Annotated in this window: 51 protein-coding genes (2 of these 51 running past the window's edge); 44 read left to right on the top strand and 7 right to left on the bottom strand. The window is 52.8% G+C overall.

The window, feature by feature from the left end; all coding sequences use genetic code 11:
- The 19 genes from ACTVDO_RS10095 to ACTVDO_RS10005 form a co-directional block, all read left to right on the top strand.
- Nucleotides 1-321, top strand: partial view of a TRAP transporter substrate-binding protein gene (locus ACTVDO_RS10095; RefSeq protein WP_020960097.1) — the 3' end only. It extends 708 nt beyond the left edge of the window; the window shows 321 of its 1029 coding nt (coding positions 709-1029); the start codon falls outside the window, past its left edge; the stop codon is at nt 319-321.
- A gap of 24 nt (nt 322-345) precedes the next feature.
- Nucleotides 346-939: a TRAP transporter small permease gene (locus tag ACTVDO_RS10090; RefSeq protein WP_023817639.1), complete on the top strand. Its 594-nt coding sequence runs from the start codon at nt 346-348 to the stop codon at nt 937-939.
- Entirely contained in the window at nt 940-2223 is a 1284-nt protein-coding gene (locus ACTVDO_RS10085; protein WP_020960095.1) for a TRAP transporter large permease, read from the top strand.
- A 35-nt stretch (nt 2224-2258) separates the two neighbouring features.
- Complete coding sequence (locus ACTVDO_RS10080) at nt 2259-3323, top strand: TRAP transporter substrate-binding protein (RefSeq protein WP_041267761.1); 1065 nt, start codon at nt 2259-2261, stop codon at nt 3321-3323.
- 124 nt (nt 3324-3447) lie between these two features.
- The gene (locus tag ACTVDO_RS10075; protein ID WP_020960093.1) at nt 3448-4713 is read left to right on the top strand and encodes a lactate racemase domain-containing protein; all 1266 of its coding nucleotides are present in this window, start codon (nt 3448-3450) and stop codon (nt 4711-4713) included.
- A 12-nt stretch (nt 4714-4725) separates the two neighbouring features.
- The gene (locus ACTVDO_RS10070) at nt 4726-6927 is read left to right on the top strand and encodes a dihydroxy-acid dehydratase domain-containing protein (protein ID WP_442901459.1); all 2202 of its coding nucleotides are present in this window, start codon (nt 4726-4728) and stop codon (nt 6925-6927) included.
- Nucleotides 6928-7157: 230 nt separating this feature from the next.
- Nucleotides 7158-8057, top strand: a complete 900-nt coding sequence (locus ACTVDO_RS10065; protein ID WP_442901458.1) for a fumarylacetoacetate hydrolase family protein — start codon at nt 7158-7160, stop codon at nt 8055-8057.
- Between the two features lie 23 nt (nt 8058-8080).
- Nucleotides 8081-9553: an alpha-ketoglutaric semialdehyde dehydrogenase GucD gene (gucD, locus tag ACTVDO_RS10060; RefSeq protein ID WP_442901457.1), complete on the top strand. Its 1473-nt coding sequence runs from the start codon at nt 8081-8083 to the stop codon at nt 9551-9553.
- Between the two features lie 161 nt (nt 9554-9714).
- Nucleotides 9715-11322: a glycoside hydrolase family 43 protein gene (locus ACTVDO_RS10055; protein ID WP_442901456.1), complete on the top strand. Its 1608-nt coding sequence runs from the start codon at nt 9715-9717 to the stop codon at nt 11320-11322.
- A gap of 90 nt (nt 11323-11412) precedes the next feature.
- Nucleotides 11413-12750, top strand: coding sequence for a xylose isomerase (xylA, locus tag ACTVDO_RS10050; protein ID WP_442901455.1), 1338 nt, complete (start codon nt 11413-11415; stop codon nt 12748-12750).
- 13 nt (nt 12751-12763) lie between these two features.
- Nucleotides 12764-14263 carry a xylulokinase gene (gene xylB / locus ACTVDO_RS10045; protein WP_442901454.1) on the top strand — a complete coding sequence of 500 codons (1500 nt, stop codon included), beginning with the start codon at nt 12764-12766 and terminating at the stop codon, nt 14261-14263.
- A 439-nt stretch (nt 14264-14702) separates the two neighbouring features.
- Nucleotides 14703-15782: an NAD(P)H-dependent flavin oxidoreductase gene (locus ACTVDO_RS10040; protein ID WP_442901453.1), complete on the top strand. Its 1080-nt coding sequence runs from the start codon at nt 14703-14705 to the stop codon at nt 15780-15782.
- 51 nt (nt 15783-15833) lie between these two features.
- A complete protein-coding gene (locus tag ACTVDO_RS10035) occupies nt 15834-17021 on the top strand; it encodes an iron-containing alcohol dehydrogenase (RefSeq protein ID WP_442901452.1) in 1188 nt (395 codons plus the stop codon).
- 249 nt (nt 17022-17270) lie between these two features.
- Complete coding sequence (locus ACTVDO_RS10030) at nt 17271-17672, top strand: acyl-CoA thioesterase (RefSeq protein ID WP_442901451.1); 402 nt, start codon at nt 17271-17273, stop codon at nt 17670-17672.
- A gap of 18 nt (nt 17673-17690) precedes the next feature.
- Nucleotides 17691-18095, top strand: a complete 405-nt coding sequence (locus ACTVDO_RS10025) for a DnaA N-terminal domain-containing protein (protein ID WP_442901450.1) — start codon at nt 17691-17693, stop codon at nt 18093-18095.
- Between the two features lie 354 nt (nt 18096-18449).
- Nucleotides 18450-20876: a nitrite reductase large subunit NirB gene (nirB, locus tag ACTVDO_RS10020; RefSeq protein ID WP_020959997.1), complete on the top strand. Its 2427-nt coding sequence runs from the start codon at nt 18450-18452 to the stop codon at nt 20874-20876.
- Nucleotides 20877-21011: 135 nt separating this feature from the next.
- Nucleotides 21012-21317 carry a nitrite reductase small subunit NirD gene (gene nirD, locus ACTVDO_RS10015; protein WP_020959996.1) on the top strand — a complete coding sequence of 102 codons (306 nt, stop codon included), beginning with the start codon at nt 21012-21014 and terminating at the stop codon, nt 21315-21317.
- A gap of 11 nt (nt 21318-21328) precedes the next feature.
- On the top strand, nt 21329-23476 hold the full coding sequence (gene nasC, locus ACTVDO_RS10010; RefSeq protein ID WP_442901449.1) for an assimilatory nitrate reductase catalytic subunit NasC: 2148 nt from the start codon (nt 21329-21331) through the stop codon (nt 23474-23476).
- A gap of 272 nt (nt 23477-23748) precedes the next feature.
- Nucleotides 23749-24960: a nitrate/nitrite transporter gene (locus ACTVDO_RS10005; RefSeq protein WP_442901448.1), complete on the top strand. Its 1212-nt coding sequence runs from the start codon at nt 23749-23751 to the stop codon at nt 24958-24960.
- 142 nt (nt 24961-25102) lie between these two features.
- On the opposite strand, the gene ACTVDO_RS10000 is transcribed toward ACTVDO_RS10005, so the two are convergent.
- Nucleotides 25103-25237, bottom strand: a complete 135-nt coding sequence (locus tag ACTVDO_RS10000; RefSeq protein ID WP_442901447.1) for a hypothetical protein — start codon at nt 25235-25237, stop codon at nt 25103-25105.
- The gene (locus ACTVDO_RS09995; RefSeq protein WP_442901446.1) at nt 25197-25412 is read right to left on the bottom strand and encodes a Fur-regulated basic protein FbpA; all 216 of its coding nucleotides are present in this window, start codon (nt 25410-25412) and stop codon (nt 25197-25199) included. The genes ACTVDO_RS10000 and ACTVDO_RS09995 overlap by 41 nt, the downstream gene beginning before the upstream one ends.
- A 180-nt stretch (nt 25413-25592) precedes the next feature.
- Between ACTVDO_RS09995 and ACTVDO_RS09990 the strand changes: the two genes are divergently transcribed.
- Entirely contained in the window at nt 25593-25898 is a 306-nt protein-coding gene (locus ACTVDO_RS09990; RefSeq protein WP_020959991.1) for a MerR family transcriptional regulator, read from the top strand.
- A gap of 135 nt (nt 25899-26033) precedes the next feature.
- On the opposite strand, the gene ACTVDO_RS09985 is transcribed toward ACTVDO_RS09990, so the two are convergent.
- Nucleotides 26034-27158, bottom strand: a complete 1125-nt coding sequence (locus ACTVDO_RS09985; protein ID WP_442901445.1) for an MGDG synthase family glycosyltransferase — start codon at nt 27156-27158, stop codon at nt 26034-26036.
- A 223-nt stretch (nt 27159-27381) separates the two neighbouring features.
- Here ACTVDO_RS09985 and ACTVDO_RS09980 point away from each other — a divergent pair, with 223 nt between their 5' ends.
- The 7 genes from ACTVDO_RS09980 to ACTVDO_RS09950 all read left to right on the top strand — a co-directional run bounded on the left by ACTVDO_RS09980 (nt 27382) and on the right by ACTVDO_RS09950 (nt 34227).
- The gene (locus ACTVDO_RS09980; RefSeq protein ID WP_041267914.1) at nt 27382-27957 is read left to right on the top strand and encodes a YkoP family protein; all 576 of its coding nucleotides are present in this window, start codon (nt 27382-27384) and stop codon (nt 27955-27957) included.
- A 60-nt stretch (nt 27958-28017) separates the two neighbouring features.
- The gene (locus ACTVDO_RS09975) at nt 28018-28872 is read left to right on the top strand and encodes a metallophosphoesterase (protein ID WP_020959988.1); all 855 of its coding nucleotides are present in this window, start codon (nt 28018-28020) and stop codon (nt 28870-28872) included.
- Nucleotides 28873-29039: 167 nt separating this feature from the next.
- A complete protein-coding gene (locus tag ACTVDO_RS09970; RefSeq protein WP_020959987.1) occupies nt 29040-30545 on the top strand; it encodes a Na+/H+ antiporter NhaC family protein in 1506 nt (501 codons plus the stop codon).
- A 76-nt stretch (nt 30546-30621) separates the two neighbouring features.
- Nucleotides 30622-31548, top strand: coding sequence for an endonuclease I family protein (locus ACTVDO_RS09965; protein WP_020959986.1), 927 nt, complete (start codon nt 30622-30624; stop codon nt 31546-31548).
- A 277-nt stretch (nt 31549-31825) separates the two neighbouring features.
- On the top strand, nt 31826-32047 hold the full coding sequence (locus ACTVDO_RS09960; protein ID WP_020959985.1) for a FeoA family protein: 222 nt from the start codon (nt 31826-31828) through the stop codon (nt 32045-32047).
- The gene (feoB, locus tag ACTVDO_RS09955) at nt 32048-34042 is read left to right on the top strand and encodes a ferrous iron transport protein B (RefSeq protein ID WP_442901444.1); all 1995 of its coding nucleotides are present in this window, start codon (nt 32048-32050) and stop codon (nt 34040-34042) included.
- A gap of 17 nt (nt 34043-34059) precedes the next feature.
- Nucleotides 34060-34227 (top strand): FeoB-associated Cys-rich membrane protein, encoded by a 168-nt coding sequence (locus tag ACTVDO_RS09950; RefSeq protein ID WP_020959983.1) that lies wholly within the window; start codon nt 34060-34062, stop codon nt 34225-34227.
- Between the two features lie 84 nt (nt 34228-34311).
- Here the strand turns inward: ACTVDO_RS09950 and ACTVDO_RS09945 are convergent, their stop codons facing one another.
- The gene (locus ACTVDO_RS09945) at nt 34312-35271 is read right to left on the bottom strand and encodes a bile acid:sodium symporter family protein (protein WP_020959982.1); all 960 of its coding nucleotides are present in this window, start codon (nt 35269-35271) and stop codon (nt 34312-34314) included.
- Between the two features lie 353 nt (nt 35272-35624).
- Between ACTVDO_RS09945 and ACTVDO_RS09940 the strand changes: the two genes are divergently transcribed.
- The 12 genes from ACTVDO_RS09940 (at nt 35625) to ACTVDO_RS09885 (ending at nt 48775) form a co-directional block, all read left to right on the top strand.
- Nucleotides 35625-36209, top strand: a complete 585-nt coding sequence (locus ACTVDO_RS09940; protein ID WP_020959981.1) for a DUF5317 domain-containing protein — start codon at nt 35625-35627, stop codon at nt 36207-36209.
- 198 nt (nt 36210-36407) lie between these two features.
- The gene (locus ACTVDO_RS09935) at nt 36408-38243 is read left to right on the top strand and encodes a bifunctional diguanylate cyclase/phosphohydrolase (protein ID WP_442901443.1); all 1836 of its coding nucleotides are present in this window, start codon (nt 36408-36410) and stop codon (nt 38241-38243) included.
- A gap of 304 nt (nt 38244-38547) precedes the next feature.
- On the top strand, nt 38548-38871 hold the full coding sequence (locus ACTVDO_RS09930) for a c-type cytochrome (protein ID WP_442901442.1): 324 nt from the start codon (nt 38548-38550) through the stop codon (nt 38869-38871).
- Between the two features lie 18 nt (nt 38872-38889).
- Nucleotides 38890-40758 carry a Sec-dependent nitrous-oxide reductase gene (gene nosZ, locus ACTVDO_RS09925; RefSeq protein ID WP_442901441.1) on the top strand — a complete coding sequence of 623 codons (1869 nt, stop codon included), beginning with the start codon at nt 38890-38892 and terminating at the stop codon, nt 40756-40758.
- Between the two features lie 52 nt (nt 40759-40810).
- Nucleotides 40811-41380, top strand: coding sequence for a hypothetical protein (locus tag ACTVDO_RS09920; protein WP_020959976.1), 570 nt, complete (start codon nt 40811-40813; stop codon nt 41378-41380).
- Entirely contained in the window at nt 41377-42675 is a 1299-nt protein-coding gene (gene nosD / locus ACTVDO_RS09915; RefSeq protein WP_020959975.1) for a nitrous oxide reductase family maturation protein NosD, read from the top strand. Before ACTVDO_RS09920 ends, nosD begins: the two co-directional genes overlap by 4 nt.
- A complete protein-coding gene (locus tag ACTVDO_RS09910) occupies nt 42672-43469 on the top strand; it encodes a copper ABC transporter permease (RefSeq protein ID WP_442901440.1) in 798 nt (265 codons plus the stop codon). Before nosD ends, ACTVDO_RS09910 begins: the two co-directional genes overlap by 4 nt.
- Nucleotides 43466-44128 (top strand): ABC transporter ATP-binding protein, encoded by a 663-nt coding sequence (locus ACTVDO_RS09905; protein WP_442901439.1) that lies wholly within the window; start codon nt 43466-43468, stop codon nt 44126-44128. Before ACTVDO_RS09910 ends, ACTVDO_RS09905 begins: the two co-directional genes overlap by 4 nt.
- Before the next feature lies 1 nt (nt 44129).
- Nucleotides 44130-45041: a FixH family protein gene (locus tag ACTVDO_RS09900; protein WP_442901438.1), complete on the top strand. Its 912-nt coding sequence runs from the start codon at nt 44130-44132 to the stop codon at nt 45039-45041.
- A 182-nt stretch (nt 45042-45223) separates the two neighbouring features.
- Nucleotides 45224-45976, top strand: coding sequence for a DeoR/GlpR family DNA-binding transcription regulator (locus ACTVDO_RS09895; protein ID WP_020959971.1), 753 nt, complete (start codon nt 45224-45226; stop codon nt 45974-45976).
- Complete coding sequence (gene pfkB / locus ACTVDO_RS09890; protein WP_020959970.1) at nt 45973-46884, top strand: 1-phosphofructokinase; 912 nt, start codon at nt 45973-45975, stop codon at nt 46882-46884. Before ACTVDO_RS09895 ends, pfkB begins: the two co-directional genes overlap by 4 nt.
- A 25-nt stretch (nt 46885-46909) precedes the next feature.
- A complete protein-coding gene (locus ACTVDO_RS09885; RefSeq protein ID WP_020959969.1) occupies nt 46910-48775 on the top strand; it encodes a PTS fructose transporter subunit IIABC in 1866 nt (621 codons plus the stop codon).
- A 54-nt stretch (nt 48776-48829) separates the two neighbouring features.
- On the opposite strand, the gene ACTVDO_RS09880 is transcribed toward ACTVDO_RS09885, so the two are convergent.
- Nucleotides 48830-49795 carry an MBL fold metallo-hydrolase gene (locus tag ACTVDO_RS09880; protein WP_020959968.1) on the bottom strand — a complete coding sequence of 322 codons (966 nt, stop codon included), beginning with the start codon at nt 49793-49795 and terminating at the stop codon, nt 48830-48832.
- Between the two features lie 147 nt (nt 49796-49942).
- Here ACTVDO_RS09880 and ACTVDO_RS09875 point away from each other — a divergent pair, with 147 nt between their 5' ends.
- Nucleotides 49943-50344 carry a secondary thiamine-phosphate synthase enzyme YjbQ gene (locus ACTVDO_RS09875; RefSeq protein ID WP_020959967.1) on the top strand — a complete coding sequence of 134 codons (402 nt, stop codon included), beginning with the start codon at nt 49943-49945 and terminating at the stop codon, nt 50342-50344.
- Nucleotides 50345-50518: 174 nt separating this feature from the next.
- On the opposite strand, the gene map is transcribed toward ACTVDO_RS09875, so the two are convergent.
- Both map and ACTVDO_RS09865 read right to left on the bottom strand, forming a co-directional pair.
- Nucleotides 50519-51268, bottom strand: coding sequence for a type I methionyl aminopeptidase (gene map, locus ACTVDO_RS09870; protein WP_020959966.1), 750 nt, complete (start codon nt 51266-51268; stop codon nt 50519-50521).
- A 161-nt stretch (nt 51269-51429) separates the two neighbouring features.
- Nucleotides 51430-52731 carry an ATP-binding protein gene (locus tag ACTVDO_RS09865; RefSeq protein WP_020959965.1) on the bottom strand — a complete coding sequence of 434 codons (1302 nt, stop codon included), beginning with the start codon at nt 52729-52731 and terminating at the stop codon, nt 51430-51432.
- Nucleotides 52732-53000: 269 nt separating this feature from the next.
- Between ACTVDO_RS09865 and ACTVDO_RS09860 the strand changes: the two genes are divergently transcribed.
- From ACTVDO_RS09860 to ACTVDO_RS09845, 4 genes are all read left to right on the top strand, one after another.
- The gene (locus ACTVDO_RS09860; protein WP_041267912.1) at nt 53001-55367 is read left to right on the top strand and encodes an immune inhibitor A domain-containing protein; all 2367 of its coding nucleotides are present in this window, start codon (nt 53001-53003) and stop codon (nt 55365-55367) included.
- A gap of 158 nt (nt 55368-55525) precedes the next feature.
- Entirely contained in the window at nt 55526-55774 is a 249-nt protein-coding gene (locus ACTVDO_RS09855) for a hypothetical protein (protein WP_020959963.1), read from the top strand.
- A gap of 428 nt (nt 55775-56202) precedes the next feature.
- Complete coding sequence (locus tag ACTVDO_RS09850; protein WP_442901437.1) at nt 56203-56997, top strand: uroporphyrinogen-III synthase; 795 nt, start codon at nt 56203-56205, stop codon at nt 56995-56997.
- A 190-nt stretch (nt 56998-57187) separates the two neighbouring features.
- On the top strand, nt 57188-57671 hold the beginning of the coding sequence (locus ACTVDO_RS09845) for a 2-oxoacid:acceptor oxidoreductase family protein (RefSeq protein WP_442901436.1). It continues 533 nt past the right edge of the window; the window shows 484 of its 1017 coding nt (coding positions 1-484); the start codon lies at nt 57188-57190; its stop codon lies off the right edge, out of view.

The raw sequence follows: 57671 nt of genomic DNA, 5'->3' as shown, positions 1-57671 counted from the left end.
GATGTATTAGAGTCGAACCATATGTTTAGCCCGAATGTGTATGTGGTCAATAAAAAGTTTTGGGATAGCTTGACGGATGAACAACGGAAAATTATACAAGAAGCGGCTAAAGAGGCGGCCAACTATGAATTTGAGTTGATGGAAAAAAGTTACGAAGAAGACAAGAAGTTTTTGCAAGAGCATGGAATTAGATTCACTACTCCTAGCGATGAGTTTGTGAAGCAAATGGAAAAAGCTGTGCAGCCGCTGTATGACGAGTTGTTCAAAAAATATGATTGGGCTGAAGACTTGTATAAGAGAATCAAGGCGGAGACGGAATAAGACAATCCAAAAGTTAAAAGGGTGATGGAATTGTTTAAAAAGGCAGGGAGATTTTTGAATGGTGTTCTGAATGTATTGATGGTCGCGACGCTCGCTTTCATGTGTATTTTGGTATTCGGCAACGTTGTGCTTCGTTACGGATTTAACTCCGGCATCACTTGGTCGGAAGAAATGTCGCGTTTTCTCTTCATTTGGATGACGTTTTTTGGAGCTATCGGCGCTTTAAAGGATAATGACCATTTAGGTGTCGATGCATTGGTAAGAAAGCTGCCGGTCGGCGCCAAACGCGTTGTATTTGTCATCAGCAATGTCATCGTTCTATATGTGCTTTATTTGCTGTTGGACGGAAGTTGGAAAATTACGCTCAGCAGCGTCGGAAGCCGGGCTCCGGCCACTGGGCTACCGATGGCATTCATCTATGGAACCGGTCTAGTTGTGAGCATCGGAATGGGAATCATTGTCTTGTTTCATATATACCAAGCTTTATTCCGCCCGGGTGCGGTTGAAGAATTGACAAGAATGAAAGAGTCAGAAGAGGAAATGATGAATGTGGCCCATGAAGAGACAGTGAACCCCCATCGCCGCCCTCGTCCGGGTGCAGTTGGAGGTGAAAGGTAGATGGCACTAGTTGTGTTTGTCGGATCATTGCTCGGCGTGATGGCGCTCGGGATGCCGATTGCGTTTGCGCTATTAGTCAGCGGAGTGGCGCTGATGTTATACTTGGATATTTTTGATACGCAAATTATTGCCCAAAACTTGATTAGCGGCGCGGACAACTTCTCACTCATGGCCATTCCATTCTTTATCCTGGCCGGGGAGCTGATGAATGCCGGCGGGATTTCCAAGCGGATTATTGACTTTGCCTTGTCGCTTGTCGGCCATATTCGCGGCGGGTTAGGGTATGTCGCGATCATTGCCAGCATTTTGTTTGCCGGCTTATCCGGTTCGGCGGTCGCTGACACGGCGGCGCTCGGGGCCATTTTGATCCCGATGATGGTCAAAGCCGGATATGACCGCAACCGTTCGACCGGCCTCATTGCCGCGAGCGGCATTATTGCCCCGATCATTCCGCCGAGCATCCCGATGATTCTGTTTGGGGTCACAAGCGGCGTATCGATCACGAAGCTGTTTATGGCCGGCATCGTCCCAGGGATTTTGCTTGGAATTGTTCTGGCAATCTGTTGGTGGTTGGTCGTCCGGAACGATTCCGTTGAGGTACTTCCGCGCCAATCGGCGAAAGACATTTGGCGGGCGACCCGTCGGGCCGTTTGGGCGCTTTTATTGCCAGTTATTATCGTCGGTGGGCTTCGCGGCGGGGTGTTTACGCCGACAGAAGCTGCCGTTGTAGCTGCGTTTTATGCCCTGTTTGTCGGTTTGTTCATTTATCGTGAACTGAAAGTGAAAGATTTGTTCCACGTGTTCGTGGCAGCGTCGAAAACAACAAGCGTCGTCATGTTTTTGGTGGCGGCGGCCATGGTGTCGGCCTGGCTCATTACGGTTGCCAATATTCCGTCGATTATGACAGATTGGCTAGCGCCGTTCATGGATAATCCATTGGTGCTGTTGTTAGCCATTAATGCGTTGGTGCTGTTGGTCGGAACAGCGATGGACTTGACGCCGACGGTGCTCATTTTGACACCGGTGTTGATGCCGATTATTGAAAAAGCGGGAATTGATCCGGTGTACTTCGGGGTACTGTTTATTTTAAACAACTGCATCGGGCTGCTCACACCGCCGGTCGGAACGGTGTTAAACGTTGCTTGCGGGGTAGGGAAAATCGGGATGGAAGACATTATGAAAGGGATTTGGCCGTTTTTGTTGGCGGAAGTGTTAGTGCTGTTGTTGTTGATTTTCTTCCCGTCCCTTGTCACCGTGCCGCTCGGATGGTTTACAGGAAATTGATAAATATCCTTAACATTAAGGGGGTTGCGAGGACTATGAAAAAAAGAAATGTGATTAGAAAGATCATGACCGGCTGTATAGCTATGGGCTTGCTTTTCTTGACCGCGTGCAGTTCAGGAACGACTCAAGGGGGGAATACCGCTAAGACTGAATCGAAAGGAGTTCAACCGCGAGTGATTAAAGCGGGAATTGGCCTGAACGAAGACCATCCACAAGGCCAAGGATTGCTCAAGTTCAAAGAGATTGTTGAGGAAAAAAGCGGCGGCAAAATGAAAGTTCAAACGTACTTCAGTGCTACTTTAGGTGACGACTTAAAGATGACAGAAGCGCTTCAGGCCGGAACACAAGAAGTTACAATCCCGTCGACTTCACCATTAGTCGGGATCGTTAAAGAATTTGGTATTTTCGATTTTCCGTTCCTCTTCAATACGCCTGAAGAGGCTGACGGTATTTTAGACGGGCCGATAGGCCAAAAATTGTTGGAGAAATTGCCGGAACACGGATTGATTGGGCTTGGCTATTGGGAAAATGGCTTTCGGCATGTAACAAACAGCAAACATGCCATCGAAACGGCTGATGATTTCAAAGGGTTGAAATTGCGAACGATGCAAAACGAAGTGCATATTGATGCGTTTAAAGCGCTCGGTGCCAATCCGACGCCAATGCCTTTCTCGGAAGTGTTCACGGCGTTGGAAAGCAACACAATTGATGGTCAGGAAAATCCACTGGCAACGATCAAATCAAATAAATTTTACGAAGTGCAAAAACATTTAAGTTTGACAAGGCACGTCTATACGCCGTTTGTGTTCCTCGTCAGCAAAAAGTTTTGGGATCAGTTATCGCCGGAAGAACAAAAGATTTTGCAGGACGCTGCGGTTGAAGCCGGAAAATATCAACGGCAACTGAGCCGTGAGGAGGATCAAAAGGCATTGGAAGAGTTGAAGAAAACAGGTGTAAAAATTAACGAAGTCAGCGATCAAGAGCGTCAAAAAATGGCAGAAATCATTAAGCCTGTAGTTGAAAAATACGCGAAAGAGTTCGGCGAAGATTTAGTGAACGAAATGTATGGTGAGCTAGACAAAATCCGCAATCCAAAATGATGTTGCGGGAAGAGGGCAATGGCTGGTTGTTCTCTTCCTTGCCCCTTGTTGCAAAGCGAGGGAGAAAGGGGACTGGCTTGTTGTGATGATCGGCCTGCCAAACTAGAAAATGAGGGAAGAAAAAATGAAGATTCTTGAGCAAATGCTTAAAGATGTGCCCATTCCTAAAATGGCAAAAGTTAGGCAAAACTTTTATGCCCCGGAAATTCGGGATGTTCCCAAGGCGGTGCATCAAAGCATTCGCCAAGCGAATGTTCTCCAACGCATTTCCCCTGGCGACCAAGTGGCGATCGCTGTCGGAAGCCGCGGCATTGCCGATATCCCGATCATTGTCCGAGAAGTGGCAAACGCGGTAAAGCAAGCAGGCGGCGTCCCGTTTATCGTACCGGCAATGGGAAGTCATGGAGGGGCGACGGCAGAAGGGCAGAAAGAAGTGCTTGCCCATTTAGGGGTGACAGAGGAATTTGTCGGGGTTCCGATCCGCTCAAACATGGATGTTGTGGAAATCGGGAAGTTGGACAATGGGCTGCCTGTTTATATAGACAAACTGGCCTACGAGGCGGATAAAATCGTTGTCGTTAACCGAGTAAAGCCCCATACGGCTTTTCGCGGACCGGTGGAGAGCGGATTAATGAAAATGATTACGATCGGCCTCGGCAAGCAAAAGGGGGCGGAGGCTGCCCACCAATATAGCTTTAAGTATATGGCGCGACATGTAATCGAGATGGCAAAAATCGCAATTCAGCGGGCGCCCATTGTGTTTGGCGTGGCTGTGCTGGAGAATGCGTATGACCGCCCAGCCAAAATCGTGGCGGTTCCGGCCGAGCAGTTTGAAACGGTGGAGCCTGAGCTGTTGATTGAGGCGAAGTCGCTTATGCCGAGGATTATGTTCACTCCGCTCGATGTGCTCGTTGTTGATGAAATCGGGAAGGATATTTCCGGTGACGGCATGGATCCGAACATTACCGGCAGGTATGCGACTCCTTATGCAAGCGGTGGTCCAGACATTGCGCGAATCGTCGTCCTAGGTTTGTCGGAAAAGACCGACGGCAACGCCAATGGCATTGGATTAGCCGATATCACAACTAAAAAAGTGAAAGACCAAATCATTTGGGAAAAAGGATTTGCAAATGCTTTGACGAGCACGGTCGTTTCGGTAGTTAAACTGCCGATGTTTTTCGAAACGGAAGAGCTGGCGGTAAAAGCAGCGATTAAAACATGCAACGCCTTTGATCTAAGCAAGGTGAGAATAGTGAGGATCAAAAACACGCTGGCGCTTCGGGAGATTTGGATTTCTGAAAGCCTTTTGGATGAAGCGCTCCAAATGGAAGAAATTGAAATTTTGTCAACGCCGATGGAAATGGACTTTTCCATAACAATAGAACATTAAGGAGGATGTGTAATGCCAGCGGTTACTTACCCGCGCATTGAGAGCCGAGTCAATCCATACCGAGACAATGTTCAAGGAAAGGCCAACGAGCCGATATGTGTCGCCGGGCTGCTCGACCGTGCGAAACAAATTTTAGGCCCTGAACTAAAAGGGCTGCAACCAGACTGGACGCTGGAGGAAATTTATGATCGGCTGCATCATAATGCCCCTCGGATTGCGATTATTGGCGGGTCGCCTGACCACCCGGCCCACATTATGGATTTTCAGACGATCGCCCGGGCAGCGATTCGCATTTGGCAAAATGGCGGCGTGCCGTTTCAATTTTCGACACCGGTCATGTGCGATGGGACGGCGCAAAGCAACCAAGGCATGAGCTATTCGCTGCAAAGCCGCAACGCCGTGGCGCAAATGATTGTAAACCAGCTGGAAGCGCACAGCTACCATGGGGCGTTTGTCATTCAAGGGTGTGACAAGCAGCCGCTTGGCGTAGTCAGCGCGTTGGCCCATCTTGACCGCGTCCGCCGCGAGCGGGGAGAGCCGCCTTTCTTCGCGACATTTGCGCCGGCCCATGTATTAAAAGGCGGCACGATTCCGCCTAAGTTGTATGCCGAGCTCGAGGAAGCCGCCCGGCGGGCGGAACTCGCCGGGGAAGAAGACATTGCGTATGACTTGCGGGATGCGCTCGCCTATATTTTGCAATGTACTTCCAATACCGCTTTCCAAGGGGTGCTCGAACGGGCGAGAGGAAAAGGGCTCATCACGAAAGAGCAGCACGAAGACTATGAAAAACGGTTGGCGGTAGCGACATGCGACAGCCAAGGCGGGGTGTGCGCCTTTAACGGAACCGGCAACAGCTCCCGGCATTTGATCGCCGGATTGGGATTGATTCATCCTGCCTTGGAATTGCTCTCCGCCCCGCCGACGCAGGAACAAATAAATATGGCGTTGGACAGCCTCGCCCAGCTAATGAACGATCCGGTGTATGGAGTGGCCAATATTATGGCGGCCAATATCAAAAACGCGATTCACATTCACAGCGCCACCGGCGGATCAACGAACATTATGATGCATATTGTGGCGGCTATGCTTTATGGGGGCTATCAGTTCGATCTGTGGGAGTATGATCGCATCCACCATGAAGTGCCGGTGCCGGATTTATTTGACTACAGTTTAACGGAAGGAAGAGACATTTTCGCACTGGCTGTTCAGTGCTGCAGCGGGAAGATCCGGGGAATGGAAACAGTCTTTCACGAGTTGATGAACAATGGAGTGCCGATGGATGTGGATGCTCCGACGGTAACCGGAACGACATGGCGGGAAAGACTGTCTGTCAACCAAGCGCAGCTGTCGGCGCAAAACGTCGAGCACAACCCGGTCATCTTATCCAAACCGAGACGGCCGTTTAGCGGGGTCGACGTGTTGTCAGGCAACTTCTTTGAAAGTGCGGTAGTGAAAATCAGCGGCATGGCGACGAAACAAATTGATGAGTTTGACAAGAAAGTCGCCTTTGTCCTGTATTACGAGAACGAAGACGATGCCAACGAGGGGCTGCTTGATGTTCAGTTGTTGGAAAAAATCAAACAAAACCGCTGTTTTCACCATCAAAGCTTGCTCGCCGCCTTGAAACATAACGCGCCGCATTTGTTTGAACCATTGAAAGATCATGAATATGACGACCTGTTTGATGCGATGGCAAGGGAAGGGGCGCTGAAAATCGCGGTTGTGATCGCCGGCCAGGGGCCAGAGGCATTTGGCATGCCGGAAATGTTCACCCCGATGCAGCATATTAACGCGAACAGACAGCTAAAACGGATCGCGACGCTGATTAGCGACGGGCGGTATTCAGGCGTCACGTACGGGGCGGCCATCGGACATATGACGCCGGAAGCCATTCGCGGCGGAGGCATTTTGTATTTAAAAACGGGGGATATTCTCTACATTGGCCTTCGTGAGCGGAAGATCGAATTGGTCAACGAATGGGCGTTCCGAAATGGAACTCTGCGGTTCGAGTTTGAATCGATCAAGCAGGAAAGAACGGAAATCGCCAACCAACGCGTAGCGGCGATGCGCAAGCGCCAACGGCGGATTGCGGCGAGCAACCGATTGATTGGGCATACCGATGCCGCCCATGGAGTTGTTCCGCTGCCGATTGCCGAAGAGGCAGTGTATGACTACAAAAAGGATGTTGTCCTTCCTACAGTTAAAAAATCATAGCGGGGCGATTGAAATAATTTCGTGCTTCCCCAGTATCTCTCAGCCTTCGGCGAAAATAACGGACACCGTGCTCGAGGAAGAAATCCAGCTGTTACAAAATGCGGCTGAACAGATCTCAGAAGAAATGGGGTATATCCGCCCTAGCCGTTTATCTGTGTAATGAAGCGGCTTCTTTCTGACAAGATGATAAAACAGAGTTTTTTATTATCAAACAGTAAGGGGAGAGGGTTATGAGAATTATTCGCTACTTAGAAGATTCACAGGAAATAGTAGCCGCGGTTACCGATGATAATATCGTGTATCCGCTCCCGTTTCGCGATTTGATGGAGGCGGTTCGCGAAGCAAAACATCGCCAAATGTCGACCGTCAGCTATATTCAAACGTTGATTAGCGGAAAACAAGGGATCCACAAAGAGATAGGGAAATTGAATTTGCTTGCGCCGATTGTCGCTCCTGAGGTGTGGGCGTCGGGCGTCACCTACGAGAAAAGCCGCGAGGCGAGAAACTATGAAACGGTCGAAAAGGCAGCGGGCCAGGAAACGTGCTATGACCGGGTGTACAACGCGGAAAGGCCGGAACTCTTTTTGAAATCGACCGCGGCGCGTACGATTGGCCCGAATGCCCCCGTGTATTTGCGCAGCGATTCCAACTGGCAAATTCCGGAGCCGGAACTTGGACTGGTGATCACCCGAGAAGGGGAAATCGTCGGGTATACGATTGGAAACGACATGAGCTGCCGGGATATCGAGGGGGAAAATCCGTTATACTTGCCGCAGGCAAAAATATGGAAGCATTCGTGTGCCATTGGGCCGGCGATCCGCCTGGCGGAGACAGTGGAAGACCCGTATAACCTGCAGCTGACTTGCCGCATTTACCGCAACGGCCAACTTGTCGTTGAAGAAAGCGCCAATACAAGACAGTTGAAACGAACATACGATGAACTAGTATCTTTCTTGATTCGCGATAATGAAGCGTTTGACGGCACGGTATTGTTAACGGGAACGTGCATCGTTCCCCCGAATCAGTTCACCCTCCAAGAGGGGGATCGGATCGAAATCGAGATTCCTGAAATTGGAGTGCTGTCCAATCCAGTGCAATCGCTGATTCGCCAAACGATCATTCATCAATAATGGATAGAAGGAGTGGGGAGAACATGGCAGTCCAAACTGAAATTAAAACATATTTGAACTACATTAACGGCAGTTGGGTGAGTTCCGTAAGCAACCAAGTCGAACCGAGCCTCAACCCGGCGAATCGGCATGACATTGTCGGGTATGTCCAACGTTCGGCGCTGGAAGATGTAAATGCCGCTGTAGCCGCGGCAAAACAAGCGCAGGCATCGTGGCGGAAGCGTTCCGGGGTTGAGAGGGGAGAGTATTTGTATAAGGTTGCTCGCCTTTTGGAACAGCGCCTTGACGACATTGCCGAAACGATGACAAGAGAAATGGGGAAGACACTTGCGGAAGCCAAAGGGGAAACGATGCGGGGCGTCCATATTTTGCGTTACTATGCCGGCGAAGGGGCGCGGAAAGTGGGCGATGTGATCCCATCGAGCGACAGTGAAGGGTTGATGTTTACGACCCGCGTTCCGCTTGGGGTTGTCGGGGTCATTTCGCCATGGAATTTCCCTGTCGCCATTCCCATCTGGAAAATGGCGCCGGCGCTTGTCTACGGGAATACAGTCGTGTTAAAACCGGCAAGCGAAACGGCGGTGACGGCGGCGAAGGTGATTGAGTGTTTCCACGAAGCCGGTTTCCCGAAAGGGGTCGTCAATATGGTGTGCGGTTCCGGATCGGTCATTGGCCAAGGGATTGCGAATCACCCCGATATTGACGGCGTGACGTTCACCGGCTCGAATGCCGTCGGAAAACAAGTCGGAAGAGCCGCGTTTGAGCGCGGGGCGAAATACCAGCTTGAGATGGGCGGAAAAAATGCGGTCATTGTGGCCAAAGACGCCGATTTGGATTTGGCGGTCGAAGGCACGATCAGCGGCGGGCTGCGTTCGACAGGGCAAAAATGCACCGCGACGAGCCGCGTCTTCATCGAGAAGGAAGTGTATGAGCCGTTTAAAGCGAAACTTCTGGAACGGGTCCAACAGCTGAAAATTGGCAATGGCCTGGATGCGGACACATGGATGGGGCCGTGCGCCAGCGAGTCGCAATTGAATACGGTTCTTTCCTATATTGAGAAAGGGAAAGCGGAAGGGGCGAAGCTCCTTTACGGTGGAAAAAGATGCCTCGACGGCGAACTGGCCAACGGTTTTTACGTTGAACCGACGATTTTTGAAGAAGTCAACCTTCAAATGACGATTGCCCGCGAAGAGATCTTTGGCCCGGTATTGGCGTTGATTTCGGTCGACAGCATTGAGGAGGCGATTCAGCTTGCCAACGATACAGAATACGGGTTGAGCGCCTCGCTTTATACGAAAAATATCGGGAATGCGCTGCAGTTCATTCAAGACATCGAGGCCGGGCTCATTAAAGTCAACGCGGAGACGGCAGGAGTCGAGTTTCAAGCGCCGTTTGGCGGTATGAAGCAATCGAGCTCCCATTCGCGGGAACAAGGGCAGGCAGCGATTGAATTTTTCACATCGATTAAAACGGTATTTGTGAAAGCCAGTGAGTAAGGTTAAGTAGCTAAGTAAAAACGTGTAGTTATTTCCGCCTCCAATATAAAAATGAAAATCAACAGTTTATAACCAATGGATTTCGTGCCTAAGCGGCATGTCATGCACGCTTATATGTCTTTTGTATGAAAAATTTAGCATTTTTCCTAGGGGGATCAGAAATGATCAAAATCAAAAATCCTATTTTAACCGGTTTCCATCCCGACCCGTCCATTTGCCGGGTGGGAGATGACTATTACATTGCGGTTTCCACGTTTGAGTGGTTTCCGGGGGTGAGAATTTACCACTCGAAAGATTTAAAGAATTGGCGTTTGGTGGCAAGGCCGTTGAATCGGTTAAGCCAATTGAACATGATTGGAAACCCGGATTCCGGAGGGATTTGGGCTCCACATTTGTCGTATAATGATGGGAAGTTTTGGCTTATTTATACAGATGTGAAAGTTGTCGAAGGCCATTGGAAAGACGGCCATAACTATCTTGTGACGTGCGACACGATTGATGGGGAGTGGTCGGATCCGATTTATTTAAACAGCTCCGGATTTGATCCATCTCTTTTTCACGATGAGGATGGAAGAAAGTATTTAGTTAACATGTATTGGGATCATCGGGTTGGTCATCATCCGTTTTATGGGGTTGTACTTCAAGAATATAGTGTTGAACAAAAAAAATTAGTTGGCGAGCCGAAAATTATTTTCAAAGGAACGGACTTAAGAATTACAGAAGGACCACATTTGTACAAAATCAACGGCTATTATTATTTGCTGACGGCGGAAGGGGGAACGCGGTACAACCATGCGGCAACGATTGCACGGTCGACCTCTCTCTACGGTCCGTATGAGGTGCATCCGGATAACCCGCTGATTACGTCGTGGCCTTACCCGCGCAATCCGTTGCAAAAGGCCGGCCATGCGTCGATTGTTCACACCCATACGGATGAATGGTTTCTCGTTCATTTGACCGGCCGGCCGCTGCCGAGGGAAGGGCACCCGTTGCTGGAACATCGCGGCTACTGTCCGCTTGGGCGAGAAACGGCGATTCAACGGCTTGAATGGAGGAACGGATGGCCTTATGTAGTTGGGGGGAACGGGCCTTCGGTAGAAATCGATGGCCCGAACGTTGAGGAAGTTCCGTGGGAAAAAGACTATGATGAAAAGGATGATTTTGACGGTGATACATTAAATCACCATTTTCAAACATTGCGAATTCCATTAGGGGAGGACATTGCCACCTTAAAGGCTCGTCCTGGACATTTGCGGCTGTACGGGCGGGAATCGCTCACTTCCCGGTTTACGCAGGCGTTTGTGGCGAGACGATGGCAACATTTTTACTTTATTGCGGAGACGAAAGTCGCGTTTCGTCCAACGACCTTTCAACAATCGGCTGGGCTAGTGAACTACTACAACACGCAAAACTGGACGACGCTTCAGATAACATGGCATGAGGAAAAAGGACGGATTCTTGAATTAATGGCATGCGACCATCTCATGGTTGATCAACCGTTGCGGGGACAGGAGATTGTCGTTCCTGATGACGTTGAGTATGTGTATTTACGGGTAACCGTGCAAGCGACAACATACAGATATTCTTATTCTTTCGATGGAATTGATTGGATTGATCTTCCCGTCACTTTCGAATCATATAAACTATCAGACGACTATATCAGAAGCCGCGCTGCGTTTACTGGCGCCTTTGTCGGCATGCATTGCCGGGACGGTTCAGGGCAAAACAACTACGCGGACTTTGACTATTTTTTGTACAAAGAATTATAGGAAACTTTGTTTATATGATAGACAAACAAACATGAAAGCGTTATAATGAAACTGAAGCAAATCACTCTCGCTTATGAAGGGGGACTTGAAATGGCATATTTCCCGAATATCGGCACCATTCCATATGAAGGACCGGAGTCGCGCAATCCGTTGGCGTTTAAGTTTTATAATCCGGATGAAAAAGTCGGCGGCAAAACGATGGAGGAGCATTTGCGCTTTTCGGTGGCGTATTGGCATACGTTTACCGGGGACGGGTCGGATCCGTTTGGCGTCGGCAATATGATTCGTCCGTGGGACAAATATAGCGGCATGGACTTGGCCAAGGCGCGCGTGGAGGCGGCATTTGAGCTGTTTGAAAAGCTGAATGTTCCATTTTTCTGCTTCCATGATGTCGACATTGCGCCGGAAGGGGAAACGCTCAGCGAGACGTACAAAAACCTAGGTGAAATTGTTGATATGATTGAAGAGTACATGAAAACAAGCAAAACGAAGCTGCTGTGGAATACGGCGAACTTGTTCAGCCATCCGCGCTTCGTTCATGGGGCGGCGACGTCGTGCAACGCCGATGTGTTCGCTTATGCGGCGGCGAAAGTGAAAAAAGGATTGGAGATCGCCAAGCGGCTCGGGGCGGAAAACTATGTGTTTTGGGGCGGCCGGGAAGGCTATGAGACGCTCCTGAATACGGATATGAAGCTCGAACTTGACAACTTGGCCCGCTTCTTGCATATGGCGGTTGATTATGCGAAAGAAATCGGCTTTGACGGCCAGTTTTTGATCGAGCCGAAGCCGAAAGAGCCGACGAAGCATCAATACGATTTTGATGTTGCAACGGCGTTGGCATTTTTGCAGACGTACGGGTTGAAAGATCATTTCAAATTCAATATCGAAGCGAACCATGCGACATTGGCCGGGCATACGTTTGAACATGAGCTGCGCGTCGCCCGCATTCACGGCATGCTTGGCTCGGTTGACGCCAACCAGGGCGATACGCTGCTTGGCTGGGATACGGATGAGTTCCCGACGGATTTGTATGCGACGACGTTGGCGATGTATGAAATTTTGCAAAACGGCGGCCTTGGACGCGGCGGCTTGAACTTTGATGCGAAAGTGCGGAGAGGCTCGTTTGAACCGGAAGATTTGTTCTACGCCCATATCGCCGGGATGGACAGCTTTGCGATCGGATTGAAAGTCGCGCACCGCCTGTTGGAAGACCGCGTGTTTGAACAGTTCATCGAAGAGCGGTACAAAAGCTATACGGAAGGCATTGGCCGCGAAATTGTCGAAGGGACGGCCGATTTCAAAAAGCTTGAGGAGTATGCCTTGCAGCTCGGCGAAATTCGCAATACGTCCGGCCGTCTTGAGCGCTTGAAAACGCTGCTCAACCAATATTTGTTGGAAGTCAGCGTGCCGAGCGTATCCCGTTCGTGAAAGAGGGATGACTTTGGAATACGTCATTGGCGTTGATTTAGGAACGAGTGCCGTCAAAGTGCTGCTTGTCGACCAATACGGCGAGGTGAGAGGGGAATGGACCGAGTCCTATCCCCTCTACCAGCCGCATTCCGGCTATAGCGAGCAGCGCCCGGACGATTGGGTGGAGAAAACGATCGTCGCGCTGCGCCGCGTGTGGGAGACGGCGGGCGTTTCCCCGGAGTCGATCGTCGGCTTGAGTTTTTCCGGACAAATGCACGGGCTCGTGCTGCTTGATGGCGATGGAAATGTGGTGCGCAATGCGATTTTGTGGAATGACACCCGCACGACGGAAGAGTGCCGGGACATTGAAGAAAAGGTCGGCCGCGATCGGCTGTTGTCGATTGCCAAAAATGAAGCGCTTGAAGGGTTCACCTTGCCGAAGCTTCTTTGGGTGAAACGGCACGAGCCGGAGCTGTACGAGCGGGCGCGGGTGTTTTTGTTGCCGAAAGATTATGTCCGCTTCCGTTTGACCGGACACATGGCCATGGATGTGTCTGACGCGGCGGGGACGCTGCTGCTTGATATTGAAACGAAAACGTGGAGCGAGGCGATCGCCCAAGCGGTTGGCGTCGATCTTTCGCTTTGCCCGCCGTTGGTTGAGGCGACGGCATGCGTCGGGACGCTCCGTCCGGAGGTGGCTGAGCAGACCGGGCTGCCGGCATCGGTGAAGGTGTTCGCCGGCGGGGCGGACAACGCGTGCGGCGCAATTGGCGCCGGCATTTTGGCGGAAGGCCGCATGTTGTCAAGCATCGGCACGTCCGGCGTCGTGCTGGCCTATGAACAAAGCGGGGAAAAAGACTTCGCTGGAAAAGTGCATTACTTCAACCACGCTGAACCGAACGCCTACTACATTATGGGGGTGACGCTGGCAGCGGGCTACAGCTTTGACTGGTGGAAGCGGACGTTCGCCGAAGATGTGCCGTTTGCCGAGATCGTCCAGCGCGCCGCTGCATCGCCGGTCGGCGCAAACGGGTTGTTGTTTACCCCGTATTTGGTTGGCGAGCGGACGCCTTATGCCGATGCCGATATTCGCGGGTCGTTTATCGGCGTTGATTCGCGGCAGACGAAATGGGATTTTGCCCGCGCGGTTATGGAAGGGATTACGTTCTCGCTCAACGAGTCGGTGGAGATCATCAAAGCGAGCGGCAAAACGATCGACTCGGTCGTCTCGATCGGCGGCGGGGCGAAAAGCGCCGAGTGGCTGCAAATCCAAGCCGATATTTTCGGCCTCCCGGTCGAGAAGCTGAAAAACGAACAAGGGCCAGGGCTGGGCGCCGCGATGATCGCCGCGTGCGGCGTCGGCTGGTTCGAGTCGCTCAAACAGTGCGCCGATGTGTTCAAACAAGTCGAAGCCGTCGTCGAACCGCGGCCGGATGCGGCGGCGAAATACAAAGAACTGTTTGCGATTTATCGCCAAGTATATCCGCATACAAAAGAGCTGGCGAAACGGTTAAAGGCGTTTCGGCCGTGACGACAAACTCCCTAAACCAATGGATGGTTTGGGGAGTTTTTTTGATCGGGCCACGAGGCAGGATAACCCGCCACGCTTGTTGAAAGAAGAACTTAACAGGAGGGAAGCGAAACATAGACATTCGAACAGAATTCGAGCATCTCAACCGTTTGTTAAAAGATGTTGAGTAAAGCGACCAATGCATAAACAAACAGCCCGTTTGTTGGACGCCAGGAGACAGCGATTGGACATCGTTCGTGTCGTCTACTGATCGAACGGCGAATAACATCTGTTTTTTGATAATAGTATTTGAGATGTGAAACGGACTATGCTGGCCGGGCAGCTGCCGGTATCGTCAGACGCAAAGATTCATTTGCCAAAAGGAAGGAAATCCCTGCACGAAGCGCGAAAGAATAGGAGAGTGGCAAAGGGTTGTCAGCCGAAAGGAGGAGAGGCCGCCATGTTCTCTACACTTCCCGTCCCGATCATTCAGGCGCCGATGGCCGGCGGGGTGTCAACGCCCGTGCTGGCGGCGGCGGTGGCGAACGCCGGCGGGCTTGGGTTTTTGGCCGGCGGGTACAAGACGGCGGAGGCCATGAGGAAGGAAATTCACGAGCTGCGGACGCTGACGGACCGGCCGTTTGGGGTGAATGTGTTTGTGCCGGGGGACAAAACGGTAGATGAGGAGGCGCTCGAACGTTATCGCGCCGTGCTCGAAGCCGAGGCCGGGCGGCTTGGGGCGTCAGTCGGCGAGCCGATATGGGATGACGACGACTGGGAGGCAAAGCTTGATGTGCTTCTTGAAGAACGGGTGCCGGTCGTCAGCTTTACATTCGGCTGCCCGGACAAAGCGGTAATCGCTGCCTTGCAAAAAGCCGGGTCGTTTGTCATGGTGACGGTGACATCAAGGGAAGAAGCCTGCATGGCCGCTGAAGCCGGGGCGGACGCGCTTTGCGTGCAAGGGGCGGAAGCGGGCGGACATCGGGCGTCGTTTGGCAACGGCCCGGAAGCCGATGGAGCTGCCGAGTTGTTCCCGCTGTTGGCCGATGTTCGTGCAGCGGTTCGGATTCCGCTCGTGGCGGCGGGCGGGATCATGGATGGGCGCGGCATCGCGGCGGCGCTCAAAGCCGGGGCGAGCGCGGTGCAGCTAGGGACGGCGTTTTTGCGCTGCCCGGAAAGCGGGGCGCATCCGCTCCATAAACAGGCGCTTGCCGATCCGCGGTTTACGGGGACGGAGGTGACAAGGGCGTTTACGGGACGGTGGGCGCGAGGGCTTGCGAACCGGTTTATGGCGGAATATCGCGCGCTGGCGCCGGCGGCGTATCCGCATGTGCACCATATGACGAAACCGCTGCGCGCCGCAGCCGCCAAGGCAGGCGATCCGGAAGGAATGTCGCTTTGGGCCGGGAAAGGGTACCGGCTGGCGCGGGAACTTCCGGCCGCGGAGCTCGTCAAAGAGCTGAAGCGGGAGCTCGAGGAAGCTTGGCAAACGCCTGCACGGCAGCTGTATGGCTTGGGCGAACCTGGAGAAGACTCTTGATGTTGTGCCGATGAGGGCCAAAACCATTGCATGAGGGGGAGAGGAAAAACGATGACTGCATCCCGCATTGTCTTCCCGCCGCTCAGCTATGTCGGCTGGGGGGCGCTTAGGCATTTGGTTCCGGAAGTGAAGCGATTTGGGGCGAAACATATTTTAGTCGTCACGGATCCGGCATTGGAGAAAATCGGCCTCGTCGAGCAAGTCGCATCTCCGCTCCGACAAGAAGGGTACAGTGTGCATGTGTATACCGATGTCGTGCCGGAGCCGCCGCTTGCGACGGGGGAGAAGGCGGTGGCGTTTGCCCGCGACGGAGAATTTGATCTTGTCATCGGCGTTGGCGGCGGCAGCGCGATGGACTTGGCGAAGCTGGCCGCTGTGTTGGCCGTGCACGAAGGCCCGGTCGCGGATTATTTAAACTTGACGGGAACGAGAACACTTGAGAAAAAAGGGCTGCCGAAAATTTTAATTCCGACAACATCCGGCACTGGCTCGGAAGTGACGAACATCTCCGTCTTGTCGCTAGACACGACGAAAGATGTTGTGACGCATGACTATTTGTTGGCCGATGTGGCGATCGTCGATCCGCAGCTGACCGTTTCCGTTCCGCCGCGGGTGACGGCGGCGACCGGGATTGATGCGCTCACCCATGCGGTCGAGGCGTATGTGTCGGTCAACGCAAGCCCGACGTCGGACGGCTTGGCGCTTCAGGCGATGCGTCTCATTGCCCGCTCATTGCGCAAAGCGGTGGAAAACGGAACAGACAAACAGGCGCGCATCGATATGACCAACGGCAGCTACCTGGCCGGGTTGGCGTTTTTCAACGCCGGGGTGGCCGGCGTGCATGCGCTCGCGTATCCGCTCGGCGGGCAGTTTCATATCGCCCATGGCGAATCGAACGCCGTGCTCTTGCCGTATGTGATGGGTTACATCCGTCAAAGCTGCCAAAAGCGAATGGCGGACATATTAAACGCGCTTGGCGGCAACTCAAGCTTTTTATCGGAAGAAGAAGCGTCGTACCGATGCGTCGGGGAGCTCGAGCGCATTGTCGCCGATGTCGGCATTCCGAAGACACTTGGCGGTTTTGGCATTCCGGAAAGCGCGCTGGAAAGCCTGACGAAAGACGCCACCAAGCAAAAACGGCTGCTTGCCCGCAGCCCGATGCCGCTGTTGGAAGAGGACATCCGCGCGATTTACCAAGCGGCGTTTATGGGGACGAACGTCGAACCGGATAAAGGGTGAGGAGAAACAAACAGGGGCTGCTTTACGCTCCTGTTTGTTCTTTGTGGTTGGACGGATGGCCCACTTCCGATGCCGGCGCCGCGTCCATCCTTTTTTTCGCTTAAAACGCAGCGTTTCCCGCGTTTTCTTGATGGCGAAGCAGGAATTTCCACATTTTGAAGCGAATCCATATACAGATGTCGCCTAAATTCGACAAAACCAAAACGGCGATGAGCCGAACGATTCGCTGGCTGTTGAGGAGGAGAACGGATGTTTACGACCGTCATTACACCGCGCGTGTCGGAGACCGACGGCGTCGGCCATATTAACAATACGACCGTGCCCGTTTGGTTTGAAGCGGGACGGCACGAGATTTTTAAACTGTTTACCCCGGATTTGTCATTTAAGCGTTGGCGAATGGTGATCATTCGCATGGAGGTTGATTATGTCAACCAAATGTATTACGGACACGATGTGACCGTGTATACGGGCATTGAACGCATCGGCAACACGAGCCTTACGATTTATGAAGAAATTCATCAAAACGGTGTGGTCTGCGCGAAAGGGCGGGCGGTGTATGTGAATTTCAACTTTGACACCGGGCGGCCCGAGCCGATTCCGGATGACATTCGGGCGAAATTGAACGAACATCGATGGCAGCCGGTGAAGTAGACGAAAGGAGGTGAGTGCGTGAAGGAGCATCATCTGTGGGGACAAGTGAAAACGAAGCTTGCGCAAAAGCTGCCCGGCCCGTCGTTTGACACGTGGTTCGCGTCGACGGCGGTGACGGTGGATGAGGATTGGCTCATCATCGAATGCCTAAATGAGATTCAATGCGAATGGCTGCAAACAAGATATGGCGGACTCATCAGTGAAACCGTACGCGAAGTGTTTGGCCGCAACATGCGCATCTTCGTTTCGGTCCATGGCGAGCGGCAGAAAATCGAAAAGCGGCTTGAACAGCGATACGGCGCCCCGATGACTTTCCGCCAATACATCACCCGCCTTGAGCAGCAAATGGATGAACTGGAGAAGCGCATTGACCAGTACGCGCGCATCATCGATGAGCTGCTTGCGTCCCGCCCAATCCACTGACGAGCCTCCGACCCGTCATCCTCAGAGAGAAGCGGTCTTGACCCTATCGGTGAAGGCCGCTTTTTTACTAAATTCTGATGTTATAAAAAGTTACATAAATACATATGATGTTCCTCGTTTTGGCTTGTTTGCTCATATTTTTTGTTAAAACCGTGTTATATCAATTAACAAAACGAGTGCAGGCTCCATTTTCGACGTGATATGATAGGCACAACCAAGGCAAAGGGGGAATGCGAAGGTGATGCGAGCAAGAGCGGTCGGGCTGTGGGAGTTGATGGTGATGACGGTCCGGCTATGGCTGCGCCGTTGACCGCAGGAAGGTTTGAGATTGGACGAAGATGGAGGGATGGCGACATGAAACGAAAACTCGTGTTAGTCGGCAACGGCATGGCGGGAGTTCGTTGCATCGAAGAGATCGTAAAACTTGACCGCGAGGCGTTTGAGATTACGATTTTTGGCAGCGAGCCGCACCCGAACTATAACCGGATTTTGTTGTCAACGGTGCTGCAAGGGGATACGTCCATTGAGGAGATGACCTTGAACAGTTGGGAATGGTACGAACAAAACGGTATTCGGCTGTTTGCCGGCGAAACGGTGACGGACATTGATCACGAAGAGCGGGTCGTCCGGACCGACCGCGGGCGGGTGGTCGAATATGATGAACTTATTTTGGCGACTGGATCGAACCCGTTTATTTTGCCGGTGCCGGGGGCGGATTTGCCCGGGGTGACGGCGTTTCGCAACATCCAAGATTGCGAGCGGATGATCGAATATGCGAAGGCGTACAAAAAAGCGGCGGTCATCGGCGGCGGCTTGCTTGGTTTAGAGGCGGCGCGCGGCCTGCTCAACTTAGGGATGGACGTTGATGTCATCCACATTTTTGACTATTTAATGGAGCGTCAGCTGGACCCGACTGCTTCGAAGCTGCTGCAGCGGGAATTGGAGAAACAAGGGATGAACTTTTTGCTTCGGAAAGAGACGGCCGAACTGTTCGGCGACGGCCGCGTGGAAGGGGTTCGGTTTAAAGACGGAACTGAAATCGCCGCCGACTTGGTGGTGATGGCGGTCGGCATTCGTCCGAATGTTGATTTAGCGCGGAGAAGCGGAATTGCGGTGAATCGAGGGATCGTTGTCAATGACTACTTGGAAACGAGCGTGCCGCACGTTTACGCGGTCGGCGAATGCGCGGAACATCGCGGGGTTGTGTACGGACTCGTCGCGCCGCTTTATGAGCAGGGGAAAGTGTTGGCAGAAGCGATTTGCGGCCGGAAAGGGAAGCCGTATGAAGGGTCGGTTGTCTCGACCCAGCTGAAAGTGTCCGGCGTCGATGTGTTTTCGGCCGGTGAGTTTATGGATGTTGAGGGAACGGAATCGATCAAGTTGTATGATGAAGCCCGCTCGGTGTACAAGAAAGTCGTCGTTCGCGAAGGGAAAATCGTCGGTGCAGTGCTGTTTGGCGATACGAAGGAAGGAAGAAAACTGCTGGCTATGATCGAGCGCGGCGACTCGCTCGAAGCGCTCTCGCTGTCGCTGTTTGCGCCGGCTTCATCGGGAGGAAAAGGAAGCCTTGTAGCGGCGATGGCCGATGCCGATGTCGTTTGCGGCTGCAACGGGGTGACAAAAGGGGCGATTTGCCAAGCGATTGCCGAATATGGACTGAAAACGGTCGCCGAGGTGCGCGACTATACGAACGCGTCCCGTTCGTGCGGCGGCTGCAAAGGACTTGTCGCCGAGCTGCTCGAGCATATGCTCGGGGAAGAAGCGAATCGGTATGCGGTGAAGGAAACGATTTGCGGCTGCACGGACTTAAGCCGTGAGGAAGTGCTCGAGGCCATTAAAGAAAAACGGCTGATGACGGTCAAAGAAGTCATGAGCGTATTGGGATGGAAAAACGAGGAAGGGTGTTCGAAGTGTCGTCCGGCGCTCAACTATTATTTGGGTATGTTGTATCCGGGCGAATATGAAGAGGAAGCGGAATCGCTGTTTGTCAATGAGCGGCTGCACGCCAACATCCAGGCGGATGGCACGTACTCCGTTGTGCCGCGCATGTACGGCGGGGTGACGACGGCCGAGCAGCTGCGGAACATCGCTGATGTCGCCGAAAAATACAACGTGCCGATGATCAAGCTCACAGGCGGGCAGCGCATTGACTTGCTTGGGGTGAAAAAAGAAGATTTGCCGCGCATTTGGGCCGATCTCGGCATGCCGTCCGGCTACGCCTACGCCAAGGCGCTCAGAACGGTGAAAACGTGCGTCGGCAAACAGTTTTGCCGTTTCGGCACGCAAGATTCGACCGCGCTTGGCATCCGGATGGAACAAACATTTGAGCGCCTGAAAACGCCGCATAAAGTGAAAATGGCTGTGTCCGCCTGCCCGCGCAACTGCGCGGAATCGGGCATGAAAGACGTCGGGGTTGTCGGTGTCGAAGGCGGCTGGGAGATTTATGTCGGCGGCAACGGCGGCACCCATTTGCGTGCGGCCGACTTGCTTTGCACGGTCAAGACGGAAGAGGAAGTGATCGAGATGACCGGCGCTTTTTTGCAATATTACCGCGAATCGGCGCATTATTTGGAACGGACGTCCAAATGGGTCGAACGCGTCGGGCTTGAGCATATCCGCGAAGTGCTGTTTGACGTGGAAACGCGCCGCGCGCTGCTTGAACGGCTTCACAAAGCGCTTGCGGCGACCAAAGACCCGTGGCGGGAAATCGTCGAAAACGAGAGACTGCAACAAACGTTGTTCCGCGATATCGGCGACAAAGAGCCGGTGCCGGCGAAGTGATGGGAAAGAAACGGCAGGGGCGGAGCATAGGTTGAACCGTCGCCGGCAGTGAACGGCATCGCCGATGCGGCCGGCGTGGAACAGGCTGTCGGCCCTTGCCTACCTTTTATGATGGTGTCAAGGAGGAAGAAAACGATGGCAAAAGTCGAAATCGGACGAATCGATCAACTGCCGAAACGGCTTGGAAAGCGCGTGCGCGTCGGCAATCACGAGCTTGCGTTGTTTCGGACGGGCGACGGCCGGGTGTATGCCGTTGAAAACCGCTGTCCACATAAAGGTGGTGATTTGTCGCAAGGCATTGTCAGCGGCGAGTATGTGTTTTGTCCGCTTCACGATTGGAAAATTTGCTTAAAAGACGGCCGGGCGCAGGCGCCGGATGAAGGGTGCGTCAAAACGTACCGCGTGGCGGTGGAGGACGGCTCGGTCTATGTTGAGCTGTAAGAAGCGGGTGAATGATGATGACGGATGAGTTGTTGCGCTACTTTCGGGCCAAGGAGAAAGAGTGGGCGTCGGAGACGGCCGCCGCGACGCAATGTCCGTTTTGCAGCGTCCAGTGCACGCTTCAGCTGGTGGAAGAGCGGATTGTGGAACGGCGCCGCTGCAAGGCGATTCCGACCGACAACCCGACGTCCAACGGCCGCCTTTGTTTAAAGGGGATAAACGCTCACCAGCACGCTTTGCATCCCGAGCGGCTGTTGGTTCCGCTTGCCAAAGTGGGCGGCCGGTTTGTGCGGGTCAGCTGGGAAGACGCGCTTTCGCTCATTGCCGAACAGATCCATTCCATTCAACAGGAAAAGGGAATTGATGCGTTTGCCGTTTACGGCGGCGGATCGTTGACGAACGAGGAAGCGTATTTGCTTGGCAAATTCGCCCGCGTGGCGCTTAAGACGCGGCACATCGACTACAACGGCCGCTTTTGCATGTCGGCGGCCGCAGCCGCGATGAACGACGCGTTCGGCCTTGACCGCGGGTTGACGAATCCGCTCTCGGATATTCCGCTCGCTCAGACGGTCATTTTGGCTGGGACCAATATCGCCGAATGCCAACCGACGTTGATGCCGTATGTTTACGAGGCGAAGAAAAACGGGGCTTTTATGATTGTGATCGATCCGCGCGAAACGAAAACGGCGGCGTTGGCCGATCTGCATCTGCCGCTCAAACCGGGAACGGATGCGGCGTTGGCCGTCGGCATCGGAAAAGCGTTGCTCGAAGAAGGGTATATCGATGAAGCGTTCGTGCGCGAGCGGACGATTGGGTTTGCCGAATGGAAACAGCACATGGAAGCGGTGGATATGGACGAGATCGCCCGGGTGACCGACGTGCCGGCCGAGACGATCCGCCTGGCGGCGCGAAAGTACGGGGAGGCAACGGAAGCGATCGTGCTCACTGCACGCGGCCTGGAGCAGCAAGCGGACGGCTATGCGGCGGTCAGGCAGTGGATCAATGTCGTGTTGGCGACGGGCAAAATCGGCCGGCCCGGTTCGGGGTTTGGGTCGATCACCGGGCAAGGGAACGGGCAAGGCGGACGCGAGCATGGACAAAAAGCTGATCAGCTCCCGGGCTACCGAAACATTGAGCATCCGGAACACCGCCGGTATGTGGCGAGCGTATGGGGCGTTGCGCCGGATGAGCTGCCGGGAAAGGGGGTGTCAGCATATGAAATGATGCAAAAAATCGATGCCAGCGAGATTACCGGGCTGTTTGTCATGGGATCGAATCCTGTCGTCTCGAGCCCCAACGCCGCGTTTGCTGCCAGAGCGCTCCAGAAGCTGAAGTTTCTTGTCGTGGCAGATATGTTTGTATCAGAAACAGCCGAGCTGGCCGATCTCGTCTTGCCTGTTTCGTCGTATTTGGAAGATGAAGGCACGGTGACAAACGTCGAAGGGCGGGTCTGTTTTCGGCCGGCGGCGCGGAAATGTCCGGGGGAGGTGAAGCATGATTGGGAAATTTTGTGTGAGATCGCCCGCAAGCTTGGCAAGGGCCGCTTCTTTCCGTTCACGTCAGCCGAGGAGATTTTCAATGAACTGCGGTTGGCGAGCCGCGGCGGCAAAGCGGACTATTCTGGCGTGACGTATAAGCGTCTGCGCCGCGAACGCCTCTACTGGCCGTGTCCAGACGTCTCGCACCCCGGCACCCCAAGGTTATTTACGGACCGATTCGCCCATTCGGATGGGAAGGCGCGGTTTGCGGTTTTGCCGTTTCAGCCAAACAAAGAGGAGACGGATGAATGGTATCCGCTTTACTTAACGACAGGGCGGGTGCTCGCTCATTATTTGAGCGGAACGCAGACGCGGCGCAGTCCGGCGCTGGCGGCGCGGCAGCCGGAGGCGATCGTTGAGATCCACCCGAGGACGGCGAAGCGGTACGGGATCAGCCCAGGGATGCTTGTGCGCGTTGAAACGCGGCGGGGGACAGCGGTCGTCCGCAGCTGCTATAACGACCAAATTCGCGAGGATACGATTTTTGTCCCGTTCCATTGGAGCGGCCTGCAACAAATTAACAACGTCACATCCGATGAGCTGGATCCGCATTGCGGAATGCCGGCGTTTAAGCGGTGTGCGGCTCGGGTGCGGCCGGTGGTCGATTTGGGGAGAAATTGACATGTGCGGCTCCTTTCACAGAGGAGTCTTATAAGCAACAATTTGCTCCCCACCTAGGTGTGAAAATGACTCATTAAGGCGCGTGCATTTTCGCAGAAAAGAACTTTCTATCTCCGCAGCCATGCGGGAAATGATGTTCATCGGGGTCCGTGGACGGAAAGCGGCATAAGAAAAAACTTCCCGGCAATACGGCGGGAAGTAGGTAGAGAAATTGCTTTCATTTCCATTGTAGCATAAAGGGAACTTCCATGCCAAGGGGGAATCGGGGGAAGATGAGGAAGAAATCGTTTTGGCGTGTGGGGCATGCGCCGACGCTTTTGTCGTCGTTTTTGTACTTTGATATCAGCTTTATGATTTGGAACTTGCTTGGCGCGCTTGGTGTATTTGTCGCCGAGTCGTTTGCGCTCACACCGGCGGAAAAAGGGATGATGGTCGCCATTCCGGTGCTCGGCGGGGCGCTGCTTCGCGTTCCGATGGGGCTGCTTGCCGACCGCTGGGGCGGGAAGCGGGCCGGCCTGCTCGGCATGGCGGTGACGGCGGCGCCGCTTGTATGGGGGTGGCGGTTCGCTGACCAGATGTCCGATGTGTATGCACTTGGATTTTTACTGGGAGTGGGCGGGGCGAGCTTTGCGGTTGCGCTGCCGCTCGCGAGCCGCTGGTATCCGAAAGAATATCAAGGGCTCGCCATGGGGATCGCGGGGGCCGGCAACAGCGGCACAGTGCTGGCGACGCTGTTTGGTCCGCGCCTGGCGGAGATATATGGTTGGAACGCGGTGTTCGGGTTGGCGCTCGTACCGCTTATGGTTGTCTTTCTTCTGTTTGCCTGGCTGGCGCGGGAATGCCCGACAGCGGTGAAGCCTGTTTCGTTGCGTGAATACCGGGTCGTCCTCCGTCGGAAGGAGGCATGGTTGTTTTGTTTCTTCTACAGCTTGTCATTCGGCGGATTTGTCGGACTGACGGGCTACCTTGGCATTTTCTTTTTTGATGAATACGAAGTGAGCAAAGTGACAGCCGGCGATTTCGTCACCGCCGTTGTGTTCGCGGGCAGTTTCATCCGCCCGATCGGCGGCTATATCGCTGACCGGATCGGGGGGATGCGGCTTCTTTCCTTGTTGTTTGTTGCTGGTGCGGTTTTGCTCGTTTGCATCGGCGCACTGCCTCCTCTTTTTGTCGTGTTTGGCTTGATGCTTGTTCTCTTCCTTTGTTTTGGCGCGGCAAATGGCGCGTTGTTTCAAGTTGTTCCAACATGGTTTCCGAAAGAGGTCGGCTTGTTGACGGGCATCGTCGGGGCGGCCGGCGGGTTGGGCGGGTTTTTGCTTCCGAACGTGCTCGGGATGATGAAGCAGTGGACCGGCTCTTCGGCGTATGGATTTTGGCTGTGCGCACTCATCGTTGGCGCCGCCGCGTTGACATCACATCGTTTGCACATGCGGGCGGCGTCTGCGGTCCGCCGTGAGCAGCAGGCGGCGGAACAGTCCGGATGAAAAAGGGTGTCCACCCGTAACGGGAGGACACCCTCTTTCCTTGCGGCTGCTGCGACTTCTTTCGGAAATCCGTTAAATGGAGTTTCTTGATTGGAGAGATGTTCTTGCCTAACTGCGTATTGTATTAAATTTCCAATCTTTATCACCGATTTTGCAAAAAACGAAGCAGTTCGTCCGCTCGGTTGCCGACGAGCGCAATCAGTTGTTCGAACATAGCGTCGCGTTCAAGATCGAGTTCAATGATGCGTTTCGCCAGTTCGAGCGCTTGTTTGTTCATATCGGGACCCTCCTTCCGTCGTGCGGGCGGGATGGAACTGCTCATATTCGCGGCGCAATTCGGCCATCGTCCATCCTTCGAGTTGCTCGCGGTTGGCGGCGAGGCCGGACTGCACGAGACGCTCGATGTAAAATTGCTTTTTCTTCCGTACAGCATTTCGCATCCATGTTCCCATTCGATTCCCTCCCTGTTTTTTCCTCTACGATACCACCTTTTCCTTCAGTGTACAGTAAATGTGTTAAGCGCGTTTACAGGAAATTTTAAAAGTGTGTTAATTTTGTTTACAAAAATTAGCGGGATATCATGATTTTTTGTATAATTACGTTAGAAAATATAACGTGTGGAGGTGAGGAGCATGACTGCTCATCCGCCAGAAGATCAGTATAAACATAAAAAGGTCATTTCGATCGGAGTTGTCAGCGAACTGACCGGGCTGTCGCAGCGGCAAATCCGCTATTACGAGGAACGGAAGCTCGTGTTCCCTGACCGTTCGAAAGGCATTCGCAAATATTCGTTCGCCGATGTGGAGCAGTTGATGAAAATCGCCAATCAGCGCGAGGAAGGGGTATCGACGTGGGAAATCCGCCAAGAGATGACAAAAGAGCTGCGCGAGCGGATGTTAAAAGGGCAAATGAACGCCCATTTTCGGAGGCGTTCCTAAAAGACATTATGTTAATAGGTGAAAGTGGAGACAAAGATGAAGTGTACAATCTTTTCACAATGACTGGAACGACTATGTTGAACGACATGTTTCGTCCAACCACCGGCCGCCTCAATTAAAAAGCTGCCCCGGCGCTCAACGAACCGGCACGGCCGCTAAAAACTGCTCGTACAGGGCAAGCGCCGGGTCGGCGAGCGAAAGGGCGCGGTGGTATTCGTCCATCTTGGCGAGGCAGCGGGCAAGCGCCGGCGAACGGAGGATGGAGAGAATGGCTTCCGACAGCGACGGCAGCGACCGCCAATGGCGAAAATCGAAAACGAGCCCGTCGGCGCGCAAAAGGCGGAAGTTCATTTCCTCTTGCCCCGGCAGCATGGCATAAATGAACGCCGGCTTTCGCTTGCGCAGGCATTCGCTTAAGGTGACGCCGCCCGGTTTTGTGAGCACAAAATCGACTTCGTCATAAAGATGGCTCATTGCCGCGGGCGATGAAATATAACGGAGCGGGAGAAGGCGCGGATGGTTTTTCCTCTTTAACCGCTCATACAGCTGTCTGTTTGTGCCGCATAACACATAATAGTCGATCGGATCATCCGGCGCGATTTTGCTTAAGAGCCGTTCCCAATCACCAAGGCCCAGGCTGCCGCCGCTAATGAGTCCGACAGGCCGGGAGCGCGCAGCCGGCGGCGCCGATGGATGGGCGACAAATGCCGGATGAACGGGAATGCCGGTGACGGCGATTCGCTCGCCGGCAACCCCTTTTTCCTCGAGGGCTGCCTTCATGGCCGGATGGCCGACAAAATGAACGTCGATGGCGGTTTTCCCCCATAAGTTATGGACAACATAATCCGTATACACGTTGACGACCGGAACGTCGATGTCTCCGCGCTGCTTCAGAAGATCGAGCAAATACGATGGAAACGCATGTGTACAAACGATGAGCGCCGGCTTAAGGCGGCGGATGAGCTGCTTCAGATGATCGGCAAACAGCCACTCGTAAGGCGGGAAGGCCGGCGGTTTTGGGCTTGGACGCAAAACGGAGCGGTGATACAGGACGCTATACGCCCGCGGCACGTGGCGAATGCAGCGCAAATAAAGGCGGGACACCCACTGTTCCTTGGCGCCGAGCCGCGAGGAAAGCAATTCGATTTTTTCGCACGCCACGGCGCGGTCGATCGACCGCAGCCCTTCCGCCAGCGCCTCAGCGGCCCGATGGTGGCCGGACGGAAGCTGAAGAAGCGGGAGAAAAAGCACGGTTTTCATGACGATCACAACCTAGGCCAAATTTGGAGTTCGATTTCAGTATGTGCGGCCTGCGGTCGGTTATGCGGCGGCGCGGTCCTCCTTTTTTCCCCATTTATAATGCGCCGGCGAATGTCTCACAATGTAAATGCATAGCACTAACGAAAAGAAAGGAGGGAAGGCGATTCCTCCCCCCGCTCATACTCCCTTTGGCTGTTGAAGTGGGGGCCTCTTGCCAAAAACGATGAAAGAGAAAGCGGTACAATGTTTGTTGGCGATGTGGGGGGCTGTCGATCCTATTTATTACGCTTGTTCGCGACTGGAATATGCCGGCGAGGAGGCGGACGGGCGCCGGTCGATTTTTCGTGTTCGTCCGCTTCAGTATAAAGGAGAAACCATTCGGCTTTCGGATGGAACGATGATTGAAGCGAACGACTGGCTGTTGAAAATTCATCTCCACAACGTCCGCCTCGTTCGGGAATTGCTTCATTACAAGAGCGACATTAAAAAAGGACGGTATATTTTCGAACAAGTGAAAACCGGGCTGCCGTATGTTGCTTACCATCTTTATCATCATGAACAATCGGCGCGCATGAAAGGAATTATTGGCATTACGATGTTGAACAAAGGCTGTGAGCGGCTCGGATTTGAAATAGTAGATATTTCCAATCCGCTATATCGTTGGTTCAAAACAGCCTCGCTGCTGCCGCTCATGGCGGTGGCAAAGTCTTGCGTGTCACCGTTTAGCCGTCCGCCGAAATATTTGTTGATGTCGAAGGAAAAATTGTTTTCATTGTACGGTTACCATCTCATCCACTAACTCCCTCTTTCTTCTCTCCTCCTTTTTACTATAATGGTGATGGAGGGAGGAGAGAAGACAATGACGTTTGTTTTCATCATTCTATCATTCTTTTTGTTGTTAGCTTTCGGTCTGCGAAAAGCACACCGCAACACGTATGAAGCGGTTTTGCATAAAGTTCAGGTCGGCAGCTCGGAGGATGGGATCGGTGCCATCCGCATTTTGCAGCTGTCTGATCTTCATTTGGAAAAGTTGTCCATTTCCCCGGACGATGTGTATGAAAAGCTAAAAGGGGAGCCGATCGATTTGATCGCCTTGACGGGTGATTTTTTGGACCGCGAGGAGAGTATTGCCAAACTCGGTCCGTATTTGACGGCGTTGCAAAAACTCAACCCGGCATACGGAATGTATGCGGTGTTTGGCAATCATGACTACGTGCTGCAAGGCGAGCCGCTCGAGCGCCTAAAAGCGACGCTGGAGGCACATGGCTGTGTCGTCTTGCAAAACGAGACGAAGACGATTACGGTCAACGGCCAAACGGTTAATGTAATCGGCATCGATGACTTTTACACAGGGCGCAGCGATATCGAAAAGGCGTATGCGGGCGTTAAAGACGGCCTCAATCTCGTGTTGACGCACGACCCGGATATTGTGCCGCATATGAAACACTACCATTTTGACTACTTGTTGTCCGGCCACTTCCACGGCGGACAAATTCATTGGCCGAAGCCGTATCATTTGGCGAAAATGAGCAAAACACTCACCGAGCGAAACATGATTAAAGGCTATCACGAATGGGACGGGAAACCGTTTTACATTAACGAAGGGCTCGGGCAAACCGGGGTGAACATCCGAATCGGCTCGAAGCCGGAAGTGACGCTCCACTTGTTGTCGCTGCCGTCTGTAACGCAAAGCGAAACAGTCAAAGCTGTCTAAGAGGCAGCTTTTTATTTTTGAACTTTTTTGTGAGCGGTTTCGAATGCGTGCGGCGCACAAGATCGCTTCTTTGTTTTGGCCTTATGCCAAGAGCAGGAAAAGGGGTGACATCTTGCATAGAAAAGGGGAACAGCTGCCATAATTTTAAAGAAAGGGGCGAATTGTCAATGGAACCATCGTGGAAGGCGCTGTTGCCATTTTTAGTAGTCATCCCGATTTCAATTTGGACGCGGCAAGTGATCCCGGGGCTGTTTGTCGGACTTTTGGTCGGCAGCTATTTGATGACGCCGTCTTTGCTCGGCGGATTGCGAACGATGCTTCATTACGTTGTGGACAACTTAATGCAGACGAACAACATCCGCATTATCATCTTCTTGTACGTGTTCGCCGGCCTTGTCAGCATGATCAAATACACCGGCGGAATCAAAGGGTTCGTCCATCTCGTCAGCAAAAAAGTGAAGTCGGCGAAAACCGCCATGCTGCTGACGTGGATTTCAACGATGGTGACATTCAGCGACCCTGATTTTCGCATCGTCACTGTCGCGCCGATCATGAAGGCGCTGCGCAAACGGCTCGGGCTGTCGTCCCAGCAAATCGGGTTTGCCATCGAGGTGACTTCCAACCCGGTCGTTGCCTTGATTCCGATCGCTACTGCCTTTGTCGGCTATATGGTGTCGGTTATCGACAAAGCGCTTGATACGGCCGGCATCGGCGCGGAGCCGTACGTCGTGTATGTCCGAAGCATTCCGTTTAACTTTTTCTCGTACGCGATTATCGCTGTCGGGCTCTACTATAGTTTTTTCGTTTATTCGCGCCGAAAGCGGGCGGCGGTGAGCGAAGCGCAAGGAATGAAACCGATTCGGCGTTGGAACGAGCGATTGGCGTTTGAAATGGCGGAAGAGCAGCGGCCCGATGGCAGCGAGCCGAACGAAGCGCAAGGGGAAGAAGGGAACGCGATGCAAACATGCCCGCGCGCCTATCAGAAAGAAACGCCGGTGAAACCGTGGAATTTGATCGTTCCGCTTTCGGTCGTTCTTGTTTTGACGTTGTTTTTAAGCTGGTGGGACGGCCATCGCGGGGCGCGGACGTTTTGGGATGCTTTTTTGCAAAGCGATGCGCTCGGAGCGATGTTGGAGGCGCTGCTGTTTACTGTGATCATCGCTGTCGCCTTTTTCCTTTGGCAACGATTTAAATTGAATGATTTGTTGACCCATTTTGTGAAAGGCGGCAATGAGCTGATGTCGGTCATTGTCATGTTGGCGCTCATTTGGGCGCTGTCGGCGGCGGCGGAAGATTTAGGGTTTTCCCAATACATTACAAGCCATGTGCAAGGGTGGATTCCGCCGTTTTTTGTCGCTCCGATTTTGTTTTTGCTTGGTGCTGTAATTTCTTATTTCATCGGTTCGTCATGGGGAACGTGGGGGATGCTCATGCCGCTTGGTGTGACGCTCGCGAGCGAGTCAGGAGCGAACATTTTGCCGGTCATCGGCGCGGTGTTTGCGAGCGGGACGTTCGGGGCGTTCGCGTCGCCGCTTAGCGACAATACGGTCACGCTGTGCACCATTTTGGATCTGCCCGTGATGGAATACGCGCGCACGAAGTTGATTCCGTCCTTGATCGCCGCCGGCATTGCCGCTGTTTTGTTCGGCGCGACGTCGTTTCTTTTGCATTAACGATGCGGTCGCCCTCTTTCGCCTTCCATGATACACTAAAAGAAAACTAAAAGAAAAAAGAAAGAAGGGAACGACGATGGGAGAGGCGGAACGGCAGTTTGAGGAGCTCGGCCAATGGCGAACAGACGATGCCACCGCACAGCTCGAGCAGCTGAACGAACGGCTCGCCGCTGAAGGTGCGTATTACCAGGCGGCTGAAGATGAGCAGGCGCGTGAACGATATTACCGTCATCTGCCGCTGGCGGAAGATGGGTTAGCGCTATTTGTCCGCTACCACGAGTTGGTGGCGCGCACCCATAAGCGGCGGCTGCCGTATTTTTTCAGCAAGGACGAATATTTGTATACATGGGTTGACTTGCAGCCGGACGGGACGGTGCGCAGTTTGTATTCGGGCGAGCGGAAAGATCCGAAAACGTTAATCGTCCAAGACGTGGAAACTATGAAGCGGCGGTATGACGAATTCCGCCGGCTGCTGAAAAAAGCCAAACAAGTGTCGGGCGAGGTGCGTGAGCGGGTGAAAACGATCGAACAACAATGGAAGTTCAACGCCGAACATGTTGTCCCACAGTCATGGTTTGGCGCCCGTGAACCGATGAAAGGCGACTTGCATCATTTGTTCGTCTGCCAACCGGAGTGCAATACGCTTCGCTCGAATTTCCCGTACGCCGACTTCCCCTTTTACAATCCGGAAGAGCCGGGTGAGCAAGTTCAAAATCGGTGTGGGGTCGCCCATAACGGCTATTTCGAGCCGGAATACGGCAAAGGGACGGCGGCAAGGGCGATGTTGTACTTTTTGCTTCGCTATCCGAAAGCGATCGCGAAATCATTCCGGCGCAAAATCGATATCCCGCTTCTTGTCCGTTGGCACGAGCAATTTCCGCCGACGGTGTATGAACATCATCGCAACAGTGCGATTTTCTTCATCCAAGGCAACCGCAATCCGTTCATTGATTTCCCACAACTTGCCAGGCGGATCGTGTTTCCGTTTGATGGAGCGTTGTGAAGAGAAGGCGGAGGACGTTCGTTTGAAAAACAGGGATGATGGGGGTACGTTCCTTCGAAGTGATGATGATAAAAAAGCTGCCTCCGAAAGCGAGTAATCCGCTTTGGAGACAGCTTTTTTGCTGTTCTGGAAAATTGTGAAAAAATCGTGACAATGGGGCCAGATGGTGAAAAAAATCACTCCCTCTTTCGTTCGATATGCTATGCTAGAAGCAGGAATTGAGAAAAAGAATCATTATTGTTCTGCTAGCATGGCGGTAAACGGGAGGGGACACATGATGGTGCTGACCGATTTGCATAAAGGGGAAACAGCGGTCGTTGTCCGGTTGGCGATTGAACATGAAGCGGTGAAGCAGCGTCTTCTTCACCTCGGGGTGAAAGAAGGAAAAACGGTGCGGCTGAAAACCGCGATGCCGTTCGGCGGACCGGTGATGATCGAAGTCGACGGACAGGCGATCGGCTTGCGGCGCAAAGAGGCGTCGTCGATCGAGGTGGGCTAAATGTCTTACATCGCCTTATTGGGCAACCCGAACACCGGCAAAACGTCGCTGTTTAACTGCTTAACCGGTTCTTATGAATACGTCGGCAACTGGAGCGGCGTGACGGTCGAGAAAAAGGTGGGGGTGCTTCGCCAGCACGGCGTGCCGCTTGTTGATTTGCCCGGCATTTATTCGCTTCACCCGCTGTCGCGCGACGAAGGAGTGGCGACGGACTTTTTGTTGACGGAATCGTGCTCGGCGATCGTCAATATCATTGATGCGTCCCAACTGCATCGCAATTTGCATTTAACCGTTCAGCTGCTGGAATTTGGCCGCCCGCTCGTCATCGCGTTAAACATGGTCGATGTGGCGGAAAAGCGAGGGGTGAAAGTGGACGCGGCGAAGCTGTCGAACGATCTTGGCGTCCCGGTCGTCCCTGTCATCGCCCGGACCGGAAAAGGAACGAATGAATTAGTCCGCGCTGTTTTGGCGGCCAAAGACAGCTCTCGCCCTTCGGTGATGATTGACTACGGCATCGAGGTGGAGAACGCCATCTGCCGCATCGTGGAACAGCTGCCGGATGATGTGCCGGGGGACAAACGGTGGGTGGCGCTGCAGTTCCTTGAAGGAAATGAACGCATGGCTGCGTATTTGCATAATCGCATGGACCTTTCGCCGCTCGCGGCGATTCGCGCGGAGACGGAGCGGGCGCTTGGCGGCGCGCTCGCCAAGCAGATTTATGAGGCGCGTGACCGTTGGATCGCTGAGGTGATCGCCGCTTCGGCCATTGAGTTCAAACATAAGCCGTTGACATGGACGGAGAAAATCGATGCCATCGTGACGAACCGTTATATCGGCTTGCCGATTTTTTTGGCGTTGATGTACATCGTGTTTATGCTGACGTTTAACTGGCTGGGGACGCCGCTTGCCGATCAGCTTGACGCTTTTTTCTCCGGCCCGCTTGCGGATGGGTTGTCCCGTTTTCTCGACTGGGCGGGGGCGTCGCCGTTTGTCGAGGCGCTCGTCTTGGACGGCATCGTGGCCGGAGTCGGCGGCGTGCTTGTATTTGTGCCGCAAATTTTCATTTTGTTCTTTTTTATTTCGCTGCTTGAAGATTCCGGATATATGGCGCGTGTCGCGATGGTCATGGACCGGGTGATGGAAGCGATCGGGCTAAACGGAAAAGCGTTCATCCCGATGATCATCGGGTTTGGCTGCAACGTTCCCGGAGTGATGGCAGCGCGGACGATTGAGCAGCCGAAAGAGCGGCTCATGACAATATTGGTGTTGCCGTTTATGTCGTGTTCGGCTCGCCTGCCGGTGTACGCCTTGTTTGCCGGCACGTTTTTCGTTCGCGATCAGGCGTTGGTCGTGTTTTCGCTTTATGTGCTCGGCATCGTCGTGGCGCTCGGGCTCGCGAAGCTGTTTTCATCGACGGTATTGAAAAATGAAAGCTCGCTGTTTGTGATCGAACTGCCGCCATACCGCGTGCCGCAGGCGCTGACGTTATGGCGCAGCACATGGGAGAAAGGAAAAGGGTTCATCCGCAAGGCAGGGACGTTTATTTTCGGCGGTTCGGTCGCCATTTGGCTGCTGACGTATGTCGGCCCGCACGGAGTCGGCGTTGCGATGGACGACAGTTTGCTTGCCGCCCTCGGCGGCGTTGTCGCCCCGCTGTTGTCGCCGCTCGGGTTTGGCGCCTGGCAGGCCGGCGCTGCCTTAATCACCGGCTTTTTGGCAAAAGAAGTTGTGGTGTCGACGATGAATATTATTTATCACGTTCATGAAGCAAGCGGGCTGAAGGAAGTGATCGCCGCCCAGTTCACGCCGTTGTCGGCGTTCAGCTTCATGGTGTTTGTGCTGTTATATACGCCATGCCTAGCGACGGTGGCGACGATCCGGAAAGAAACGGGATCAAGAAAATGGACGTTGCTGTCTGTCGGCTGCGCATTGGCGGTGGCGTATATCATTTCGTTGGCTGTCTACCAGCTCGGGCGTCTGCTCGGCTATCAATAAGAAAAGGGGGATGAGCGATGATCGCGAATGTCGTAATCGGCGGAGCCATTTTCGCTTACGCCGGCTGGGCGCTTGTCCGGCATGTGAAAAAAAGCGCCAAAGGGGCGTGCGCGTCATGCCATGCGGCTGACCGCTGCCAAGGAGCGTGCGGAAGCGAGACGATGACTTCTTCCCAGCGCCCATAGAACCGTACATTGCGCCGACAAGATAAGCAACAAACAACGCCGTCTCCCGAATGCCGTTTATGGTTTTGGGAGGCGGCGTTTCCATTAGGCGGGTATTATCTTTTCGTCTGCCGCTTCACGGTCAGCCTGTTTGCGGAAGTACGTGGCGACAATCGGGCCGGAAATGTTGTGCCAGACGCTGAAAATGGCGCTCGGAACGGCGGCGAGCGGCGAGAAATGGGCGGTTGCCAGCGCGGCGCCGAGGCCGGAATTTTGCATGCCGACTTCGATCGAGATGGCTTTTTGCTTCGGCGGCGACATCCGGAGCAATTTGGCAAACCAATACCCAAGCAGCAGCCCTAATCCGTTATGAACGACAACAATGAGAAAAATGAGAAGCCCACTTTTGGCAATGGCCGCTTGGTTTTGCCCGACAACGGCAGCGACGATGGCTACAATGGCAACGACAGAAACGAGCGGCAGCGCCGGGATGCACGCTTTCACCTGCTTTTGGAACAGCGCCTGCGCGATGAGCCCTAATATAATCGGAATAAGCACAACTTTGACAATCGACCAAAACAAGGCGGCGGCGGATACGGACAGCCATTTTCCGGCTAAAAGCAAGATGAGCGAAGGCGTCAAAATCGGCGCCAAAATCGTTGAAACCGAGGTGACGGCCACCGACAGCGCCGTGTCCCCTTTCGCCAAATACGTCATCACATTCGATGCCGTTCCGCCCGGACAGCAGCCGACTAAAATGATGCCGAGCGCCACTTCGCGTGAAACAGGCAAGAAATAGGCAAGCAAAAAGGCGACAAGCGGCATAATCAAAAATTGGGCGATAACACCAATTAGTACGTCAAGCGGACGTTTGAACACTTCTTTGAAGTCGTTCGCCGACAGCGTCAGCCCCATCCCAAACATGACGATGCCCAACAGCGGCACGATATACGGTGCGATCCATGTAAACGCGCTGGGAACGAAAAAGGCGAGCGCCCCGAATAGAAGCACCCAGATGGCGAACGTGTTGCCGACAAAATTGCTGAGTTTGGCGACTGCATTCACGATGCACAACCTCCTTGGTGGTAGAGTGAAAGATATATCCCAAATTATATACATTTTTTAGAAAACTTCAACTTCTAATTGAGAGAAAAAGCGCAACATCGCCCTGGAGGTGTTGCGAACAGCGGAGAAAGCGGCTTTTGTACTAGGACGAACGCAGAGGGAATGGCGGATTTTGAAGAAAAATATGGTCGAAAAAGATAGAGGGTAGAGGAAAAAGAGAAAAAAACGGAAAGATTTGAAGGTGATTAGGGCGAACGGACTATTTACAAAACATGAAGAAAACGGTAAAAATAGAAATGTAGACGGTGGTTTAGAAAAGAGAGAAAATTCTGTTTTTGTAAGGGGACAACGTTATGGTTTACGATGGGATCATTTTGTCGCTGCTAGTCGGCTGGTTTCGCGGCGGGAACTTCAAAGGGCTGGCCCATATGAAATTGCGCGGCGGTTGGCTGTTTCCGTTGCTGCTTGCGGTGCAGTTTGCGGTCTTTTTCCTGCAAGGGAAAGTAGAGTGGGTCGCGAAGATGAGCAACGGGGTGTTTCTTCTCGTCTACATCATCGGGCTCGTGTTTTTATGGCTCAACCGTCATCAGCCGGGATTCCCGGTCATCTTCGCCGGCGTGTTGCTTAACTTCATCGTCATGGCTGTCAACGGTGGACGGATGCCCGTCTCGGTTGAAGCCGCCCAGTTTCTCGGCCGCGAGTACATCGATGCGTTGAAAGCCGGCTTGTACGGCAAGCACCAGGCGATCACGTCCGACACGCTTTTGCCGTTTCTTGGCGACATCATCCCGCTGTCCCCGCCGTACCCGCGCCAACAAGTCATCAGCATCGGTGACGTCGTGATGAACGTAGGAGCGTTTCTGTTCATCCAACATCTCATGCTTAACGCACCGAGACAAGACGAGAAAGAGACAGCGGCTGCTCCTGCGAATCAATAAAAATAAGGGGAGGAATTTATTTATGAAATTAAAACAAACTCTTATTAACCTGCTGATCATTGGTTCTGTTATTGTTGCTTTGACATCTGGTATGAAGCTCGTATAAGGATTAAATTTTTGGGGTGAATTGATTGAAAGTGATAAGGGGGGCTAAATTGCCTCTCTTGGCTTTTTATTAATTAATGAGAGTGATTGTGAATGGACGACCGTAAATTTACCAGTACCAAATTTTATGTTTTGGGAGTTTCCTTGTTTGGACTTTTTGTCTATTTTTTTCATTTTTCTGTCTCATTCTCTTCCCTGCGAGATTGGGTTTTAATTTATGTATTAACGGCTTCTGTTCTCATAGTAAATCGATTTTTGATTTATCTCCCGCCAAAAGGGAATTCTATTTCTATGGATTCGTCTATTTATTTAGCTTGTTTATTTGTTTTTGACTTGCATATCACACTGCTTGTGTTAGGAATATTTAGTTTGATATACGCTTTGTATAAAAGAAGCATTGAATTATGGAAACATTTATTTAATTTTTCTATGTATTGTTTGATGCTTGTAAGTGCATATTACGTTTTCCTTGTATCTGGTGGGATGATTGGAGTTGTAAATACTACCAATATTTTCCCTTATATAATCGCTTTGTTTGTTTATTTTTTAGTAAATATCGTGGTACTGTCTTGCTATTTTATTGTTTCCTCACAACGCTTGTTTAACGGTGTTCTTAATTTTGGACTGTTGAAAGAAGTAGGAATGACCTATTGTATCACTTTAATTCTTTCACTTGCTTTGTCAGTTTTGTTGCAAGAGACAAAATATTTCGGTCTCTTCTTATTTACAATTTTGATTTTATTTCTGTCCATGGCTTTCCGGAAGCTTCTTCATTTATACCAAGAGACGTCTAACCAAGTGAATCGAGATCACTTGACTGGCCTCTACAACCACGGCTTTTTCAAGGAAACGTTGAAAGAACAGTTTGCCGATTGCAAGAAGTTGAAGAAGCCGTTGACGCTCGCGTTTTTGGACTTGGACGATTTTAAAAAATACAACGACCGAAACGGCCACTTGCAAGGGGACAAGCTGCTGGCGTTTTTCGGTGCGCGGTTGAAAAAAGCGGTGGAAGGAACCAATTTCATCGTTGCCCGCTACGGTGGGGAAGAGTTTGCCATTTTAATGCCGAGTACAACGAAAGAAGACGCGTACGCGTTTTTAAACCGGCTGCGCAAGAACGTGAACGATACATATTTTGAAGGCGTCGAGCACATTCCATACCGTTGTCTGTCGTTTTCCTGCGGCATTGCCGAAATGGAAAAGGACATGTATGAAAGCGATGAACTTATTCACCGTGCCGATCAGGCGCTTTATTATGCCAAGGCGCAAGGGAAAAACAATGTGCAAATTTATGATAAGCACAACATGTGCTTTGATGAAATCAAGTTCAAACAAGACTTGGAAGCGCTCGAGCAGCAAGTGAAATTTTTTCTTTCCAAAGATGTGTATACATACCGCCATAGCAAGCGGGTGTTTAAATACGCCCTTGAATTTGGCAGCCGCCTCAACGAATTAACCGACCATGAACGACAGACGCTCATTTTAGGGGCGCTGATTCATGATATTGGCAAAATTGAAGTGCCGCGCGATATTTTAAACAAGCAAGGGAAATTGGAAAAGCACGAGTGGGAAATCGTCAAAAAGCACGTGACATGGGGAAAGGAATTGATTGCGGCGGAGAAGCGGTTTGACGATTTGCTTCCGCTGATCGAGCTGCATCATGAGCGCTATGACGGGAAAGGATATCCGTACGGGCTGAAAGGGGAGGAAATCCCGAAACTGGCCCGCATTTTGTGTATTATCGACTCGTTTGACGCCATGACGACGGAGCGGCCGTACCAGCGAACGAAAACGTTTGACGAGGCGGTTGAAGAAATCAACCGTTGTGCCGGGACGCAGTTTGATCCGATTTATGCGGCGAAGTTTATTGAGTTTGTCAAGGAGCGTTATTTGCCGCTCGCGAAGGTGCAACAACTGAATGAGATCTAGAAAGGGGAGGGCACTTGCCGGTGGCAAGTGTTTTTTATTTTTTCACCGTTTTGCCACGTTTTTGCCAAATAGTGTTCACGGATATTGGAAATGAAGTGACTTTTTGCACAGGGGCAGCCAAGAAACGGTGGCTATAATGATAACAGATTTTCGGCTAAAGGAAAGGAGGGTGCACATGAAGCAAACGGTCATCATTTTTCTCGTTAGCGCCTTGATTGGTTTAGCAGGCGGTTATGTGTATTTTCAGCCAGGAGAAAAAGGGGGGACGAATGCGGCGCAAACGGCGAAACAAGAGGGAGAGAGCGTGTCCGAGCCGTCAGCTTCGGCCGGGAAAGAGAGTGCGAAGGGGGAAACGGCGAACGCCAGTACACAGGATGGAAACATATTGCAGAAAAAGGGCTGCCTCTCTTGCCATTCTGTTTCCAAGCTCAATTTGCAAGGCGGAACGACCGGCCCGGATTTGTCGAACGCGTATCAAGTGGTTGAGGGCAAGCATGGGAAGCCGATTGAAGAGTTTTTAAAAGCGCCGACATCTGCTGTGATGTCCGGGGTGATCAAGTCCAATCCGCTGACGGATGAAGAGCGGGCTGACATCATCGCTCTTTTGAAAGAAGCGTCGGAAAAATAGGCAATGGGAGGGAAGCTGATGAAGAAAAAAGTGATTTCTGCACTGTCCGGACTGGCCGTCGGGGTGTTGGCATCGACCGTGTTTTTCGGAAACTTTTCCACCCCGGATACGGTGTCGACGGCATCGGCCAAAACCGATGCTGAAAAAGTATACGTTCCGTTTGGTGAAAAGGACGAATATTACTTGTTTGCCTCTGGCGGTCATTCAGGGCAAATGTTTATTTACGGGGTGCCGTCGATGCGGCGCATTCGCACTGTCCCTGTCTTTTCACCTGATCCGGCGACTGGTTACGGCTGGGATACCCACTCGAAAAAAATGCTTGGCGGCTACACATGGGGGGATTTGCATCACCCGGCTTTTTCGGAAACGAACGGGGAATATGACGGCAAGTACATGTTTGCGACCGATGTGGCGAACAGCCGGGCAGCGGTGATGGATTTGAAAACGTTCACGGTTAAAGACATTATCGAAGTCCCGAACACAAGCGGTCCGCACTGTGCCGCGTTTGTGACGGAGAATACGGAATATTTATTTTTGCCGACGCGGTTTTCCGTCCCGATCGGCCATCAATATGCGTCGCTCGATGAGTACAGTACTAAATACCGCGGCGTGATGAGTGCCGTCACGTTCGACGAAAAAGCGCAAAAGCTGAACATCGCTTATCAAGTGGCGCTGCCGCCGTGGTCGTACGATTTGTCGGACGCCGGGAAAAAAGTGTCCAAAGACTGGGCGGTGTTGACGACCTATAACACGGAAGAGGCAACGACAAACTTAGAGATCAATGCCTCCCAAGAAGACCGCGATTTTATCGTGTTGTTCAACTGGAAAGAGCTTGAGAAGATGGTGAAGGAAGGAAAATACGATAACGTCGGCGGCCAAAAAATGATTTTTCCGGAAAAGCATCAAGGCGGCATTTATTTAGTGCCGGTCGCCAAATCGCCGCATGGTGTTGACGTCACGCCGGACGGGAAGTATTTTATCGCTTCCGGGAAGCTCGCCCCGCTGCTGACGGTGTTCTCGTTTGAAAAAGCGTTTCAAGCGATTGAAAAGAAAGAGTTTGCCGGTGAACGGAACGGTATTCCGATTTTAAAATATGAGTCGGTGATGGAGCGGGAAGTCAACCCGGAAAATGCGCTTGGGCCGTTGCATACACAGTTTGACGATAAAGGCATGGCGTACACGACGATGTTCATTTCGTCTGAAATTGTGAAATGGAATCCCGAAACCGGAGAGGTGTTGGATCGCGTTCCGGTGCAATACTCGCCAGGGCATGCTGTTTCTGCCGAAGGGGATACGGTTTCTCCAGACGGGAAGTATTTAGTGTCGCTCAACAAGCTCGCGAAAGACAGCTACTTATCGGTCGGGCCGTCCCATCCGGAGTCGATGCAGCTCATTGACATCAGCGGTGAAAAAATGAAAGTGATTCAATCGTCGCCGGTCGACCCGGAGCCGCACTACGGGCAGATGATTAAGGCCGACAAAATTAAAACGATCGAAGTGTATCCGAAAGAGGAAAACAACCCGAATGCCGTTTACAGCCAACAAGACGCCCGCATCGTTCGGAAAGGGAACGAAGTGCACGTGTACGGCATTGCGATGCGCTCGAAGTTTATCTTTGATGCCAAAGCGAAACGGCCGGATGTGATTGAAGTGAATGAAGGCGACAAGGTGATCGTTCATATTACAAACTTGGACTTTGACGAAGATATTACCCACGGCTTTGCCATTAACCAATACGACTTAAACATGGAAATTCAGCCGGGGCAAACGAACACGATTGAGTTTACCGCCGGTAAGCCGGGGACGTACCCGCTGTATTGCACCAATTTCTGTTCGGCGCTGCACCAGGAAATGACCGGATATTTGTTAGTGAAGCCGAAACAATAAAGCGAGGGGGACGCTTTGTCCCCCTTGTCTGTCCAAAGAGGTGTATCAAACGATGGCGACAACGAAACTATCAGCTCTGTCGGCTGCGTTTGTCGGTGTGTCCGGGGGGCTGTTGCTTTTCTCTCTTTCGTTTCCGTGGTGGGGGATGGATTTCATCGCTCCGCAATATCCGGAAGGATTGAAGATTATCGTTTATCCAAATAGGCTCGAAGGCGATATCGAGATTATTAACGGGCTCAACCACTATATCGGCATGAAGCCGTTTAGTGAAGAGAGCTTTCCGGAACTCGGGTATTTGTCGTATCTCGTCATCGCTATGGCCATAGCGGCCTTTCTCGTGGCGCTAGTGAGAAGCCAAAAAGGGCTGTACGCGCTTATTGTTCTCTTCCTGATTGGCGGGGCGCTCGGCATCTACGATATTCACCGCTGGCTCGCTGATTTTGGGACGAATTTGAGTGACAATGCCCCGATCGAGATTGAGCCGTTTGTGCCGCCGATTTTTGGAGAAAACACGATTGCCAATTTCACGACATTCAGCTATTTTGCTTCTGGCGCGTACATTGTCGGTGCCGCGTTTGTGTGTCTGCTCGTTCCGCTTTGGAAGGAGAGGAAAAAAAGATGAAGCGATGGCTGCTCATTTCCTTGTTTTTTCTTTGCTCTTTCTATGTTCCGAACGAGGTCGATGCCGACGGAACGTTGCAGCAGCTGATTGACGCCGCACCGGCTCACAGCACGATTCGTTTGGAAAACAAAACATACAAGGGCGATCTTGTGATCGATAAGCCGCTTGTGATCATCGGCACGAAAGGGACCGTCATTCAAGGGAGCGGGCGCGGCAACGTGATTTCCGTCAAAGCGCCGCATGTGGTGATCAAACGTGTAACGGTCACAAACAGCGGAAAAAGCCGCAGCACGCAAGAGGAATACGCCGGCATTAAAGTGTACTCAGACGGCAATACGCTGGAAGAGATTACGGTGACCCGGTCGTTTCACGGCATTTATTTAAGCCAGGCGCATCATAATCGGATCGCCAACGTGCGGGTGATCGGCGAACAAAATGGGGATATCGCCGGACAAGGAAATGGGCTGCATATTTACTACTCCAATTTTAACGAATTGGAAGATAACGTCATCATCGGAACGAGAGACGGCATCTTTTTCGACTATGCCAACCATAATGTCGCCCGACGGAACGAGGTGTCGCGCACCCGTTATGGGCTTCATTATATGTATTCCGATGACAATGCGTTTTACGACAACACGTTTATGCTTAATAACGGCGGGGCGGCGATCATGAACTCAAACCGGATCGTCCTTCAAAACAACCGCTTTGTATTCAACAAAGGAATGCGTTCATTTGGACTGCTGCTGCAAATGGCGAATGACAACCAAATCATCGCCAACACGTTTTACCAAAACGGGCGGGGATTGTACGTTGATCAATCGAACGATAACGTTTTGCAAGACAATCTTTTTTTGCAAAACGAAATCGGCATTGAGCTTTGGGCGAGCTCGCAACACCAAACGTTTACGAAAAACCGGATTTGGAAAAACACGATTGCCGTTTTGCGCCTTGGCGGTGAAGATCGCAACCGTTGGGATGCTCATGGTGTCGGCAACGATTGGGGAGACGAAGCGGCGCTGTTTGATTTGAACCAGGATGGAAAGGGCGATTCGCCTTTTCGCTACTCGTCTTCGTTTCATAAACTGGCGGAAGAAAATGAACTCGCGTATTTGTTTTTGTCATCGCCAAGCTTGCACGTTTATGAAAAAATTCATGAATGGCAGCAAGCGGGCGACGTGATGGCAATCGACCGCGCCCCGGTGGTGCAAAAGGGCAAAGCCGCCCACTGGGTATGGGGGTTGGCTGTTCTTGGAGTGGGAACGATGATATGGCAAAGGGGTTTTCGAAAATGAGCTATCTTTGGAAAGAATGGCTCGAGCTTTCGCGGAGCAAGGCGTTTTGGCTCTTGTTTCTGCCGGTGGCGGCCGCCTCGCTTTCCGTGTTGGCGAGCGTCAAATCGCTGCCGGCTGAGCACGGATTGCCTGTGTTTTTGCAAATGATGTTTGAGATGAATGTGTATATCGTGCCGCTTCTTTGTTTGTTTTTCGCTTCGTTTTCGGTCATGCAGGAGAAGGAGCAGCGGACGATGGTGATGATTGTGGCCAAAAGCCGCTCGCCTTTGTCGTTTTTATGGAGAAAAAGTGCGGCGATTCAGCTCTTGACGATGGCGGTGTTGATCGTCTGGTATTTCATTTTGATCGTGCCGGTGAAGTTTTGGTTTGTTTTTCATGTACCGCCTTTTCTTCACTTTTTGCTTGCCACGATGGCGCTCGTGTTCATGTTTAACCAGCTCGGCATTTTGCTTGGTTTCATATGCAAAACGAAAATTCAACTGATCGGCGCCAATTTGGCTGTGCTGTTCGTATTTCTTTACTTGTATGATTTCGTGTTGCTTTATATATTGCCGTCGGTTACGTATGACAACGTCCGTCTATTTTCATTTGTTTATTTCTTGCAGCCGCTGCACGCGCTTCGCTTTTATTTAGAGACGGCGCTCGGGGTGTTTTCGCTTGACTATTTGTCGCGGACGATGAAAAAGTTTTTCTCGTTTCCGCCTGAGCTGTTTGTGCTGCTGAATATCGCCGTTTGGGGCGTCGGAGCGTTGGCGGCATCGATCGGGTGGAGCCGAAAGGGGGAAGAACGATGATCGAAGTGGCCGGGTTGACCGTTTCATATCGGAACAAAAAAGTGTTGGATGACGTTCATCTCGTCATTCAAAAAGGAGAGCGGTGCGCCTTGGTCGGGCGAAACGGCGCCGGAAAATCGACGTTCATCCATAGTTTGCTGAATTTGCTTCCGGCCGCGCGCGGGGCGGTGTCCATTGCCGGCATTGACCATCGGCGGCATGAATGGAAAACGAAAGTCGCCTATTTGCCGGAAAAATTCCAGCTTTATCCCCAGTTGACCGGCGAGGAAAATGTGCGCTTTTTCGCTTCATTGCACGGGACGGTCGATGAAGGACGGATTGAGCACGTTTTGCGCGCCGTCCGCCTGTGGGAGGCGCGTCATATGAAAAGCAGACAGTATTCCAAAGGCATGTTGCAGCGGCTCGGGCTTGCCATTATGCTTTACGATGATGCCGAACTGCTCATTTTAGACGAGCCGACAAGCGGGCTCGATCCGTTAGGGCGGGCGGATTTTTTCTCGATTTTGCGCTCGCTGCCGGACAAAACGATGCTGATCTCTTCGCATCACCTCGATGAAGTCAGGCAGCTTTGCACCCATGTCGCCTATTTGGAAAATGGGAAAGTGACGAAATATCCGGTTGAACAGTTTACCCTTCATACGATGATGGGAGGAGAATAACGTGAAGCGGCAATGGATGATGATTATGGCAGCACTTTTGGTGTTGCTCGCCGGATGCCAAGGAAGCGATTGGACTGTGTCGGTGAAAACCACCCCTTTTTATAAGGAAGGAACAGCTTCCACGTTTGCGGTTGCCATTCAAAAGAACGGGGAACCGGCCAGCGGGCTTGAGGTGACGGCGATATTTGAGATGGCGAACATGGACCACGGGCAAATCGTTGCCGCGTTGAAAGAAGGGGAACCCGGCCTTTATGAGGGACAAGTGCAGCTGCCGATGGAAGGAGAATGGGATGTTTTGTTGCAAATGAAAGACGGGAGCGAAATGACGGAAAAGCTTGTGACACTGACGGTCAAGCGGCAAGATGTTGCCGCGATGATCAACGGCCAAGCGATTACGGCAGCGGAAGTGAAGTTTTACCAAACACGACGGAAAATTGAGATCTCCTCGGCTATGGAGGAGATCCAACAGAACGAGCGCGGCCCGGAGCTCACCGAGCGGCTCAGCTATTGGGAGCGGCAACTTAATGCGACGGCTGAGCCCCGTTCCGCTCTCACTCACCTCATCGAACTGCACTCGATGGCGCTGCTTGCGGAAGAAAAAGGGTATTCAGTCGGCCAGCAGGCGGTTGACCGCGAGATGGAAAAGCGAAAGAATCAATACAGCGAAAGCAAAACGGCGCAAACGCTCATCCGCCAATACGGGGAAACGGCATTTTGGAAGCAAGAACGGCATTATGTCCGGCTTGTGTTGCTCGCGCAAAACGTGTGGAACGACATGGTGAAGCAAGTCAAAACCGAACATCCGGGCATGGCGGAGACGGAGGTGCGTTTCTTCGCACAAAAGAAGTATGAGGAATTGCTTGTCTCGCAAATCGATTCGTTGGACATTCAGCTATATCTTTCCGGGTTGTAGTGGGAAACATTGCCCCATCAGCATGAAGGGCAATGTTTTTTTTGTTGTTGTCGACCGTTTGTGATTGTTTTTGATATTATTTTGGTTATTAATGAATGAAAATGGATGATTATGATTGATTTTTTGCTTGCCTTCGCTTATGATAGAGATAGACACTATTGCCTACTATCGGAGGTGGAAACGTGCTGACAGAAGAACGCCACCGCCTTATTTTGGACTTATTGGTGCAAAAAGGGGTTGTCAAGCTGCAAGAGCTTGTTGACGCGACAGGGGCGTCCGAATCGACGATTCGCCGCGATTTGACGCAGTTGGAAAAAGAAAAAAAGCTGCGCCGCATTCACGGCGGAGCAGCTTTGCTGCAGCAAAAACGCGAAGAGTTGAGCGTGTCGGAAAAATCGCTGAAATATATGGAAGAAAAACGGCAGATCGCCGCCTATGCCGCCCGTTTGGTGCAACAAGGCAACTGCGTTTACTTGGATGCCGGGACGACGACGTTTGAAATGATTCCGCATCTGGCGGAAAAAGATGTCGTTGTCGTCACGAACGGCGTCATGCATGTGGAACGGCTGCTCGAGTATGGCATCACGACGTATGTCATTGGCGGCATGGTGAAGCCGAAGACGAAAGCCTTAATCGGGCGGGGCGCGATTGAATCGCTGCGGCAATATCGGTTCGATCAATGTTTTATCGGCGCGAACGGCGTTCATGATGAGCATGGGTACACGACGCCGGATCCAGAAGAGGCGCTCGTCAAATATACGGCGATGCAGTTGGCGCAGCAGGCGTATGTGCTTGCCGACCATTCCAAGTTGAATGAAAGCGCGTTTGCCAAAATTGCCGATTTGGACGAAGCCGTCTTGATCACCGATGAGCTTGATGAGGAGTGGCAAGAGCGATACAAAGCAAAAACGACAGTCGAGGTTGTGACGCGATGATTTACACTTGTACGTTCAATCCATCTGTTGATTACGTTGTCCATGTCGATGAATTGCGCATCGGCGAACTGAACCGCGCATTGAAAACGATGACATTCCCGGGCGGGAAAGGGATTAACGTATCCCGCGTGCTGAAGCGGCTCGGTGTCGACAGTGTAGCGCTCGGCTTTGTCGGCGGGTTTACCGGGGAGTTTATTGAAGCCGAGCTCCGGAAAGAAGGGATCGTTTCCGATTTTGTTCGAGTCTCCGGCCAGACGCGCATTAATGTCAAGCTAAAGGCAGGGCGCGAGACGGAAATTAATGGCCAAGGGCCGTCGATTGCCGACGAGGACATCATCCAGCTGCTGGCGAAAATCCGCACAATGGCTGTCGGCGATGTGCTTGTATTGGCGGGAAGCGTACCTTCATCATTGCCGCCGGATGTATACGGGCAAATTGCGGCGGAAGCGAGCCGGCAAGGAGGAAAAGTGGCAGTTGATACGAGCGGCCCGGCGCTGCGGGCTTTGCTCGCCAACCGTCCCTTTCTTGTCAAGCCGAACCATCACGAGCTGGCCGAGTTGTTTGGGGTATCAACACCAACAAGAGAAGACATCGTTACCTATGGGCGCCGGCTAGTCGAAATGGGCATTGAACATGTCATCGTGTCCATGGCTGGTGACGGGGCGTTTTACTTCAGTGAAGAGGCGACGCTGTTTGCTGAGGCGCCGCAAGGAACGGTGAAAAATTCCGTCGGAGCGGGCGATTCGATGGTCGCTGGCTTTTTGGCCGCCCACGCGGACGGGAAAGCGGTTGAGGAAGCGTTTGTCTGCAGCGTGGCGGCCGGGAGCGCGACCGCGTTTTCCGAAGATTTATGCACGAAAGACGAAGTGGAAACGATTGCTAGACGCGTCCGCATCATGCGTTTATAACGGAAAATCAAGGGGGACCGTGCAAATGAACATCACTGATTTGTTGACGAAAGAAACCATCATTCTTCAGCTTCAAGCGAAGACAAAAAGCGAGGTCATTGGCGAATTGGCGTCCAAGCTCGCTGAGGCGGGGGCGGTCAGCGATGTGGAAGCGTTCAAACGAGCCATTTGGGCGCGCGAACAACAAAGCACAACCGGCGTTGGCGACGGCATCGCCATTCCGCACGCCAAAACAGCGGCGGTCAAGCGCCCGGCGGTGGCGTTCGGCCGTTCGGCGGTTGGCATTGACTATGAATCGTTGGACGGGAAGCCGAGCCGCTTGTTTTTCATGATCGCGGCGCCGGAGGGCGGCGAACAGACGCACTTGCAGGCGCTCGCCCGCCTGTCCTCGCTGTTAATGGACGAATCGTTCCGCACTCAGCTTGAAACCGCTTCAAGCGAGGAGGAGATTGTCCGTTTGTTTGCGGCGAAAGAAAGTGAGCGGGAAGCACCATCGCCAGCCGCGCCGGCAGGGGGCGGGCGGAAAGTGCTCGCGGTTACGGCGTGCCCGACCGGGATCGCCCATACGTATATGGCAGCTGATGCCTTGAAAGCAAAGGCGGCGGAAATGGGTGTATCGATCAAAGTCGAGACAAACGGTTCCGATGGAGTGAAAAACGCCCTCACGGCCCAAGAGATTGAAGAAGCCGCGGCGATCATTGTCGCAGCCGATAAACAAGTCGACATGGACCGCTTTGACGGCAAACATGTCATTCAAGTGCCGGTCGCCCAGGCGATCCGCGAGCCGGAGAAGCTGATCGAGCAGGCGCTGCGCCAAGAGGCGCCGGTTTACCGGGCAAGCGGCGCGGTGCGGGACGGCGGGGCGGCCAAACCGCGCACCGGTTTTTATAAACATTTGATGAACGGCGTATCGAACATGTTGCCGTTTGTCGTCGGCGGCGGGATTTTAATCGCCCTTTCCTTCACGTTTGGCATTAAGGCGTTTGATCCGAACGACCCGTCGTACCATCCGTTTGCGAAAGCGTTGATGGACATTGGCGGCGGCAACGCGTTTGCCTTAATGATTCCGGTGCTTGCCGCGTTTATCGCGATGAGCATTGCCGACCGGCCGGGATTTGCGCCGGGGATGGTCGGCGGCTTTATGGCGGCCAACGGCGGTGCAGGGTTCTTGGGCGGGTTGATCGCCGGCTTTTTAGCTGGGTATTTGGTTGTCGGGCTGCGGAAACTGTTCAGTCGCTTGCCGCAGTCGCTCGAAGGGATCAAACCGGTGTTGTTGTATCCGCTGTTCGGCATTTTCTTCACCGGCATCATTATGATGTATATCGTCATCGATCCGGTGAAAGCGTTGAATGAAGGGCTGAAACATTGGCTTTCCGGGATGGGAACGGCGAACTTAGTGCTGCTTGGCGCCGTGCTGGGCGGCATGATGGCCGTTGACATGGGCGGACCGATCAACAAGGCGGCGTTTACGTTCGGGATTGCGATGATCGACGCCGGCAACTATGCGCCGCATGCCGCCATCATGGCCGGCGGGATGGTGCCGCCGCTCGGATTGGCGCTGGCGACGACGCTGTTTAAGAAAAAGTTTACAAAAGCCGAACGTGAAGCAGGGAAAACGTGCTATGTGATGGGCGCTTCGTTCATTACCGAAGGAGCGATTCCGTTTGCGGCCGCCGACCCGGTGCGGGTCATTCCGTCGATCATTGTCGGTTCGGCGGTTGCCGGGGCGTTGACGATGTTGTTCCATATCGGGCTGCCGGCGCCGCATGGCGGCATGTTCGTCATCCCGATCGTGAAAGGCAGTGCATGGCTTTATATGTTGGCGATTTTGGCCGGCTCTATTGTGACTGCATTGATGGTTGGACTGTGGAAAAAAGAAGTGCAAGAATAAGAGAAAAAGCGTTCCGCACACCCGGAACGCTTTTCGGTGCGCCCGCCGGCTTTTTCACCCCCGCCGGGCGCCTTTTTCTTTTTGCATGGCGGCTAGTGGGGAAGCGGCATCGATCACTTCGCCGAGTTTCAAGCAAAGCAAGCGGCTGTCATCCAACTCGCGTTGCCGCCATTCGGCGAGCAGGCGGTCGAGCGCTTCTTTCGGTGTATCGTCGGCCAAGCGGAAGGCGCCGTAGTGCATCGGGACAAACAAACGGGCGCGGCAGTCCAAAAACGCCTGTACCGCCTCTTCCGGGGTCGTGTGCTGCGGTCCCATAAACCATTCCGGCTCGTAGGCGCCGATCGGCAAGAGCGCATAGTCGATGGAAAAACGTTCGCCGATGTCGCGAAAGCCGCGGAAGTAACCGCTGTCGCCGGCGAAGTAGACGGTGGGGGCGCCGTCTGCCTCGATCACCCATCCGCCCCAGTGCGAGGTGTTCGTATCCCAAAGCGTCCGCCGCGTCCAATGTTGGGCCGGGACGAACGTGAACGACACGCTGCCGAACGGAACGGTTTTCCACCACGACAGCTCAGTGACATGGCGGAAGCCGCGGCGGCGGAGCAGGCGGCCGAGCCCCTCGGGCACGAACACGTGCGGGTCGCCCGGCAAGCGGCGGAGGCTGCCGATATGCAAGTGGTCATAGTGGCCGTGAGAGATGAGCACTGCATCAACGGGCGGCATGTCCTCAAGCGCGATGCCCGGAGCCGACAAGCGTTTGGCCGTGCCCATCCGCTGCGCCCAAACCGGGTCGGTGACGATCGTAACGCCGGCCAGCTGCATGATAAAGGTCGAATGGCCAACCCAGCAAAGCTGCGGCCGCCCATCAGGATGGTGAAGCCGCTCAGATTGCGGCGGCTCCACACGGGGGACGATGTATGACAAATCTTTTTGTTTTTGTTTCCGCTCCCGCTGCCAGCGGCGAAAATCGGCCCATGTTTTGTGCGTTACGATGTTGTCAAGATTTGTATATCGTTTCGGCACGGCAGTTTTCCCTCCACGATCATCTTTATGAGGAGACTCCCATTTCCATGCGGTGATGTCAGGCGGGAGATTGCTCCATGCGCTATAATTAAAAAGTAGCAAATTTTGCTTTGTTCTACAAAATGTTTGTTCGGGAGGGTGAAAGACATGCTTCAATCTTTTTCGCTTCGCACGACAAAACGCGATGAAATGGTGGAGATTACTTCATTTGTTGAAGAAGCGGTGCGCCAGTCCGGGGTAGAAGAGGGGGTGGTGGTCGTGTATTGCCCGCACACGACAGCCGGCATCACGATTAACGAAAACGCCGATCCTGATGTGAAGCGCGATATGATGCGACGGTTTGATGAAACGTACCCGTGGGAGCATCCGCTTGACCGCCATATGGAGGGAAACACCGCCGCCCATATGAAAGCGAGCACGGTCGGCGCATCGCAGCATGTCATCATTCATGAAGGCCGTCTGCTGCTTGGCCGCTGGCAAGGCATCTATTTTTGCGAATACGATGGGCCGCGTCAGCGGACATTTTACGTGAAAATCTTTAAAGGATAGTAACCATAATTATGTTATGTAAACAAAAGAACAGGAGAAAGTAATGGCAACAGAGCGGCTGCCACGGTCTGACGGGAATAGAGAGAAGAGGACGAAAAACCCGGGCAAGCGTGTACCCGGGTTTTTCGAATGTCGAAAAAATCGAGCTGTTGAGAACAAGAAACATTCGCATCATTACGCCGTCGTCGTTAAGATCAGCGGCCCGTTTTTCGTAATGGCGATCGTATGTTCATATTGCGCCGAATAAGAGCCATCGACGGTGCGCGCCGTCCAACCGTTTGCGTCCATTTTGCTTTGCCATGCCCCCATGTTGACCATCGGCTCGATCGTAATGACCATCCCTTCCTTTAAGCGCATCCCTTTTCCTTTTTCGCCAAAATGGGGAACGTACGGTTCTTCGTGAATCGTCGGCCCGATGCCGTGTCCGGTGAAATCACGGACGATGGAAAACCCGTGCGGCTCGACGTACGTTTGAATGGCATGGCCGATGTCGCCGATTCGGTTTCCAACGACCGCCTGCTCGATGCCTTTGTATAGCGACTGTTCCGTGACGTGGAGCAGCTTTTGCACATCTTCACTGACATCGCCAACTGCGTACGTCCACGCCGAATCAGCGAGCGCTCCGCGCCAGTTGACCACGAAATCGATCGTGACGATATCGCCTTCTTTAAGCGGCTCGTTGCGTGGAAACCCGTGGCAAATTTCGTCGTTCACCGAGGCGCACGTGGCATATGGGTAGCCGCGGTATCCTTTTTGTTCCGGCTTGGCGCCGTATTTGGCCAAAAACGTTTCGACAAACCGGTCGATTTCCATCGTCGTTACCCCCGGTTTGATGCGCTTGGCGATTTCTTGATGGCAGGCGGCCAAGAGTTTCCCCGCCTCACGCATCAACTGAATTTCCCGTTCCGTTTTGACGTGAATCATGCAACTGTCTCCTTTTCCTTCGGTATGTTTCCATCCTATAGTATTGTAACAAAAACGCCAGTGGTGATAAACTGGCGGGAATATAGGACAAAGAAAAAGGACGCCCGAACAGGCATCCTTTGTTCCGTCGGTTATCGTCTTTCGCCGGCTTGCCCCGGCGTTTACAAGACGGCAAACAACTGCTTTTCTTTATCGGAAATCGTGGATGGAGATGGGGACGGAGCGAGCGGCAAATAAATCGATACCGTCGTTCCTTTATGTATTTCGCTTTCGATTTGAATCGTGCCGTTCATGGATTCAATGATGCGATATGCAACCATCATCCCAAGCCCGGTGCCTTTGATCCCTTTTGTCGTAAAGTACGGCTCGCCAAGCCGTTCAAGTTGTTCTTTCGTCATGCCGACACCGGTGTCGGCAATGCGGATGAGCACACGCCCATTGTCGATCGAGACGTGTATGTGTAACGTTCCGCCGTTTGGCATCGCTTCAATGGCATTTTTGATGACATTGAGCAAACATTGGCGAAACTTTTCGCGCTCGCCGATAACAGAAAAAGGGGCAAGTGTTGTGTGAATATCGACGCAATGCATATTGGCAAGCGGGCGGATGATGTCAATGACCCGTTCGACTTCCAGCTTGACGTTCAGTTTTTCCGGCGTTTCCGGCGCCGGTTTGGCGAAGGTCAAATAATCGGTAATGATCGCCTCAGCCCGGTCGAGCTCTTCCATGGCGATGCGGGCGTACTGACGGCGCTTCTCGGCGGCAAGCGGCTGCTCTTCAATCAGCTGGATGAACCCGCGCGCCGCTGTCAGCGGGTTGCGGATTTCGTGGGAGATGGAAGCCGCCAAATGGGTGACTGCTTCCATTTTCTCGGCGCGAATAATTCGCTTGCGCAGTGCCATGTTATGGTGCACCATCTCGCGGGCGGCGCAAACGATGAGCATGCCTGCCGGTTGTACGAGCAAAAATGTAAGTGAAAGAAGGAGCGGAGGCGGATTGTCGACGATCCACTCTGCCATAGTGACCGTCAATAGGCCGGATGCAAAGCTGAGCAACACCGCCAACAGCACGCGCTGTTTGGACGGCAGCGACACAAACCGTTTCGTCCATAAACTACTGACCGCAGCGATGGCGATGGAAACAACGACAGTAGTCAAAACGCCGGCTCCGCCAAACAATGAGCGGTAGACGATCGTCACGAGCGCCAACAAGGCGGCCGGCCCAGCCCCGCCGTATAGGCTGCCGACCCAAAGCGGAATTTGCCGCAAGTCGAAAATAAAGTCGTTTCCCGCGTTAACCGGAAGGGTGATGCATAAGATGATCACAATCGCGTAACAAGCGGTCGGCAAGTACAAGCGAAGACGCTTCGGCCCTTTTTCTTGTTCCGTCCATAGCGGAACAAGAAACACCGGCAGGAGAATAAAAAACAAGTTTAGCAAAAAGTCTTTTAAAATACTAAGCATCACGGCACCTTCTTTCCAATCGTCAGCTGCATAACTAGAATTTCTACAAAAATTGCGAATATATTACATTGTAACCGGAACATCACTGATCTGTTAAGGTGAAATTGATAGTCTTTTTTTGCTATAAATCTCGTTTTTTCGACAAACATAGGTACAAAGAACTGTTTTTGTTCTTAGTCAAAAATTCCCTTTCATTTTTCATATTATTCTATAATATTTTAATTGTATAGATTTTCTATCAATCTTTTATTTGATATGGAGGGATGTTTTTGAAGAAACGGTCGGTCACATCACTTGTTGCTGCGCTGTCGCTTGGAATGGGTCTATGGGCGGCGCCGGCGGCCGCCCCGCAGGCTGCCAATCCGGAAGCGCCTTTGACGGCCAAGCACGGCGGGCCGGTTGATTTGGCAGTGGCGAATGAAGAGAAGCTGGCTGAGATGTTGAAAAAAAGTGGCAAGCTTCGCGCCGATGCTACCCCGGCTGAAGCGGAAGCGGCGGTGCGCGCTTATTTAAAGCAAAAAGCGGCCCACGCTTCGAAAGAAAAAGGGGAACTGTACGAATACGAGGTAAAGCGGGCCGATGCGCTGCATGAGAACCAACAGAAAAACGGCGTTCTGAACGGAAAAGGGAAAAAGCTTGGGCAAGCAAAAGACCATTCCGTTCCGTCCGTCAAGCCGGAGGCGTGGAACGGAGGCAAGCGGGTTGACCGTGTGCTCGTTTTGCTCATTGAATACCCAGATTTTCCGCATAACAGCATCCAGCCGAATGAGACGGATATGTATTATAAAGATTATACCCGTGAACATTATGAAGACATGATTTTCGGCGGCGATGACGGCTATTACGAAGGGCCGAACGGCGAAAAACTCATTTCGGTGAAAAAATATTATGAGGAGCAATCGGGCGGCAGCTATTCGATCGAGGGAAAAGTGGCCGGCTGGTACAAAGCCCAACATCCCGCTAACTATTACGGCGGCAATGTGCCGGCGCCGGATGGGAATGACGCCAACCCACGCGCGCTTGTGCGCGAGGCGCTGGCGGCGGCAGCCAAAGATCCGACTGTTGATTTGCGCGAGTTTGATCAAGAGGATCGGTACGATTTGGATGGCGACGGCAACTACCGTGAACCGGACGGTTTGATCGACCATTTAATGATTGTTCACTCGAGCGTCGGTGAAGAAGCGGGCGGCGGTTCGCTCGGCGGAGATGCCATTTGGTCGCACCGTTGGAATTTAGGATCGGTCTATCCCATTCCGAACACAACGGCCGATGTGCCGTATTGGCGCGGCCAGCTGGCAGCATATGACTATACAATCGAACCGGCTGACGGGGCGGCAGGGGTGTTCGCCCATGAATACGGCCACGATTTAGGATTGCCGGATGAATACGACACGATTTACTCCGGATTAGGCGAGCCGGTCGCTTATTGGTCCATCATGTCGAGCGGAAGCTGGGCGGGGCGCATTCCAGGCACCGAGCCGACCGGCTTCAGCGCATGGGCGAAACAGTTTTTGCAATCGACGATGCCAGGCAGCAACTGGCTGACCGGGGCGACCGTTGAATGGGATGAGCTTACAAAAGACGGTGTAGACGTATTGCTCGACGAGGCGAGCACGAAAGGGACGAACCACGACGCTGTGCGCATCAACTTGCCGGAGAAAGAAACGGTCGTCACCACTCCGCCAAGCGGTGCGTATGCGTACTTCTCGGGAAGCGGGAACAATCTGGATCATACGATGTCAACGACGCTCGATGTGACAGAGGCATCAACGGTGACGCTGACATTTGACACATGGTATGCGATTGAGAAAGATTGGGATTACGGAGCGGTTGAAGTGAAACCGCATGGCAGCAGCGAATGGACGACGGTTCAAGGAAATATCACGACGACAGGCAACCCGTACGGGCAAAACCCCGGCAACGGCATTACCGGCGCGTCAAACGGTTGGGTGAAGGCGGAATTTGACTTGTCGGCCTATGCGGGTCAAACGATTGATCTCCGTTTCCATTACATCACCGATGTGGCGGTGTCGGAAGCCGGCTGGTATATTGATAACATTCAAGTGGCGGCCGATGGGGCAACCGTGCTTGCCGACGGCGCCGAAGGGGACAGCGCCTTTGCAGTGGAAGGTTTTGAGAAGAGCGATGGCAAGCGGTATTCCGAGCATTACTATTTGCTGGAATGGCGCAACCACCGCGGCGTCGATGAAGGGCTCGCCCACATTTTGCGCGGCGACCGGCTGCTTTCGTACGATCCGGGGCTCGTCGTCTGGTATGTGGACGAAGGGTATGACAACAACTGGACGGGCGTCCATCCGGGCGAAGGGTTCCTTGGTGTTGTCGATGCCGACCAGCATACGTTGAAATGGTCGGGCAACACGACAGCATCGACCCGCTATCAAGTGCATGATGCGGCGTTCAGCCTGCAAAAAGGAGCTCCATTCCGCGTGGCGATCGATGGCTCACAGCTCATTGACCACGATACAGCGCCGACGCCGGTGTTTGACGACAGCCGGGCGTATGACAATAAAGGGGTGGAAGATGCCGGGCGGAACGTGCCCAACTACGGGTTGAAAATCCGCGTCATCGGCGAAAGCGCCGACCGCACTGCGGCGCGCGTGTTGATTTACCGCTGACAACATCATTTGGCGCACGGAACGCTTCCGTGCGCCGAATGATTTATCGACACGTTTTGTCATCCTTTCGTCGAATTTGTTGATTTTTCTTCACTCCTTTTTCCGTCTTTTCCTTTTATAATCATAAGTAGGAATAGATGAGAAGGGAGAGCGAGTGAATGAAGGAATTGTGCCAACAGCTTTCGGCGTGGATTGAGGAGAAGCAGCCGGTACGTGTGCAAACGGTGCAGGGGGAGACGGTCGTGCTGCCAGTCAAGCTGTATCAAGAAGCGCGCAAACTGTTCGTTTACAATCGGCAAATGCGGCTGATGAACATCCCGCTCGATCGGATCATTTCCGTCGAGCCGACGCGCATCACCGGTTCATTTGACCGCCGCGGAGAAGAGGCCGTGATACATACGCGTTAAAACGACAGGAAGGTGTCCTGAAACGGGTCGGGGCACCTTTTCGTATTGGCCGATAACATGCCGTTTTTTGCGACCATGTTCAGGGAAGAAACGGCTTTGGGCCGCTTGATGGCTGTTGCCGCAAGGAAAGAGCCTAGCGGCGTCCGCCTTTGTTGCTGCGTGGGGGCGGGGTGCTGGCTCTGAAAGGCGGTGAAACACGATTGATGCCGCCGAATTCATTCCCTTTGGCTGACAACGAAAAAAGCCGGGTTTGCAAGGTTTTTCAACTTAAGCGGGCTCGTTTGTCACGGCTTTTCCCTAAAACGCCGGCTTCCCAGGCTGCTTTGTCCGTCAGCGCCATCGGCTGAAAAAACACGCTTTCGTTGCGTAAGGGGCAGCGGTCTTTTAGAATGAAAGAGACGAATAACGGACAACAGGGAGGAACGAACATGCACGGCAAGCGAATCGCGCTATGCGCCTCGCGCAAGTTGGACGAGATGGCGACGCTGATCGAAAAGCAAGGGGGGACGGCCGTCATTCGCCCGGCGCAAGGAACGACGTTTCGAAAAGGGGAAGAATTGGGCGTGGAAATGCGGGCGGTGATCGCCATGCGGCCCGATTGGATTGTGTTTACGACCGGAATCGGGGTCGAGGCGCTTTGGGAAGCGGCCGGGCGGGAAGGGATCGCCGATGAATGGCGACAGGCCGTTGAACGGGCCAACATCGCCGTCCGCGGCTATAAAACGGTGACGGCGCTGAGAAAAATCGGCGTCACCCCGGCCGCATTAAGTGAAGACGGAACGACGAAAGGACTGATCCGCGCCCTTGCTGCATACGATGTTGCCGGAAAAAACGTCGTGGCCCAGCTGTACGGCGACACTGCGCCAAAGCTTCGGCAGTTTTTCCTTGCGCGCGGCGCATCGTATACGGAACTGTTGCCATACCGGCACGTCGCCCCGGATGAGGAAACGCTTGAAGCGTTGTACAACGAGGTCGTCGGGCGCCAAGTTGATGCCGTCTGTTTTACATCGGCGATGCAAGTCCGCTTTTTCTTTTCGTTTGCCCGTGAAAAAAAAGAGATCGAACCGCTGCTTGACGCGTTTCGCACCGATGTTGTCGCCTGCGCCGTCGGCCAAGTGACGCAAGAAGCGCTCGAAGAAGAAGGGGTCAGCCGCGTCATCGCGCCGGAACATGAGCGAATGGGAGCGATGATCGTGACGCTCGCCCGCTATTTTGATGCTTAAGCCCGTTAGAGGGCTTTTTTTGTTTTATATAACTTGTTGATCCTGTTATACAAAAAAACTATTTATTTTAACGTGTTATATTACTCTGTTTAATAAAAAAATTGAAACTGTTTATTTTTTGTCACAGTTTTCCAAGCCTTTTTCACTTATAATGAAAATGGGGGATGCATTTTTTTGTATTGGGAGGGGGATGACAATGCTGCCTACGACAAATGAACAAGGCTTTTTTGAGATCCGCCTTGAGTCAATCGGCGGACTCGGGGCCAACTTGGCGGGAAAGATGCTCGCCGAAGCGGGCGTGTTATGGTCGGGGCTTAATGGGTCGAACTTTTCTTCCTATGGCTCCGAGAAAAAAGGAACGCCGGTGAAAAGCTTTATCCGTTTTTGTGAGCCGCATATTGAGATTCGCGATCATAGCCCGATTATGGCTCCACATGTGATCGGCGTGTTCCATGAAGCGCTCGCCAAGATGGTGGACGTGACGAGCGGCCTCGCCGCCGACGGGACGGCGGTCGTCAACTCGACGCGCGAGTTCGCTGAGATTCGCCGCGATTTGCGCCTGCCTTATGGGACGCTGGCCGTCGTCGATGCGCTTGGCATCGCTGTCGAGGAACGGGTGAAAATCAATACGCCGATGTTAGGGGCGTTGTTGCGCGTTTGTTCCTTTATTGAAC

The organism is Geobacillus sp. BK01, from assembly GCF_052220245.1.
Classification (GTDB): Bacteria; Bacillota; Bacilli; order Bacillales; family Anoxybacillaceae; genus Geobacillus.
Note: the sequence above shows the minus strand (reverse complement) of the source record. Positions and strands in the feature narration are given on the sequence as shown.

What these genes read in the sequence shown, in the direction of transcription:
- ACTVDO_RS10090 (WP_023817639.1), top strand. Translation starts at nt 346, where the DNA reads ATGGAATTGTTTAAAAAGGCAGGGAGATTTTTGAATGGTGTTCTGAAT.
- ACTVDO_RS10085 (WP_020960095.1), top strand. Translation starts at nt 940, where the DNA reads ATGGCACTAGTTGTGTTTGTCGGATCATTGCTCGGCGTGATGGCGCTC.
- ACTVDO_RS10080 (WP_041267761.1), top strand. Translation starts at nt 2,259, where the DNA reads ATGAAAAAAAGAAATGTGATTAGAAAGATCATGACCGGCTGTATAGCT.
- ACTVDO_RS10075 (WP_020960093.1), top strand. Translation starts at nt 3,448, where the DNA reads ATGAAGATTCTTGAGCAAATGCTTAAAGATGTGCCCATTCCTAAAATG.
- ACTVDO_RS10070 (WP_442901459.1), top strand. Translation starts at nt 4,726, where the DNA reads ATGCCAGCGGTTACTTACCCGCGCATTGAGAGCCGAGTCAATCCATAC.
- ACTVDO_RS10065 (WP_442901458.1), top strand. Translation starts at nt 7,158, where the DNA reads ATGAGAATTATTCGCTACTTAGAAGATTCACAGGAAATAGTAGCCGCG.
- gucD (WP_442901457.1), top strand. Translation starts at nt 8,081, where the DNA reads ATGGCAGTCCAAACTGAAATTAAAACATATTTGAACTACATTAACGGC.
- ACTVDO_RS10055 (WP_442901456.1), top strand. Translation starts at nt 9,715, where the DNA reads ATGATCAAAATCAAAAATCCTATTTTAACCGGTTTCCATCCCGACCCG.
- xylA (WP_442901455.1), top strand. Translation starts at nt 11,413, where the DNA reads ATGGCATATTTCCCGAATATCGGCACCATTCCATATGAAGGACCGGAG.
- ACTVDO_RS10040 (WP_442901453.1), top strand. Translation starts at nt 14,703, where the DNA reads ATGTTCTCTACACTTCCCGTCCCGATCATTCAGGCGCCGATGGCCGGC.
- ACTVDO_RS10035 (WP_442901452.1), top strand. Translation starts at nt 15,834, where the DNA reads ATGACTGCATCCCGCATTGTCTTCCCGCCGCTCAGCTATGTCGGCTGG.
- ACTVDO_RS10030 (WP_442901451.1), top strand. Translation starts at nt 17,271, where the DNA reads ATGTTTACGACCGTCATTACACCGCGCGTGTCGGAGACCGACGGCGTC.
- nirB (WP_020959997.1), top strand. Translation starts at nt 18,450, where the DNA reads ATGAAACGAAAACTCGTGTTAGTCGGCAACGGCATGGCGGGAGTTCGT.
- nirD (WP_020959996.1), top strand. Translation starts at nt 21,012, where the DNA reads ATGGCAAAAGTCGAAATCGGACGAATCGATCAACTGCCGAAACGGCTT.
- nasC (WP_442901449.1), top strand. Translation starts at nt 21,329, where the DNA reads ATGATGATGACGGATGAGTTGTTGCGCTACTTTCGGGCCAAGGAGAAA.
- ACTVDO_RS10005 (WP_442901448.1), top strand. Translation starts at nt 23,749, where the DNA reads ATGAGGAAGAAATCGTTTTGGCGTGTGGGGCATGCGCCGACGCTTTTG.
- ACTVDO_RS10000 (WP_442901447.1), bottom strand. Translation starts at nt 25,237, where the DNA reads ATGAACAAACAAGCGCTCGAACTGGCGAAACGCATCATTGAACTCGAT.
- ACTVDO_RS09995 (WP_442901446.1), bottom strand. Translation starts at nt 25,412, where the DNA reads ATGGGAACATGGATGCGAAATGCTGTACGGAAGAAAAAGCAATTTTAC.
- ACTVDO_RS09990 (WP_020959991.1), top strand. Translation starts at nt 25,593, where the DNA reads ATGACTGCTCATCCGCCAGAAGATCAGTATAAACATAAAAAGGTCATT.
- ACTVDO_RS09985 (WP_442901445.1), bottom strand. Translation starts at nt 27,158, where the DNA reads ATGAAAACCGTGCTTTTTCTCCCGCTTCTTCAGCTTCCGTCCGGCCAC.
- ACTVDO_RS09980 (WP_041267914.1), top strand. Translation starts at nt 27,382, where the DNA reads ATGAAAGAGAAAGCGGTACAATGTTTGTTGGCGATGTGGGGGGCTGTC.
- ACTVDO_RS09975 (WP_020959988.1), top strand. Translation starts at nt 28,018, where the DNA reads ATGACGTTTGTTTTCATCATTCTATCATTCTTTTTGTTGTTAGCTTTC.
- ACTVDO_RS09970 (WP_020959987.1), top strand. Translation starts at nt 29,040, where the DNA reads ATGGAACCATCGTGGAAGGCGCTGTTGCCATTTTTAGTAGTCATCCCG.
- ACTVDO_RS09965 (WP_020959986.1), top strand. Translation starts at nt 30,622, where the DNA reads ATGGGAGAGGCGGAACGGCAGTTTGAGGAGCTCGGCCAATGGCGAACA.
- ACTVDO_RS09960 (WP_020959985.1), top strand. Translation starts at nt 31,826, where the DNA reads ATGGTGCTGACCGATTTGCATAAAGGGGAAACAGCGGTCGTTGTCCGG.
- feoB (WP_442901444.1), top strand. Translation starts at nt 32,048, where the DNA reads ATGTCTTACATCGCCTTATTGGGCAACCCGAACACCGGCAAAACGTCG.
- ACTVDO_RS09950 (WP_020959983.1), top strand. Translation starts at nt 34,060, where the DNA reads ATGATCGCGAATGTCGTAATCGGCGGAGCCATTTTCGCTTACGCCGGC.
- ACTVDO_RS09940 (WP_020959981.1), top strand. Translation starts at nt 35,625, where the DNA reads ATGGTTTACGATGGGATCATTTTGTCGCTGCTAGTCGGCTGGTTTCGC.
- ACTVDO_RS09935 (WP_442901443.1), top strand. Translation starts at nt 36,408, where the DNA reads ATGGACGACCGTAAATTTACCAGTACCAAATTTTATGTTTTGGGAGTT.
- nosZ (WP_442901441.1), top strand. Translation starts at nt 38,890, where the DNA reads ATGAAGAAAAAAGTGATTTCTGCACTGTCCGGACTGGCCGTCGGGGTG.
- ACTVDO_RS09920 (WP_020959976.1), top strand. Translation starts at nt 40,811, where the DNA reads ATGGCGACAACGAAACTATCAGCTCTGTCGGCTGCGTTTGTCGGTGTG.
- nosD (WP_020959975.1), top strand. Translation starts at nt 41,377, where the DNA reads ATGAAGCGATGGCTGCTCATTTCCTTGTTTTTTCTTTGCTCTTTCTAT.
- ACTVDO_RS09910 (WP_442901440.1), top strand. Translation starts at nt 42,672, where the DNA reads ATGAGCTATCTTTGGAAAGAATGGCTCGAGCTTTCGCGGAGCAAGGCG.
- ACTVDO_RS09905 (WP_442901439.1), top strand. Translation starts at nt 43,466, where the DNA reads ATGATCGAAGTGGCCGGGTTGACCGTTTCATATCGGAACAAAAAAGTG.
- pfkB (WP_020959970.1), top strand. Translation starts at nt 45,973, where the DNA reads ATGATTTACACTTGTACGTTCAATCCATCTGTTGATTACGTTGTCCAT.
- ACTVDO_RS09885 (WP_020959969.1), top strand. Translation starts at nt 46,910, where the DNA reads ATGAACATCACTGATTTGTTGACGAAAGAAACCATCATTCTTCAGCTT.
- ACTVDO_RS09875 (WP_020959967.1), top strand. Translation starts at nt 49,943, where the DNA reads ATGCTTCAATCTTTTTCGCTTCGCACGACAAAACGCGATGAAATGGTG.
- map (WP_020959966.1), bottom strand. Translation starts at nt 51,268, where the DNA reads ATGATTCACGTCAAAACGGAACGGGAAATTCAGTTGATGCGTGAGGCG.
- ACTVDO_RS09865 (WP_020959965.1), bottom strand. Translation starts at nt 52,731, where the DNA reads ATGCTTAGTATTTTAAAAGACTTTTTGCTAAACTTGTTTTTTATTCTC.
- ACTVDO_RS09855 (WP_020959963.1), top strand. Translation starts at nt 55,526, where the DNA reads ATGAAGGAATTGTGCCAACAGCTTTCGGCGTGGATTGAGGAGAAGCAG.
- ACTVDO_RS09850 (WP_442901437.1), top strand. Translation starts at nt 56,203, where the DNA reads ATGCACGGCAAGCGAATCGCGCTATGCGCCTCGCGCAAGTTGGACGAG.